Genomic DNA, 57,671 nt, shown 5'->3' with positions numbered 1-57,671 from the left:
ATCTGCCACGCTATTGGGCATGTAGTCTCGATTCATCTGTGTCACAGCCATCACATAGACACCTTGTAGTGAGAAGAACTCACAGGAGACTTGTGTATTGGTCTGCTCGTTTAGCATTTCAAAGCAACCAGCTTCATCCGTTCCTGTCTGCACGAAGCCTTTAGACTCCAGCATAGCTCGGATGGGGGATTTGTCTGCGGGGATAACTCTACTGAAGTTGATGAGGACTAGAGCTGAGGCATATAGTTCGTCATTGTCATTGTAGTAGTTTAAGACAAAAGGTGTCTCAAAAGAGCCATTGCTATAGACCTCTATAGGTTTCATAAACTCAGGAGTCAGTGAAGGTGTCATCTCCGTATAACGAGCAGTTATATTGGCGTAGTGAAGCTCATTCACCAACTTTTTGTCTACCTCCTGACGCTTGGTACCCCAAGTTGTGTACCACTCTGGTATTTGAAGCTCGACAGCCGATTTGTTGACCACATGAAAGGTCGCTTGGTCCAATAGGTTGTTGTAGTCTGGAGCCCCCAAAACTCCATCTTCCTCCCCATAGATCAAAAGGGTCACGTCTGTCTCTCCCTCCTTGATAGCTTTGAACCAGGTGCCACCGTTTTGGATTAGTGAGGGGGCGGCCGGCTTGTAGTCTACGACGATACGAGGATGATCCTTGAGGTATTCGTAGACCTTGTCTGAGTAGTTGGTCATAAGCATCTTGTATTGATGTCCTACGACGCACGCCACCCTGTCGGTGATGATGGTGAGCTGATTCTTCTCTTGTCCAGATAGAGTATAGCTAGACAAGAGTGCTACGATGAATGCATAAACGAGTAGTTTTTTCTTCATAAGCTTTGCTTTGTATGTGATGATGATTTAGTTCTGAGGCTTTAGCCTAGTCGTTCGAATGTTTTATCGAAGCAGGGTCTTGACACCATCAATGATATAGATGCCAGCTGGAAGGTCCTCTCTATTGACTAGTTGCTCGCCCTGGATGGTAAATATTGCAGGATCGTGATCATTCGAGAGATCTCTTGTTATATCGTCTAGGCCCGTGGTCTCTTCGATCTGTAGAAATTCTTGCCATTGAGATGCTTTAGCATAACGCTCCTTGCTCCCCTCGGGGACAATCAGCTTACACTGGTCAACCCAGACATTTGAAAAAACAGACTCTCCCATACCTTCGCCCTCTATCGGGTCGACCATCTGACACTTGATCATTTTGAGTGCCGTATCATCTCCAAAGGCGAAATTGCCAAGCCGTTTTAACCCTTGAGGAAGTTCTATTGTAGCAAGCTTCGAGCAATTGCTAAATGTGGCACCTTCAATAGCCTCTAGGGTACTCGGCAATTTAATCTGCTCTAGAGAGGTACAGTACCCAAAAGCCCAGTCTCCAAGGCTTTTCATACCCTCAGGGAGGGTGATGTCAGATAGTGCAGAGCAACTATCGAAGGTATACATCGGGAGCTTCTCCAGTGGTGCCTTAAAGTCCACTTTTTGTAGTGAAGCACACTTTGCAAAGGCATAAATTTGTAGATCCTTGAGTCCTTGGGGGATTGTCAACTCTCGGAGATTGAAACAAGAGGTGAAGGCGATGAATCCTATTGAGTCCAGAGACTCGGGCAGAGTGATAGACTCTAGCTCGAAGCAGTTAAAGAACGCTCCGGACAAGATGTTTTGAGTCCCCTCAGGCACACTAAAAGTCTTGCCATGAGCATTGGGATAGCACAGCAATGTCTTCTGATCCTTACTATAGAGTACACCATCCACTGAGCAATAAAGAGGATTTGCCTTATCTACGACAAAACTCTTGAGCCCCGATAGAGACAAAAAAGGCAACTCGCCCATCTCGCGGACAGACGCTGGTATCGAAAGCGACGTAATTTTATAGCAAGCTCCAAAAGCACTATCTCCAATACGTACGACGTGATAGGTCTCACCATCGGCAGTGATCTCTGCTGGAATATGGATATCCCCCTCAGGGATGTGCTCGTACAGAGGCCCATTTTCCGTCTTAGGCTCCTCAAGCTCACGACACACCTCTACTTCTCGCAAGTCTTCGTTGATTATCTTGTAAAAGAGACCGCTAGAGGCTATGTCATAAAATGTCTGAGCTGTACTAATAGCTCCTCCTCCTAAGAGGAGAAAAAGAGAGAGAAGCAGTCGTTTCATAATATCTATTGTCTGTTAACTTACAATCGCAAAGATAGCTAATCTAAAATAAAAAAACAAGAAGTGATTTCAGTTGCGTACATTGCATGGGCTGGAGAAATTCTACTTGGGTGGAGTGGGGAAGCAGGTTTGAGCATTACACCGTAATATGGAGTCATTGAATCTTCGTGGCATTGTTGCTTCAGAAAAGACTAATCTCCACGTGCCTATCGTTTTGTACCCTCGAGCGTAGATTGTCGTTAATTGTTGACCTGATGGCTTTTATTGATGTGCTCACACGAGTTGTGAATCTATAAAGTCACTAGATATCAGTGCTTAGAGCGAGCAAATAGCGATGTTTGTGGAGTCTAGAATTGTGTCGTCTAGCATTCTTAAGAGAGTTTCCTCAGATATTTGAAGCTCAAAGGAAGAGGGGTACCCCACAGCATCATGGCTCCAGAGTATCCCTCTTGAAGAGCCTCTCTAGTCAATGTCTGATTGATAAGGTTGTAGAAGCGTCGACTTTGAGAGGCTCTGCCGCTATCGTGCGACAGCGGATTATAGTTTAGTGACTGTGCAGCTGTTGTAGCTTAAGATGCTTAGTCTTAGTGTGGCTCTGCATCTCTTTGTACTGCTTCATGGCTAGACTGCGCATTTGAGCAGCTGACTGAGTTTGTGGCTTCTCAACAATTTGAAGCATAGCTATGGTTCCTTCGCTGTTCATGAAGAGCTGAGCTAGAATTTTACCAGTAGGATCGTAGCCCATGGCATAACCTCTAGAGCTATTGGTCTTGAACTCCTTGCCGTAGCCATTGGCTGTGAACCACTCCTTGAGCTTAGGATCATCGAAGTCGGTAGCATTCTTGATGAAGTTTACGACACTGTTGATGAACGGAGAGCCCTCAATAGGTGTGCAACCGTAGTATACAAGTGAGAAGTTGGTCTGAGCGATAGAAGACGCCTTGGACGTAAAGAATAGATTCTTTTTTGCCTCATTACTTCCTTTGGCATCGTACTCGCGGAGCCCAAGATTTGTCTCAAACTCTTTGATCTTAGCCATATCTTTCGACATAAGTGCTACATAGTTGGGGAAATCTCTAGCATCGGGTATGATAGCATGAGCTGTCTCAATATCTTTCTTGGGCATGGGCTTGGTGAATAGGAGCATCAGTGTAGAGCCAAGTGCCTCATCAGGATTGTCATAGATCTCTACTGAGACCGAGGGATCGTTGTCGTTTAGGCTCTTTTTGAAAGGTGTACTCTCATCGTATAAGTCATCCTTAAACGTTGTAAAACCATACTCAGCGAGCATAGAAAGTGTCTTAGGACAGTTTGCGAGCGTCTCCTTACTAAAAGCGGGAATTACGTACTCCTTGAAGTCTGTCAAGACGAGTCCGTACATCACACCTACGATCGTTAGATCTCTATTGACAAAGCCTCCTACGAACGGACCTTGCCCCCAAACTCTGAAAGGCTGTGCCTTACGACCGACCTGGGCTTCGTGATCTAGGACTTCTTGGTTTATGACTCCTTTATCGTCTGTTGTGGCCTCAAACATGAGGAGAGGAAGCTCGTTTTTGATAGTTGTACCACCGCTACCACTATTCTCTGTTACGGTGACAACACACTTAGCCATGAGCTTGCCTACATTGGCCGTGATGCTTGTTGTACCTGCTGTGACAGCTTTAACGAGACCCGTAGCATCAACCGTCGCAACCTCAGGCTTTTCACTGGTGAAGGTGATGATAAATGTCTTGTCAGTCGGCTCAACGGTTGCCGTGAGCTGCTGAGTATCACCTACCTTGAGTGAGACAGCTTTAGGAGCTAGTGTCAGATTGGTAGCCTTGGTGACTACATTGGGGTCTACCTTGGGAGTGTCTTTCTTACATGCTCCGAGTCCTACAAGTAGTAGGAGCGTGGATAGAATAACTGAAAGTTTTCTCATAGGATACTAGATTGATTTATGTAATATGACTCGTTGGTGTAAGGTCCCCTCCTCTTGACTTCAAAATGACTAAAGCGTGAGGATGAGAAGGATGCCTCTTATAGGTTACTTCTGATGTGATTGACTCCTAAGCTTTAAGTTGAGAACAAAGTAATGCCCTGAGTATATTTCGCAAGACAACTACCAGCCTGTGTTAGATACTTGACATCTTGAGCATCTATTGTTTAGTGTAGCAACCTTAATAGGGCGGTAGACGATTTGAGAGTCTCTACAAGTCACCACAAATCCTTAGATCAAGCTAAGAAAAATGCTTGTTGTGTCTAAGATCGTATTGCCTAGCACTCTTGAGAGATTAAGAGTATCTCGTCAGATATGTGGAGTTCAAAGGAAGAGGGGTACCCACACAGCATTATGGCTCCAGGATACCCCTCTGAAGAAGACTCTCTAGTCCGCGTCTAGCCAATGAAGGCGTAGGAGCATCAACCTTGAGAGGTACTATCGCTATCGTGCGACAGTCGATTATAGCTTAGCGACGGCGCATTTGCTGTAGCTTGCGATGCTTAGTCTTAGTGAGAGTCTTCATCTCCTTGTACTGCTTTATAGCTAGACTGCGTAACTGAGCAGCTGACTGAGTTTGCGGTTTTTCGATAATCTGAAGCATAGCCATAGTTTCTTCGCTGTTGGTAAAGATCTGAGCTAGAACCTTACCAGTGGCATCGTAGCCTAGCGCATAGCCTCTAGCACTATTAGCCTTGAAGTTATTTCCATAACCATTGGTTGTGAACCACTCTTTGAGCTTAGGATCATCAAAGTCATTAGAGTTTTTGATGCAGTTGACAGCACTATTGACGTATGGAGTTCCTTCATCAGGTGTGCAAATATAGCATACGAGTGAGAAGTTGGTCTGAGCGATAGAAGTTGCCTTGGATGTGAAAAACAAATTCTTTTTAGCTTCCTCACTTTCCTCGGAGTCGTACTCGCGAAGGCCGAGATTTGTTTCGAACTCTTTTATCTTAGCTGCGTCCTTTGTCGCAAGTAGTTTATAGTCGGGAAAGTCCTTTGCACCAGGTAAGATATCATGTGCTATCTCAATATCCTTCTTGGGCATAGGCTTGATGAATAGAATCATCAGTGTAGAGCCTAGCTCATTGTTCGGATCGTCATAAATCTCTACCGAGACCGAAGGTTCGTTGTCGTTCAGACTCTTTTTGAAAGGCGTATCCTTATCGTACATGCCATCGCTAAAGATTGTAAAGCCATAATCAGCGAGCATAGCGAGTGTCTTAGGACAATTTGCGAGACTCTCCTTGCTGAAAGCGGGGATCACATACTCCTTGGAGTCTGTAAAGACGAGTCCATAGACGGCACCCACGATTGTCAAATCCTTATTGACAAAAGCACCCGGGAACGGACCTTGTCCCCAGAAACTAAGAGATTGTGCTGTACGACCGATCTTGGCCTCATGATTTAGAACCTCTTGGTTTGTGATGCCATTTTCGTCCGCTGTTGCCTCAAACATGAGGAGAGGAAGCTCGTTTTGAGCAATTTTACTGCCACCCCCATTATCTTCCGTTACGGTGACTGCTACCTGAGCCTCCTGACCAGCAGCGACAACTGTGATTGTCGCACTACCAGCAGCAACGGCTGCGACGACTCCATGAGCATCGACGGTAGCGATGTCCGTCTTGTCACTTGTGAAGGTGATGGGCGTATCAGCAGGCGTGACGGTGTAGTCAATCTGAGCTGTCTTGCCCTTCTCAATCGTTAGTGTAGGTGTCTTGATTGTTAGCGTTACGCTGGGTGCTGAGTTAGATACCGTGACGACACACTTCGCCGTGAGGCCACCCACCTTGGCACTGATATTGGCAGTACCCTCGGCAATCGCCTTGACGAGTCCCTTAGCATCGACCGTGGCAACCTTCTCATTGTCGCTGGTGAAAGTGACAGTGTAGGCCTGATCCTTAGGCTCTACAGTAACTATGAGCTGTCGAGTATCGCCTACCTTGAGCGTGACTGCTGTGGAGTTCAGTGTCAGAGATGTAGCCTGAGGCTGAACATCATTAGGCTCTTTGTCGCAAGATCCTAGTCCTACGACTAGTAGAGTAGCAAATAGAATAGCTGAAAGTTTTTTCATAATCTATCGTTGATTAGTTCGTATGCGATTTACAAAAGGGCGGATATTAGACTCTATGAAATCATCTTCTGCTCTCTGCCGGCTAAGGTAGAAAAAAAACAATACAAATGCAATAGCTATTGAATTTAGAAGATTCGTATGGCTAATTTCTATTTTGAGGCGCATATTTTCCCAACCTCGGCATCTGCTCTCTCCTTAACTTTTTTCGTACCTTTGTGGGCAATATCCTTGAGTGGTGGTGCATCTGCTCGTGAGGCGAGCGATGCAAGAGGGAAGTCCAGTGAGAATCTGGTGCAGTGCCCGCTACTGTGATCCCCCTATTTCACAGAGCCTATCACAAGATGAATACAAGCCACTGTCTGCCTGAGGTCAGATGGGAAGGCGGTGATAGGCTGGGGTAAGTCAGGAGACCTGCCACTACTCGTAACTTAGTATATAATCGTGTACGCTCGGTGGCAAGCGTACCTTAATGCTATGTCAATCGATCAGATGCATATCTCTCAAGAGGCACTGCGCATGTGGCGTGGGGCTACGGCTGTGCTATGCCTCAAGTTATGCTACGCCAGCGGTCGATCGACTTGACCTAGCGAATAAATGCAACAACCGTATGACGCAACGCATCTATCGTATACTCCTATTATATATGACTGCACTACTCGGCGGACTGTCGCTACAGGCGGGCAATAAGGTCTTTGAGACTGACTCGCTCTTTGCAGGCATGGGCCCTAATGACAAAGGGGCTATTCTCGTAGTTCACTTTGGCACAACCCACGACGATACCCGTCGGGTGACCCTCGATGCTATCAATGAGCGCATAGCTGCAGCCTATCCCAATCTAGCGGTCCGTCAAGCCTATAGCTCTCGTATCGTGCGCAAGCGTCTAGCAGCGCGGGGTATAGAGATCCCCACGCCTGGCGAAGCACTTAAGGCACTAGCCAGTGAGGGCTTTACCCACCTGCTGGTGGTCTCGACGACGCTCGTCGATGGAGTAGAGATGGAGTCGCTCTCCTATGAGGTAGCTCACCTGCAGCAACTCTTTAAGAAGATTAGGCTGGTGACGCCGCTACTCTTCTACGAGAGCGACTACAAGGACTTGGCCACTATCATGACGGCTCACCTCGATCCAGAGGTGGCTTACATTTGGGTGGGGCATGGCACCTACGATAGTGCTACGGCTCAGTACGCTATGCTAGACCACTACCTGCAGCGTCACGGCTATGGTCAGGTGATTGTGGGCTGCGTGGAGGGTTACCCTTACTACGAGGAGGCTCTAGAGCGTCTGCGTGCTACGGGCCTCAAGCGAGTCTGTCTACAGCCGCTGATGATCGTGGCAGGCGAGCATGCTAAGGAGGATATGCTCCAAGAGTGGCAACCCCAGCTAGAGGCTCTCGGCTATCAGGTCGAGAGTGTGGTGCGTGGCTTGGGCGAACTGCCAGAGGTGCAGGAGATGATCCTGAGGAAGGTTGACTTCTTCATGACACATCGTCGTCTCTCCATTATGGACAAAAAAGCAATCTACGAGGAGACGGGCGAGAAGTTGCACAAGTCTGACTCCATAGCTCGGTAAGTCGATGAGACGTAGCTACTTTTACCTATTCCTGTTGCTGGCTAGCTGTGTGCTCCCGCTCACAGCGCAGCGGGATACGCTCAGTCATCATCGTGACTCGATAGACTACAAGAACCTCGGTGAGGTGATTGTCGTGGCGCCTACGCATAGACGTATCATGCAGCAGCAGGCACTCTCGGCGATCAGTCTAGATGTCAAGCCGCTCATCGCTTCGATGGGTAGTCTCAATGAGTTGGTCGCTCAGAGTTCGGGTGTGCGGCTCAGAGAGTCTGGTGGTGTGGGCTCTAGCAATGAGCTATCGATCAATGGTATGTCGGGGCATGCTGTCCGCTACTTTATCAATGGTGTGCCGCTCTCCTCGATGGGCGAGGGGGCTTCGCTCGCTACGCTACCAGTGAACCTCATCGATCGTGTCGAGATCTACAAAGGGGTCGTACCGCCTGAACTCGGTATGGATGCCCTCGGCGGAGCAGTCAATATCGTGACCAACAGCCGTGGGGAGAGCTATCTGGACTGTTCGCTGCGTGGTGGCTCTTTTCACACCTATGCCTTAGACCTGACGGGGCAGTATAGGGAGCAGCGGAGTGGCTTTACGGTGCGCCCCACACTACGCCATCAGTACTCCAAGAATGACTACATCATGCGCGGTGTGGAGGTGTGGAACGGCGAGACGCAAGAGTACGAGCGGCGAGACTTCAGACGCTTTCACGATGGTTACCAGTCGCTCTTAGGCCGTCTGCAACTAGGCGTGACTAAGAAGCCATGGGCAGACGCCGCTCTGCTCGGTGTAGGCTATACAAAGAGCGCGAGCGAGATACAAACCGGATTTCGCCAGACGCTAGTCATCGGCGAGGCGATGCGAGATCGTGAGGACTTAAGCTTCTCGGCGCACTATGCCAAGCGCAATCTCTTTACCCCTGGACTCTCTGCTACGATAGATGCCTCCTTTGCTCGCAACCATATTATGATTACGGATACCGCCTATCGTAAGTATAGCTGGGATGGTACCTTCATAGAGACTCACTATAGCGAGGTGATGCGTCGCACACGTATGATACGCCACACGGTGCGCCCGACCTGGACGACTCGTGCCAACTTCGCCTATACGCTCCCCAAGGGTGGACATCTCAACCTTAACTATCAGATGAGTTCCATAGCCAATGAGCGGTACGATACGTACGATCCCAACTTTGAGTCGTCACGTGACCGTATGGCGCAGCACATCTTCGGACTCTCGTATGGCACGACGCTCCTCAATGGCCGTCTGCGTGGGATGCTCTTTGTCAAGGACTACCTCTACCACGTAGCCATCGAGCAGGCTGATATGTACTGGTTGACGGGATCGGACAAGGTGCCTACGCAGCAGACGAAAAACCAAGTGGGCTACGGGCTTGGGCTACGCTATACGATCGCTGACGAGCTAGCTGTCAAAGCCTCTTTCGAGCGTGCCACGCGTCTGCCGACAGCTCGCGAGCTGATGGGTAATGGAGCTAACATCTACCCCAACTTCAAGCTTCATCCCGAGCAAGCTTACAACCTGAACTTAACGCTCTATGGTCAGGCGCAGTGGGGCGACCTGCACTTCCTCAACTACGAGGCGACCGCCTTCTATCGCAACGTGTCCAACTACATCCATCGTGTGGTGCTGGGAGATGTTGAGAGCCAGTACGAGAATGTCGGCTCTTCGCTCGTCCTCGGTGGCGAGATGGAGGTCAAGTACAACTACGCCAACCTCTTGGACCTCACGCTCAACGGCACTTACACCGACGAGCGTGACCGCACGCGCACGAACATTTACGGTAAGCCGAATCCAACCTATGGGTATCGGATCCCGAACGACCCTTTCCTCTATGGTAATCTGCTCCTAGGGGCTAACTGGCGCAAGCCGTTTGGTATCCAAGCGAGTGCCATACACTTCAACGCTGGACTGGGCTATATCCATTGGTTTTACCTCACGTGGGCAGCCTTCGGGCGCAAAAGCACCAAGGCGGTCATCCCGACCAGCTACGACCTCTCGGCTGGGGTCACCTGGAGCTTCGCTCACGACCGCTACTCCATATCACTGCAGAGCAGCAACCTGCTAGACCGTCCGCTCTACGACAACTATATGTTACAGAAGCCTGGACGAGCCTTCTACTGCAAGCTCCGCATATTCCTCAACTAGAAGACATACAAACACTTATATCAATCACCAAAACTTATATTACTATGACTAAAGCTTATCGCTTGCTGGCGGCTCTCGTAGTCGCCCTCGTCACACTCTCGTTCACGTCGTGTGAATCAGATACGCCCAATCCTGAGAAGGAGATAACCATGGGCTATGACCTATGGGTTCCTTTGGGAGGAGCCACTGGCCAGTCAACCGCCAACAAGGATGCACACATCATCGCACGTGTTGCTGACCTAACCAAGGGTGTTCTGAGTATCAAGGGCGAGGGAGTAGAGACTTCAGCATCTACCATAACGCCTAACGTATTATATCACCAGGGCTACTACTACAGTGTCTCTCGTGAGGGACGCTTCGGCAAGTTCCGCGTCTCCAACACTGGCATCGAGACGATTAAGGAGTTACCTATGCCACAGATCCTCGATCGTCGCTTTTCGCACGCTTGGCTAGACGACAACACGCTCGTCATGGTTAGCTCCGTAGGTGACAAGCAAGAGGTTTCTTGGGTCAAGGTCGATGTCAACAAGATGGTCATCACTGCTGAGGGCAAGCTCGATCTACCTAAGCCTGCTGAGGACGAACTCTTCAACTCCAGCGGTCTGCTAGGCTATCGCAAGGCTGACAATATGCTCATCTTCCCTCACGTTTATATGGAGAAGTCTAAGAAGACCTCTATGGCACTACCTCCCAAGCGTAATGAGATCTACATCGCTTTCATCGATGCAAGTACTATGGAGGTCAAGAAGATCGACAAGGACACACGCTGCGAGCACCTAAGCTCTACCTCTTTTGGAGAGACACGCAGTCAGAAGACTTTCTTCGACTCTAAGGGTAACTTCTACTTTGCGGCTGCTACTTGCAACATCCCCGAGAATGCTAAAAAGAAGAGCGGTACGAAGCAGCGCAGCTTCCTCTTCCGTGTCAACGCAGGCTCTATGGAGACGGACAAGAGTTTCGACGGTTATGCACAGCCTCGTGGCAAGATCATCACCGTCTTCCCGCTCAATGATGACGAGGTGCTCCTCTATATGCAGGACCCCGACTTCAAGGAGAAGGGCAATACCGACTGGAGTAGCAAGACCAATCGCTACATCTATTACTGGCTACGCTGCAACATGAAGACGCATCAGGTGGAGCATATCAAGGATATCCCCTTTAGCAATGGTAACTTCGGTCAGTTGGTCGTACGCAATGGTGACTTGGTCAGCATCGGTGCCAATGTAGAGGGCGCTCCTACGACTATCTACCAGTACAATATCAACACCCGCCAGGTGACCAAGGGCGCAACACTCGCTGATGGCTTCGAGATAGATCGCATCACGCCAATCGTCAAAGAGTAAACCTCTAGTACGGCTACACTAGTGGCTGAGCTACTAATACGGAGCTCTCTTTCGTGAGAGACTCACCACACGGTGCGGCTGCTGCGTTTGCTAGTGGTCGCACCGTTGCTTCTTATGGGAGACCTCACAGCTTAGGAGACCTCTCTTATAAACAATGACAACCCTATAATCCTATTACATACCAACTATGCGCTGGCTTCACAAAGTACTAGGCACCGTCTGTGCTCCGCTCTTCCTCTTATGGTTGATCTCTGGAGGGGTGATGATCTTCTGCTCCTTCCCCCGTCTCGGGGACAAGGACTTACCGCTACAGGATACCCTTGCGACCTCGGCGGCTCTACCGTCGGAGTCTACGCTACAGGCGAAGCTCCAGCCTGGCGAAGAGCTGACGGCACTCTCGCTCACCACGCATTGTGGCGAGCCGGTGTGGAGTGTGGAGACGAGCGAGGGAGGGTATCTGTGGCATGCGGACTCGCTCCTTACGACGGCTACGGATTCGGTGCCAGAGGCTTGGTATGAGCAGTATGCGTCGCGCTTTAGCTCTGCGCCTATCGTGGCGGTTGATACGATACGACACATAGACACCTGGACGCCTTACCCGAGGGTCAAGAAGGATCTGCCCCTCTACCGATACCGCTTTGACGATCCTGAGGGAACTTACCTTTATCTCTCTAGTCAAACGGGCGATGCGGTGCAGCTCTGCACTCGTTCGGAGCGTATTGGGGCATCGTGTGGTACGATTCCCCACATGTTTTATTACTGGTGGCTACGGCAAAACCGCACCGTCTGGCTTTGGGTCATCTCAATCTTCGCTTCGCTGGCTGTCATCGCTGCTTTTACGGGGCTATACCTTGGGATACGCCTTTACGTCCGTATGTGGAGACGAACGAAGCGATTGCGCAGTCCCTACAAGCGCAATAGAGTTTTGCACTGGCATCTCGTCGGGGGCGTGATCTTTGGTCTGTCGCTAACGCTTTTCGCCCTCAGCGGGGTGATGTCGCTCTACGACTTGCCGTCGTGGATCGTGCCTCAGCACGACACGAAGGCGAAGCGCAAGGAGGCGCAGGTCGCAGAGGCTCCACAGCTGGGTCGCTCGGACATGTATGACTACCGCTTGCTACTTGACCTAGGCGGTGTGCAGCAGATTACTTGGCGGAGCTATGGCGGGCACCCTTACTACGAGGTGCAGCGCCACGGACAACTAGAGAGCTGGGATGCGCTGGGCGAAGCTCCACAGCCGTTGCATCTGACCGAGGAGGATATCAAAGCTAAGCTCACGCCGGTGCTGGGAACTGCCGACATGCAGATCGAGCTAATGGATCACTACGACAACTACTATGCTAGCCTAAATGATAAGTATGAGTTGCCGATCTACCGCATATCGGCACAGGACAAGGAGTCGAGTCGTATCTACATCAGTCCGACGACTGGAGAGACACGTTACTACAGTCTCAACGGACGAGTCAAGAAGTGGCTCTACCCCTTCTGTCACAACCTCCGCATTGGCTTCTTTGCAGAGCATCCCACGCTGCGCATCATCTGCATGCTGGTGCTGGTGCTAGGTGGTTTGGTCGTCTCGGTGAGTGGTGTAATACTCGGTTTTCGTTATCTTCGCAGAGTAATTCATCGGGCTAAGTCTCGCCGTAACAAATAAGAGGTGTGTCAAGCCCGTCCAACAATAGCAAAGAGAGACTATGAAAAAGATCTATATCGCCGGCATCGGTCCCGGCAGTCCTGAAGATATAACGCCCGCTGTGCATCAAGCCCTCAGAGAGGCTGATGTGGTGGTGGGGTATGCTTACTACTTTCAGTTTATCCAAGAGTACCTACACGAGGGCGCCGAGTGCATCGACACAGGTATGCGCCAAGAGCGTGAGCGAGCCAAGCTAGCTATCGAGCGAGCCGAGGCTGGACAAACGGTTTGTGTCATTAGCTCTGGCGATGCGGGCATCTACGGGATGGCGCCGCTCCTCTATGAGATGTGCGATGAGCGGGGTAGTGATGTGGAACTAGAGGTGCTACCTGGGATCTCCGCTTTTCAGAAGGCGGCCGCCCTCCTCGGAGCACCCATTGGCCATGACCTTTGTATCATCTCGCTGAGTGATCTGATGACTCCGTGGGCAATCATCGAGCGACGCGCTATCGCAGCCGCAGAGGCGGACTTCGTCACAGCAATCTACAATCCCAAGAGCATCAAGCGGTACTGGCAGCTGGAGCGTGTGCGAGAGCTATTCCTCAAGCATCGCTCACCCGACACGCCCGTAGGACTGGTGCAACAAGCGGGGCGTCCCGACCAACGTGTCTGGACAACGACCCTACGAGAGCTGAATACGCAAGATGTTGATATGTTTACCGTCCTCATCATCGGCAATAGTCAGAGCTTCCTCTCAAAGGGCAAAATCGTCACGCCACGAGGTTACTATCGTGACAAAGGGAGTGACGAAGAGAAGGTCGGACAGCGCATCATGAGCGAAAGCTTTCGCACGATCCTCTCGCTACTCAAGCATCCCGAGAGCTATCCGCTCGACCATCTCTGGGCGATGCTACACGCGGTCCATACGACGGCCGACTTTGAGATGGAGGAGCTACTTTACAGCGACCCCAATGCGGTCTCTCGCATTTACCAAGGCTATGTAGATGGTAAGATACGCACCATCGTAACCGACGTGACGATGGTTGCTTCGGGCATCCGCAAAGGTGCCTTGGCACGCTACGGTATCGAGGTGCTCTGCTACCTGCACGACCCACGTGTGGCTGAGATGGCAGAGCGACTGGACATCACCCGTACACAGGCTGGCATAAGGCTCGCCGTCGAGGAGCATCCCGATGCGCTCTACGCTTTTGGCAACGCTCCGACGGCTCTCATGGAGCTGGCGCACCTCATTCGCCAGGGCAAGGCTCACCCCGCTGGAATTGTCGCAGCACCCGTCGGCTTCGTCCACGTGTGTGAGTCAAAGCACATGGTCAAGCCCTTTCACGACATCCCTAAGCTCATCATTGAGGGACGCAAAGGGGGCAGCAATCTAGCGGCAACGCTGGTCAACGCGACCCTCAGCTATGGCGATGCCGAGACGCTCAAGCCTGGTCGTGACTTATGAAAATCATCCTCATAGGACTTAGCGACGACCGAGAGCAGCGGTGGAGCCCAGAGCTGCTGGAGCGACTCGCTGGCGAGCGCGTCTTCTCAGGAGGGGCACGGCATCACGAGATCGTCCGAGAGATCTTGCCGACGGAGTATCACTGGATCGATATAACCCCACCGATAGACGATGTGATCGAGCAGTACAAGGCGTACGACACGGTCGTCGTCTTCGCTTCGTGCGACCCCATCTTCAACGGCATCGGGCAGCGCATCATGCAGCTTCTTCCCGAGGTTGAGATCGAGCTGCACCCTTACTTCCACTCCCTGCAGCTTCTCGCTCATGCAGCACTCCTGCCTTACCAGGACATGCACGTCGTGTCACTCACGGGGAGACCGTGGCAAGCCTTTGACGCAGCGCTGATCTCTGGCGAGCGCATGATCGGCATCCTAACCGACCGCAAGGAGCACACCCCTCAGCGCATCGCCCAGCGCATGCTCGACTACGGCTACGACAACTACCGAGCCATCGTCGGGGAGCATCTAGGCAATAAGGAGCGACAGCAGCTCTCCCGTCTCTCTATTGCGGAAATGTCTGAGCGCACTTTCGCCTATCCCAACAACTTAATCCTCATTCAGACGAAGCCCTTGCCTCGACCTTTTGGTATCCCCGATGCGGACTTTATTCCGCTCAATGGGCGTGAGCGGATGATCACCAAGCGGGCGATACGTCTCGAGACGCTCTCGCAGCTAGACCTGCACCAGGCGCACGTCCTGTGGGACATCGGCTCCTGCACCGGCTCCGTATCTATCGAAGCTCGCCTACAGCAGCCGAGCCTGCAGGTCGTTGCCTTCGAGATACGTCCCGAGGGTGCCGAGCTCCTCGACGCCAATGCGCGTCGTCATCACACCCCGGGCATCACCTTCTGCGGGGGCGACTTCCTTCGAGCCAACCTTGATTCACTTCCTCAGCCTGATGCCGTCTTCATCGGAGGGCATGGCGGGCACCTGCAGAAGATCGTTGAGGAGGCGTGGCGTCGTCTCGCCGTAGGCGGGCGGATCGTCTTTAACTCCGTCTCGAGCGAGAGCCAGGAGGCCTTCAGACGAGCCATTGCTGCTGTCGGTGGCTCCATAACCTCCACGACCCGTATGCAGATCGATGACTACAACCCGATAGCTGTCTTACAAGCGACCAAAAGCACACACTAATTCGTATGAACTCAAAACCACGCATAGCGATCCTCGCCATCTCTCCTGATGGTCAAAAGATCGCACTACAGATAGCGAGCGAACTGACAGACGTTAAGCTCTATACGACACACCAGGAGAAGGCAAGCGAAGCATTCACCCTGCTGCCCAGCCTTGCCGAGGGGGCTAAGTGCCTCTTTGCCGAGAGCGATGTCTTACTCTTTGTCTCCGCTATGGGAATCTGCGTTCGCACCATTGCCCCACTGCTCAGAGACAAGCATCACGACCCAGCGGTCCTCTGCGTAGACACCACGGGGCGGTACGTCATCTCCGTCGCTTCGGGACACATAGGCGGCGCCAACGAGTGGACCGAGCGCATCGCACACATACTAGGTGCCGAGCCGGTCATCACCACTCAGAGCGACCGGCAGGGGCTGTGGGCTCTAGACACCTTGGGTGCAGAGATCGGGTGGAGTCGCGAGACCGCAGGCTGTAGTATGAACGCCGCCATCACCACCTTTGTCAATAAGCGCCCTGTCGCTCTGCTACTTGAAATGCGCACCGAGGGTACCGCCTATCTAGAGCGCACACACCCAGAGCATGTAGATCTCTACTACCGCTACGAGGATGTCGACCAGAGCCGCTACGACCTCCTCATAGCGGTGAGTTATCGCCTGCTGGAGGGCTTGACCATCCCTTGTCTCTACTTCCGTCCGCCACTCCTGCACCTCGGTGTGGGGTGTCGCCATCAAGCAAATCCCGAGGGCGTCGTGGAGCACATTCTCTCCGACATTCGTGCCAAAGGGTACGCCCCTAGTGCCATCGCCACGATCAATAGCATCGAACTCAAGCGTGGCGAACCGATCCTCGACGAACTCTCTCAGCACTTAGGTAAGCCTTGCCACTTCTACAGTAGTGACGAGCTAGCCGCTATCGAGGTACCCAACCCCTCAGAGCGTGTCGCCACAGCAACGGGTTCGACGAGCGTCAGCGAAGCCTCCGCACTCGCAGCCAGTCAGGGCGGACTACTGATTATAGAAAAGCAAAAAGGCTGTCTCACGTCGCAGAGCGACTTTACCTATAGCCTTGCCGTAGCTCCCGAAGGGTTGCCCCACGGACATATAGAGATCGTTGGGGCGGGGCCTGGCGATCCTGAGTTAATCTCCGTGCGTGGTAAGCATTTCCTCGAGCGAGCCGACCTGATCCTCTATGCTGGTAGCTTGGTTCCCATTGAGTTAACCTACTATGCCAAGGTGGGTGCCACTGTGAAAAGCTCCGCCGATATGAATCTCGAGGAGCAGTTTGCCCTGATGAAGGAGTTTTACGACAAGCACGCGCTTATCGTGCGGTTACACACGGGAGACCCCGCCATCTTTGGTGCCATACAGGAGCAGATGGCACTCTTTGATGAGGCGGGTATGAGTTACCACATCACGCCTGGCATCTCCTCCTTCCTAGCAGCCGCTGCAGAGCTCAGGTCTCAGTTTACCATCCCCGAGCGTGTGCAGACCATCATCTTAACTCGCGGTGGCGGTCGCACGCCAATGCCCGAGCGAGAGCAACTGCACAAGCTAGCTGCCTCGCAGAGCACGATGTGCATCTACCTCAGTGCCACCCTTGCCGAGGAGGTGCAGCGGGAGCTACTCGTTCACTATCCGCCCACGACACCCGTGGCGGTCTGCTACAAGCTCACTTGGCCTGAGCAGCGCATCTACCGCGGTCAACTCTCCGAGCTGGCACAGATAGTTCGTGAGCATCACCTCACGCTTACCACGCTGATGGTCGTCGGGGATGCCATCGACAACCGTGCGGGACTCTCTAAGCTCTACAATGACAACTTCAAGCATCTCTTCCGCCGATGAAAGTGCTACACCCGATAGCGATTGTCTCTCTCGGTGCTGCTACGCCTGAGGATATCTCCATGCGGGCCTATGGCAAGCTCCAGACGGCAGATGAAATCTATTGCCTCGGTGAGGCTGCTCATCGAATAGTCGCTGCGCTACCCGAAGGCACCGCCCTCGCTCAGCGCTGCCAGATCCTCGAGATCCCGATGAGCAGTGACCGCACAGAGGCGATCCGCTACTACGAGCAGCTGGCCATCCGACTGCTAGATCAGCAGGGTAGGGGACTCGCCTGCAGCGTCGTCACCATCGGCGATGCCGGCACCTATGCCACGGTGCAGTATCTCGCAGACCTCTTACGTCAGGATGGTGCCGAGATGGAGGTTGTGCCAGGGATACCTTATTATATAGCCGCAGCGGCAACCTTTGGTCAGGGGTTGGTGCGCCAAGATGAGTCGCTCCTTGTGCTGAGCAAAGTCGACAGTGAGTCTCAGCTTCGCGAAGCGCTGGCGCAGGGACATACGGTGGTGGTGATGAAGCTCTCGCGCTGTGCCGACTTCGTTCGTAAGGTGATCGCCGAGGACCACAACGACTTCATCTACGCCGAGCATCTCGGCAATCCAGCTCTAGAGCTGCTCACCAGTGATCGAGAGACGCTCCTCGCTCGTCAGCCCATCCCTTACTTCTCGCTCATCATCATACGTCCTCGCCGAGGTAGCTCTCACTAAGTCACTACTTGCGGTACCGCAACTCTCACGAGTAACCCTTCTGCAGGCTCTAGAAGCACTAGGCCTACTAGGAGCATTAGTGCCACTAGCCCTCTAGTCTCTATTTACATATCTTTACGGGGAAATTCGTCCGATTCCCTCCTTTTTCGAATATCCACGTGGGAAATCTCAAATCTCCACGTGGATATTTTTTATTTTCCACGTGGGCGTCATTCATTTCCTCCGAAGTTTCATTTCATTCTTCCGAAGTTTCATTTGATTCCTCCGAAGAATTTTTTATTCTCCACCTGGATATTTCGAAATATCCACGTGGAAATCACTTTTCCCCGACACGGCGCCGTTTCGATATGTAGTCAGTTCTAAATTATTGTAGCGAGCTGGCGTCGAATTTCCCCAGCCAGGGATGACGCATCATAATCGAATTTTTCAAGAGCCACACACAACGATAGACGAGGAATAGATAGGTAAACGAGCTCATTGTACATAATGCGTCAGCCCCACGTGGGGACGCACGAACAGATGAGATGAGTAACGATTTTTGTAGTGGACTATGATCGTATCTAGCGGGAGGATGTTCGTACCCGTCAGATATTACAGGATCAAGACTCATGTTACCGCTCTACAACGGACGCCCTTTCGCTAGATACCAACTGTGTGTCCTTACACATCGTTACTCGTGAGATTTTTTCAAATCTAGCGAGTGCAATCCGTTGCTCGACAATGCTTTTTTTACTACCTTTGCGGTGTATAAAAGCTACTCTAACCGAATCTGTTGGGGTTGAGGTTAGGTTGCCTTCTTCTGTTAGTTTATCTTACAGTATTATGAATAGATATCTGGCAATCGTTGTACAGCTCTTAGCTCTGCTACTCCCAGCTACGCTGATGGCGCAGACCAGCGCATCAACGCCGACGGACTCGCTCGCATGGGCAGCGGTAGACTCGCTCTCAGTCCTTAATCTAGATGAGGTGGTCGTGACGGGTACCGGTACGAACTACCTCCTCAAGAATGCGCCCGTACAGACCGAGATCATCAATGCGAAGACGCTAGAGAGCTACGGATCAGCGACGCTCACGGAGATACTCTCGGGGCTGATCCCGTCGATAGACTTCAGCCACAGCGACATGGGTACCGCTATGCAGATAGGCGGGCTGGGAGATCGTTATATCCTCATCCTCGTCGATGGTAAGAGGTTGATGAGCGACCTCGGGGGGCAGACGAATCTAGATATGGTTGACCCGACACGCATCGAGCGTATTGAGGTGGTGAAAGGAGCCTCCTCCGCGCTCTACGGTAGCGACGCCATAGCGGGTGTCATCAACATCATCACCAAGAAGAGCCGTGACAATCTATCCATAGACAATAGCACGCGTGTCGCCTCCTATGGAGTGATCAATCAGTCCAACGCTTTTCAGTATAGGGTGGGCGACTGGACGACGCTGACAGACTTTAATCTAAAGCACTCAGACGGTTGGCAAAACACAACCTACGAAAACCCCAACCGATACGAAAAGCCTGTAACCAACTCGGTCAACAACACCTCCAATCCCTACCTAGACTGGCAGATAGGACAGCATCTCTACTGGCGACAGGGCAAGCCGCTCTCGGCCTATGTCGAGGGTAACTACTATCGCAAGGATATCCACCGCCCGACGGGTGTGCCCGACTACAAGACCTACGACTTCCGCTATCACAATACTTCCGCAGGTGCAGGTATGCGTTGGCAGACTCCACGGGGAGCTGTCCTGACGGCTCAGATGCAGTACTACAGGCACGCCTATTACTACGTCTACACAGGTGAGACCTGGGCTAAGGAGTACCTGCCAGATGGCAAGGAGCTGAACTTCCCCTACTTCCCTGGAGATGTAGGTCTGCAGAGCAATCAGCAACGCATCACGACAGAGCTCAAGGGGGTCTTCGCACTGCCCTTCGATCAGCGACTTAGCGCTGGCTTAGACCTACACCACAACTGGCTCATAGCACCACACCGTCTGGACGAGGATCGGGTCAATGACTTTCAGGCGGGACTCTACCTACAGGACGAGTGGACACCTACGAACAACTTTAACTTAACTGCGGGAGCGAGGCTAACCTATCACCCAGCTTTTGGCGCAAAGTTTACTCCCAAGGTGTCCCTCCTCTACAAGCTAGGCCCCGTCAACCTGCGTGCTACCTACTCCGAAGGCTTTAAGACTCCTACGATCAAGGAGCTCCACTATCGATACGTTCGTCAGATGGCGATGGTCATACTCCATCTAGGCAATCCAAACCTCAAGGCGCAGACTAGTCGCTATGTCTCAGGTAGCGTCGAGTATCACAGTCCAATGGTCAACGTAAGCGTCACGGGCTATGGCAACTTCCTCAACCATATGATCACCCTTGTGACGATCCCAAGTCGAGAGGCTCCAGGTGATCTCATAGCCACCTACAGGCCAGCTCGCGTGCGTCAGTACAAGAACATGGACAGCGCCAAGACTTATGGTGCTGATGTCACAGCCAAGTGGCGCATCTACAAGCAGTGGACGCTGACCACCAGCTACAGTTACCTCGACACAGAGGCACTCCTCTACGATGACGAGAAGCAAGAGATGCGCCAAGTCACGATCGATGGTATGGCACACCACCGTGCCACCGTGGGGCTGTCGTGGAGCGAAGCCTTCCTCCACCAGCGCTACAAGCTAGCAGTAGGACTATACGGACGTATGCAGAGCACCCGTTACTATCAGGATGACGGCAACGGCAAGCCCTATCACCTATGGCGTCTCAACACGCAGCAGACGATCATACCCAATGAGAACTGGTCTATCGACCTGAATGTCGGTGTCGATAACCTGCTCAACTACTACGAGACCACACCACACGGTCTGCACTACGGCACATCAACACCGGGACGTACGCTCTACATGACGCTGAGCGTACACTTCGGGCGAGCCAAGCAGATCACGCCGACTAAGCGCTCCTCCCGTCGCTCGCGCTCTCAAGAGGATGAGGAGGATTAGACAACCCCTAACTCACTACACTTTATCAAGCCAACACACACAAACAAATATAAAATAACTTATAACCCCTATCAACAATGAAGAAGCTATTAACAATCTTATCACTCTGCGCTCTAGGACTAACACTCCTGACTTGCGTAGGTTGCCAGGAGGACAACAACCTAGCTCTCTCAAATCACGACAAGAAGCTACAAGCTGTTACCAAGGAGGTGCAGGCAAAGAAGACCACAGACAAGGCTCTACTCCTCGTCTCTTTCGGTAGTACCTGGGATAAGCCTCAGGAGACCTTTAAGAAGGTACAGGAGGCCTTCAAGAAGAAGTTCCCCGACAGAGACCTCTACTTCGCCTTTACCTCTGAGATCTGCATGACACGTTGCGCTCAGAAGGGGTGGAACTACTACGCACCCAAATTCTATCTAGAGGCTCTTGGCGTTGCTGGATACAAGGACATAGCAGTTCAGTCTCTACACATCGTACCTGGTGAGGAGTTCCTACGTATCCAGAACTGCATCAAGGACTTCCGCAACGATGGTGATCACCCCGAGTTCGCTAAGACAACCGTCTACCTTGCTGGTCCACTACTAGAGAGCGATGATGACTGCAAGGCTGTTGCTGCTGAGCTTCACAAGATCTATGGCAAGGCTGTTGCTGAAAACAAGCTCGTCAGCTTCATGGGACACGGTAATCCTGAGAACATGAACTACGGACGCGGTAATGCTCGCTACCTCAAGATTGAGGAGGAGCTCCAGAAGCTCAGCCCCAACTACTTCGTTGCTACTGTCGATATGGAGGGCAACCTTGTAGATGACCTGATCGCTCGCGCTAAGAAGGCTGGCAAGACCTCTGGCACGATGCTCCTACACCCGCTCATGTCTATCGCTGGTGATCACGCCAACAACGACCTCAAGGGTGGTGTCGATCCGCAGAATCCTGAGGAGGGAAGCTGGCGCTATGAGATGAACAAGGCTGGCTATAAGTGCACCCTTGATGGCTGCACGATGAACGGACTCGCTGACTATCCCGCTATTGTCAACGTCTGGGTAAGCCACATGACGAAGGCTCTGGCTAGCGAGCCTCTCTACACTCCAGAAGAGGGCGAGAAGTAGTCTCAAGCACATCACTAAGTGACTGTGGAGGCTCTCCACACGCTCACGGTGGCATCATGTAATCAGTCCCCCATATACACGTTGTATGTGGGGGACTGCGCTATTTATAGATACTTGCTATACACCCACCTTATGACATCTACACCTCTAGAAGAAGCCACGGCACTGCTCACAGAGCTGGAGCGGCGTCGTGAGCCAGACTATGCCGCCTTTATGGCACTACGCACCAAAGTCTCCTCACGACCCGAGAGCGTCCTCGGCATTCGTATGAAGTGGCTACGACATGCCGTAAAGCAGCTCACTGCTCTGCTCACGCTCGACGAAGCTATCGACTTACTCCACGAGAGAGCCCTCGCATGGTACGAGTACAAGATCCTCTTCGGAGGTGTCATCGCTCGTCTAGCCTCCGCTAGTGAAGGGCTGCCCCTCCTCTATCCACTTTGTGACGGCTGGGCGGCGCCTGACTACTACAAAGAACTTCTTGCAAGCTGGGCCAATAGGGGAGAGGCGGAGCGACAGATAGTTCTCCGCTCGATGGCTGAGTATGCTCACGATGCCAATCCCTACGCACGGCGTCTCACCATCGTTGCGTGGCTCGACCTCATACGTCACGGCTTAGCCACGCCTCGGGCAGCACTAGACCACGTCGCTTCGCTGCAGCACGATGAGGCGTACTACGTCCAGATGGCGATAGCGTGGCTTCTTGCCGAGATAACGCTCACAGGCGACGCCTCCCTCGTCGACGCCATCCGCACAGAGATCACGGACGACACGGTGCTACGTATGTACCAGCAGAAGCTCCGCGACGCCCGCCGTAACGCGCGCTAGTCTCTATGCAGCTCATTTGACTGCGAAGAGCTGGACTCAAAAAGAAGAGGACTCAACCGCTTTTGCTCAGCGATTGAGTCCTCTTGTTATGGACAGCGGTCTGTTAGCCGTTTGGGGCTACTCCCTTTTTATGTAGAAGCTTAGAGGGTGGCACCGAGCTGCTTGAGCTGCTGCTGTACCTCGTCGATGCGTAGCAGGGCATCGCTCTCTTTCTTGCGCTCGAGGGCGACAACTTCGGGCTTGGCATTGGCGACAAACTTCTCGTTGGAGAGCTTCTTGCGAACTCCTGCGAGGAACTTCTCCTGATGCTCTAGCTCGCCACGCAGACGCTCTACGGTCTTCTCCACATCGATGGCACCCGCCAGCTCGACGGAGTAGGGGACTGTGCCGATGATGAAGTGCTCGGCCGTATGCTCTTCCGACTGATGCGCCTCCGCCTTCGTGAGGGCTGAGAGATTGGCTAACTTGATGACTAGCTCGCTCATACGCTCAGGGTGCTCGCCACTGGTGGTGAGCGCGAGCGACTGCTTGGTCGCTATCTGATGCGCACTGCGTATACTACGTATCTTGGTGATCAGATCCACGGCGTGCTCCATATCGGCGAGTAGTTGCTTGTCAGCCTGTAGCGTGTCGTCTAGATGAGCGTACATAATGGAGTCTCCCTCCTGACGAGGTGCTACATCCTGCCAGAGCTCCTCCGTGATGAACGGCATGAAGGGGTGCAGCAAGATGAAGATCTGCTCGAAGTAGTGGATCGTTCGCTCGTAAACCTTACGGCTCATGCTGGTGCCGTAGGCGGGCTTGATAGCCTCTAGATAAAGGCCGGAGAAGTCGTCTCGGACGAGCTTGTAGAGGAGCGTGACGGCATCGCTGATGCGGTACTTGTCGAAGAGGTCGTCCAGCTCGCTCATCGTCGAGGCGAGTAGTGACTCAAACCACTCCATAGCGATTAGGCTAGCTGCGTCTGGCTCGACCTCGTCGGAGACACTCTGCGTCTTGAGGAAGCGGTAGCTATTCCAGATCTTATTGCAGAAGTTGCGTCCCTGCTCCACAAGGCTCTCGTCGTAGAGGAGGTCATTGCCGGCAGAAGTGGCCATCATAAGTCCTAGGCGCACGCCATCGGCTCCGTACTTGTCCATCAGGTCGATGGGGTCGGGCGAGTTGCCGAGTGACTTAGACATCTTGCGCCCCTTGTCGTCACGAACGATACCTGTTAGGTAGACCTTGTCAAAGGGTCGATCCCCCATAAAGTGGTACCCCGCCATGATCATACGGGCTACCCAGAAGAAGAGAATGTCAGGTCCCGTGACTAGGACGGAGGTGGGGTAGAAGTATTTGAGGTCTTCTGTAGGCTCTGAGCCGTCGATCTTGCCAAAGAGGCTGATAGGCCATAGCCATGAGGAGAACCATGTGTCGAGACAGTCTGACTCTTGGTTGAGCTCTTCGAGGGTTAGGCTGTTGTCGCCTGTCTCTTGCTTTGCTTTTGCCAAAGCCTCCTCAGCGGTAGCCGCTACAACAAACTGCCCGTTGGGTAGGTAGTAGGCTGGTATGCGATGTCCCCACCAGAGCTGACGGCTGATGCACCAATCTTTGATGTTTTCTAGCCAGTAGCGGTAGGTGTTGACAAACTTCTTCGGCACAAGCTGTACGGTATCCTTGAGAACAGCCTGTAGAGCGGGCTTGGCCAGTTCGGACATCTTGAGGAACCACTGCATAGACAGCTTTGGCTCGATAGCTACATCGGTGCGCTCGCTGTAACCGACACGGTTGGTGTAGTCCTCCTCGTGATCAAGCAAACCAGCCTCCTTGAGGTCTGCGACGATCTCCTTGCGGACTACGAAGCGATCTTTGCCCGCATACTTGCCGCCGTGCTCATTGAGCGTGCCGTCGTTGTTGAATATGTCGATCGTCTCCAGCTGATGCGTGATGCCGAGCTGGTAGTCGTTGATGTCGTGGGCGGGAGTGACCTTCAGGCAGCCCGTACCGAACTCTAGATCTACGTACTCATCCTCGATGATCGGGACGGAGCGACCTACGAGCGGTACGATGACCCGCTTGCCACGCAGATGATGGTAGCGCGGATCTGTCGGGTTGATACAGACGGCCGTGTCGCCCATAATCGTCTCGGGGCGCGTCGTCGCTACGATGATGTAATCCTCAGTACCCTCGATGAAGTAGCGGAGGTAGTAGAGCTTGCCCTGATGCTCCTTGAAGATAACCTCTTCGTCCGAGAGTGCCGTCTGTGCCTTGGGGTCCCAGTTGACCACGCGTACCCCACGGTAGATGAGTCCCTCTTCGTAGAGCTTGCAGAAGACATTGATGACCGACTCTGAGCGCTCCTCATCTAGGGTAAAAGCTGTACGACTCCAGTCGCACGATACCCCTAGTCTGCGTAGCTGGCTGAGGATGATGCCGCCATACTTGTCGGTCCACTCCCAGGCATGCTTGAGAAAGTCCTCTCGTGTGAGCTGATTCTTCTGAATGCCTTGCTTAGCAAGCTGCTCTACCACCTTAGCTTCCGTAGCAATCGAGGCATGATCAGTGCCAGGCACCCAGCAAGCGTTGTAACCCGATATGCGAGCACGACGGATGAGGATGTCCTGGATCGTGTTATTGAGCATATGCCCCATATGCAGTACGCCCGTCACGTTGGGCGGGGGCATAATGATCGTGTAGGGCTTCTTGCTGTGATCCACATGTGCCTCAAAGAGCTTGTGGTCCAGCCAATACTGATACCACTTAGTCTCGACACCTGCGGGATCGTAGACACTAGTTATCTGAGAAGTGATAGAATCGTCTTGCATTGCTTATAGTCTGTCGTGATATTTGGTACAAAGGTACTGAAATCTCAGGCTAATTTCTATTTTTGAGGTGCTGGAGAAATTTGCAGAGGACACATTATAAAATAGGATCTCTGGGGATCGCTACGCTTTTGCTGAAAAACCTGATCTCCACGTGGGTGTGGAAAAATTCTTCGGAGGAATGAAATGAAACTTCGGAGGAAATGTTTCTCGCCTACGTGGGGAATAAAAAATAGCCACGTGGGAATTCGAAAATCTCCACGTGGCTATTGAGTTTTATCTCGTTTGACTAAGACATTCTATCCCTAGAGTGCTCTGCTCCCAGCACCTCGAAGTAGAATTTAGCCAAACGATCACTCCTTGATGCCCAAACGCTCTAGAAATCGTTGACGCGATACGATGAAACGCTCATGCGTAGCCTGAGCCACGACGCCAGTTTGGTCAGTGGCCTCAATGGTAAAGGTGAGCTTGCGCCCCTCTATCGAGGAGAGTTGTGCTGTGACCGTGATCGTCTCTCCGATGGGTGTCGCATGCTGGTGGTCGGTGGTGATCATCGTGCCGACGGTCGTCGAGCCCTCCTCGGTATAGTTGCGGGCGAGGAGCATAGCTGCGTTTTCCATAAAGGCGATCAGCGCAGGGGTGGCGAGGACAGGCATGTCGCCTGAGCCCATCTCTGCGGCACTGTGCTTAGGCTCGATGAGGTATTGCTTGGTTAGAGTGGTTGCTTTGCTTTCCATATTCATATATCGATTACTGGTTGTCACAAGTTATAGTGTTGCCGTCGGGGCTTAGGTGGTAGGTGCGTTGCTCTTCCGCGACATAGCAGGAGGGCCCCTCAGAGAAGTCTAGCTTGTGTCCCTCTTGACTCACCCAGCCGATCTGGCGAGCTGGGTTGCCCACGACCAAAGCGTAGGGAGCCACATCGCGGATCACGACCGCACCGGCACCAATCATGGCGTAAGCACCAATCTTGACTCCGCAGAGGATCGTCGCATTGGCTCCGATAGAGACCCCTCGGCCTATATGTGTGGAACGAAACTCGTCCTTCCGTGAGATCGCTGCACGCGGGTTGATCACATTGGTAAAGACGCAAGAAGGTCCTAGGAAAACCTCATCTTCGCAATGAACTCCTGTGAAGAGCGTGACATTGTTCAGGACACGGCAGCGGTCGCCTAGACGGACACGTGGCTGGACGACTACGTTTTGTCCTAGATGACACTGCTCCCCGATGACGGCATCGTGCATGATGTGGCAGAAGTGCCAGATAGTCGTGCCAGCACCAATGAGCGCTCCTTCGTCAATGATCGTCGTAGGGTCTATGTAGCCTGTCTCGGCAGCTCGGGAGGGGTAGGGCATAGGGGTGGGGCGTTGGGCGACTACTTAATCAGCGACTCGATAGCGTTGAGATCAGAACGGTAAGCTGCGGAGACCTCCGCCTGATCCTCTACCACCTTGCAGCTGTGTAGGACAGTGGCGTGCGAGCGACCGCCGAGCAGTTCGCCGATAGCGCTGAGCGACTGATCTGTGTAGCGCTTCGCAAAGTACATAATGAGTTGTCTCGCCTGAGCCACGTCAGCCTTTCTCGAGCGACTGCGCACCAGCTCTATCGGTACGTGAAAGTATTCGCACACCGTCTTTTCAATCATAGAGACGGTGATCTCTTTCTTCTCCTGCTTGACCGTCTGGCTGACGATCTTCTTGACAAAAGAGGAGGTGATGTCGCAGCCCTCGACAGCTGCACGAGTGATGAGCGAAAAGAAGACTCCCTGCAAGCCACGGATGCTGCTGGTGACTGTGCGGGCGATGTAGTCGATCATCTCTTGGGGTAGTATGCTCCCGCTCTCCTCGCTCTTGTGGCGGAGGTACTCCCTGCGGAGGTCGTAGTCGGGACGCTCTACCTCTATCGTCAGGCTACCTGCGATGCGCGAGATGAGGCGCTCCTCAAGCCCTGCGAGGTTGACCGGTGCTGTATCACTCGTCAGGACGATCTGCTTGCCTAGCATGTAGAGGTGGTTGAAGACTTGGAAGAAGGTGAGCTGCGTCTTCTTTTTGGCGATTAGCCCCTGTATGTCATCGATGAGGAGGACGTCTATCTGCTGGTAGAAGTTGATAAAGTCGTTGGTTGTATTGGCTCTTGTGGCGGCGACGTACTGCATCTCAAACATGTGAGAGGAGACGTAGAGCACCTTGAGCTCAGGGTAAAGCTCTCTGATCCGTAGTCCGATGGCATGGCACAGGTGCGTCTTACCGACGCCCGAAGGACCATAGATAAAGCAAGGGTTGAGGGCTCCTTGTCCAGGCTTCTCAGCAATAGAGCGTGCGATGGAGCTGGCTGTACGATTGGACTCTCCCTGGTAGTAGGTGTCAAAGCTCAGCTGAGGCTTGAGCTGCGAGTCAAAGTCTGGTAGCTGACGAGGCTCCGTCTTAAGTGCGGTGGCCGCTCCGTTGGTATTGATTGTATAGGCACTGGCAGCACCGTAAGCATTGCTCGCATAGCTCTGTGTGGGCAGCGTCACGGACGAGTTCTTGCGGTGAGAGGCTGCGCTGTCTACAAGAGCTTTGTACTTGAGGACTACGTTGGGACCGACGACACGCTGGAGTACCTGCTTGAGCTCATTGATGAAGTGTGTCTCGATGTACTCACAGAAGAACTGACTAGGCACACCGAGCGTCATCTCCACTCCGATGAGTGAGACTGGCTTGATGTGTGGGAACCAAGCTTTGTAGACCTCTGGTTGGATCATCGCTTGGAGGAGGACTGTACACTCAGACCACGCCCGCAGGGCAGCTTCTCTGTCAGTCATATTAAGTAGTCAAGTATATGATAGTAGTCGATGTAAAATGAGACTGTTATCTTTGCAACAGTGGATAGTCAAGTGACCCATGAGGAAGCTCCTCTGTGAGGGGTTACTTTTCATTTGCAAAGATCCTAACTTTGGCGATGCCGTGCAACAGGACAAAACGACAAAAGCACCTCTCCTCCCGCCTATCTCTATTGTTGTCAAAGAGTTATGATATAGAGTTGTTGACAGCTAAGGCGATTGAGCTAATTGTCTATTGATTAGTCTATTACGATGGTATATGCGTGGAGTGATCAGAGTAATAGACAATCAAGAATAAGGGCTATCTAGGGGATTACGAATAAGTTACGAAAGGGATCACTAGATAGCTTCTCTATATAGTTGAAAAGTTATATCGGCTTCAGACTTTGAGCTGATTGGAAGTGCTAAATAGATTGTATATAAACGGAGTGATCCGAGTCTTTTGTCACTCCGATCACTCCGATATTTTTGTTCATCTCAGCAGTCTGCGTCTTCGTGGTCTGAGCCACTGTGAGAGCAGACAGATCTCAGCATCGTGTGAGGCTAGCCACGAGGGCAACCGGCACACTGTCTGATCTGCTGGAAGAAGTCGTTGCCCTTGTCATCGACTAAGATGAAAGCGGGGAAGTCCTCCACCTCTATGCGCCAGATAGCCTCCATACCCAGCTCGGGGTACTCCAGGCACTCGACATGCTTGATGCTCTCCTTCGCTAGGATTGCTGCGGGGCCACCGATGCTGCCGAGGTAAAAGCCTCCATGTGCCTTGCAAGCGTCTGTAACCTGCTGACTGCGGTTGCCCTTGGCAATCATGATAAGGCTACCGCCATGGCTCTGGAAGAGATCTACGTAAGGATCCATACGTCCTGCCGTGGTGGGGCCAAAGGAGCCACTAGGCATCCCCTCAGGCGTCTTGGCGGGACCAGCGTAGTAGATCGGGTGATCCTTGATGTACTGAGGTAGCTCCTCGCCACGATCGAGACGCTCCTTGAGCTTGGCGTGGGCTATGTCACGACCTACGACGATGGTGCCTGAGAGTGAGAGACGCGTAGAGACAGGGTATTGACTCAGCTGCTTGCGTATCTCGTCCATCGGGCGATTGAGGTCTACTTTGACGACCTCGCCCTCGGTGCCGTGGCGCATAGCCTCGGGGATGAGTCGTGCGGGGTGCTTCTCCAGTCGCTCTATCCATAGTCCCTCCTTATTGATTTTAGCTCGTACGTTGCGGTCTGCTGAGCAGCTCACGCCTAGCCCCACGGGACAGGAAGCTCCGTGACGTGGCATGCGGATCACTCGTATATCATGAGCGAAGTACTTACCGCCAAACTGCGCTCCCAGACCAATCTCGTGGGTCGCCTCAAGGAGTCGTTGCTCCATCTCTAGATCTCGGAAGGCGTGTCCCAGCTCATTGCCCTCGGTGGGTAGCTCGTCGTAGTACTTGGCACTGGCGAGTTTGACCGTCTTGAGGTTTGCCTCTGCCGAGGTGCCGCCGATGACGAAGGCTATATGATAAGGAGGACAAGCAGCAGTACCTAGCGAACGCATCTTATCAACTAAGAAGGGGAAGAGCCGCTCCTCCGTGAGTAGTGCTTTGGTCTCCTGATAGAGGTAAGTCTTATTGGCAGAGCCACCGCCCTTAGCGATAAAGAGGAACTTGTACTCATCGCCTTCGGTCGCCATCAGGTCTATCTGCGCGGGGAGGTTGCACCCCGTATTGACCTCGCGATACATATCGAGAGGCGCATTTTGCGAATAGCGGAGGTTGTAGCGTGTGTAGGTGTCGTAGACGCCGTGCGAGAGGTACTCCTCGTCGCAAGCACCAGTCCAGACGTTTTGCCCTTTCTTACCTAGGATGATGGCGGTACCCGTGTCTTGGCAGAAGGGGAGCTGCCCCAAAGCACTCACCTCGGCATTGCGGAGGAAGGTCAGAGCAACAAACTTATCATTGTCCGAAGCCTCAGGGTCGGACAGTATCGATGCGACCTGCTCCTGATGGGCAGGGCGTAGGTAGAAGGCTACATCGTGCATAGCTCGCTCGGCAAGTATGCGTAGTGCCTCTGGCTCGACTTGTAGCATCTGGTGACCATTGCAGTCGACCGTGTGCACGTAGTCAGAGGTGATTAACTCGTACTCAGTCCGATCGGCTCCTACGGGGTACATCGGCTGGTACTGAAACGGTGGTGTGGGCATCTCTCTTGTGTCAGTTAAGTGTGTGTATAGAGAGCCTTGTGACATAGTTCGTCATAGGCTCGAGTGGGGTAGGGGAAATAGTAAGAGACTGAGTGCTAGGGTTTGCTCCTTAGAAGTCTAAGCGTGCGTCCCCCTGCATTCAGTCTCTATCAGGTTAAGAGGCTAGGCCTCTGAGTTTATCTTACCAAGCGAAGATAGGTAGTGGAGACATCATCTCGTTGACCTCCTTACGTACCTTAGCTATCTCATCCTCGTTTTCAGGATCACGCAGTACGCGGTCTATGAGCTCGACGATGTATGGCATCTTGTCCTCCTTGACACCACGCGTCGTGATAGCGGGCGTACCCACACGGATACCAGAGGTCTGGAATGCAGAGCGTGAGTCAAACGGCACCATATTCTTATTGACCGTGATGTCAGCACGTACGAGCGCGTTCTCAGCCACCTTACCCGTTAGGTCTGGGTACTTAGAGCGTAGGTCGATGAGGAGGCAGTGATTGTCCGTACCGCCAGAGATACAGTTGTAGCCCATCTTGACAAAAGCCTCGCCAAGTGCCTTAGCATTCTTCATCACCTGCTTTTGATACTCCTTAAATGAAGGATCGAGAGCCTCACCAAAGGCGACAGCCTTAGCAGCGATGACATGCTCTAGCGGACCGCCCTGGATGCCTGGGAAGACAGCCGAGTTGAGCAGCTGAGACATCATCTTGACAACCCCCTTAGGCGTCTTGAGACCCCAAGGATTCTCAAAGTCCTTACCCATGAGGATGATACCACCACGAGGACCACGTAGGGTCTTGTGTGTCGTAGAGGTGACGATGTGGGCATACTTGACAGGGTTGTCGAGCAGACCAGCAGCGATCAGTCCGGCGGGGTGCGCCATATCGACCATAAAGATAGCACCGATCTCGTCAGCTACCTTGCGGAAGCGTGCGTAGTCCCACTCGCGGCAGTAAGCCGAGCCACCAGCGATGATGAGCTTGGGCTTGTGCTGACGAGCTAGCTGCTCCATCTCGTCGTAGTCTACCGTACCTGTCTCCTTGCTCAGATTGTAGCCTATAGGATTGTAGAGCGTACCAGAGCTATTGACAGGCGAACCGTGTGAGAGGTGACCACCATGGTCTAGGTTTAGACCCATGAAGGTGTCACCAGGCTTGAGGCAGGTGAAGAGGACAGCCATATTAGCTTGAGCACCTGAGTGTGGCTGCACGTTGGCATACTCCGCGCCAAAGAGCTTCTTGATACGCTCTATGGCTAGGTTCTCAGACTTGTCCACTACCTCGCAACCGCCGTAGTAACGCTTGCCAGGGTATCCCTCAGCGTACTTATTAGTCATACAGCTACCCATAGCTTGCATGACCTGGTCGCTGACAAAGTTCTCAGAGGCGATCAGCTCGATGCCCTTTTGCTGGCGCTGATGCTCCTGTTCGATCAGATCAAAGATCTCTTGGTCTCTTTTCATTCTATGTGAAATTAAATAAGTTAGTCGTCGTACATAGGTGTGCGAAGCCCCTAGCCCCTCAAGCGCGAGCAGAGGCTCACACGAATCTCTCGCAAAGATAACAATAATATCTGAGCTGGGACAATCTTCACGCAAGGAATTTGGTAAGCTCGATGAGTGAGCGATAGTTTGTGTCTTTTGTATTACATTTGTATGCGACACACACGATAGTGTTGACTGCACGCTTATATAAACCAATAACCCAAACAACAGTATGAAAAGAACAATCTTCTATCTACTACTCCTGCTCCCGCTCCTGACACTCGTCAGTTGTGATGATGATGCGCCCGTAGAGCGAAAGTTCGAGACCTTGACCATTACTCCAGATCAGGCTACTATGACCATCGGCCAGAGCCTACAGCTACAGGTTACGCAGCAACCGAACCTCAACAAGCCAGTCACCTTCCGTAGTCTCAATGCTGAGCTGGCGACGGTCTCTGACAAGGGCCTGGTCACAGCCGTTGCCAAGGGCGAGACGACTATCCTAGCTGAGGTGGATGGTGTCTCTGCCGCGTGCAAGATCACGATCCAGGAGCCAGCTCCCAAAGAGGACTTTGCCATAGAGATCCTTAGGGTGACGGCAACTAACGTCTACATTAAGGTGACGCCTAAAGACCCTGAGATGCTCTACTCTGTCAATGCTGGTACGAGAGAGAGCTACGATCGCATCCTCAATAACCTACAGAATCAGCCTAATGCCAATCGTGAGTGGTGGAAGGCTGTCTCAGGCGACGAAATAGGAAGTGCGGGATACAGAGAGGCTATGGCTCGTGAGACCTTCAAGGGGACGAGAGAGTTTGACCTAGGAGAGATCTCTGGCTCAGACTATCCTTATCCAGCTGATCATACCATCGTCGCAAGGATCTATGGTATGGATCAGGACGGCTACGAGCTAACTAAGGTCATAGAGCTCGAGCAGAAGACGAAACCCCGGACGATGCTAAACTTCACCTTTAATGTTGAGAACCTCACCCCTAGCGACTCATGGGTCTCAGCTTTGGTGCGTCCGTCAGATATGACGAAGTCTTACTTCTACGCTATACAGAGCAAGCGCTATGTAGACTTTTACCGCAATCCGAAGCCTGGTAACGAAGTCCTAGACGGTGTACCCGCTAAGGAGATGATGTGCTACAAGCTAGTGCAGAGCGTACACCAGATGGATCCTATGCCAGATGCTTTCAAGACGGGTGAGTTACAGATCAATGAAGAGACTAATACTGGTCTGACGCCAAATACAGACTACGTCTTAGTGCTATTCGGGTGGGATAAGGATCTAGGACTGACGACTGATCCTGCTTACTTCGACTTTAAGACCAAGCCTTCAGAGGGCTAGTAGTGCTGGCTACGCTAGCTACATAAGGACTGAGACACGAGTCGACGGTCTTCACAAGGACGACGGACGCACGAGATCGGGCGTCCGTTGTCGTATTAGATTAGATACGTTCTGTAGTGACTCTGGCTGTCCAAATCCTTGTCGTGGCTCGGCCTGCAGAATTAAAGAGTGATCTCTGTACACACCATACGATACTATTTTGGTATCTTTGCAGGTGATATCACGAGAGCCTCGAGGGCTTTCGCCACATAATATAGTTTATGCTCAAAGAAATCTTATCCATCTCAGGCAAGCCAGGACTCTTTAAGCTCCTGACACACACCAAGAATAGTATCATCGTCGAGGATCTAGAGACGAAGCGTCGTATCCCCGCTTACGCCTCGGATCGTGTCGTATCTCTAGGCGATATATCGATCTACACGACTACCGAAGAGGCACCTCTGCGAGAGATCTTGCAGACGCTGCTCGACAAGTATGAGGGCAAGCCAGTCGACCTTAAGGGTCTCAGTGGCAAGGATGCTTACTTTGACCTCTTTGCAGAGGTACTCCCCGAGTACGACCGTCAGCGCGTCCACGACAACGATATCAAGAAGATCTTTCGCTGGTACAACATCCTCGTAGAGACGGGGTACACCGACTTCTCCGAGCCTGCACCTGAGGAGGCTAGCGAGGCTACCGAGGAGGCTCCAGCAGAGGAGTAAAAAGCATCTCGCGAGCCACACTTGGCTCATCGATTCTGTCTATAACTTTACCACATAATATCATGTACAAAGAACTGAAGAACTTCCTAACTAAGGAGATCCAAGACACTAAGGATGCTGGTCTCTACAAGGAGGAGCGCATTATCATCACCCCTCAGACAGCCGCTATCAAGGTAGAGGGGGGCAAGGATGTCTTGAACTTCTGCGCTAACAACTATCTAGGTCTCTCCGACAATCCTCGCCTCATCAAGGCTGCCAAGGCCATGATGGATTCGCACGGATATGGTATGAGTAGCGTACGCTTCATCTGCGGTACGCAAGATATCCACAAGCAGCTCGAGAAGGCTATCGCACACTACTTCCACACGGAGGACGCTATCCTCTACGCTGCTTGCTTTGATGCCAACGGCGGTGTCTTCGAGCCTCTCTTTGGCCCAGAGGACGCTATCATCAGCGACTCGCTGAACCACGCCTCGATCATCGACGGTGTACGTCTCTGCAAGGCTAAGCGCTATCGCTACGCCAATGCCAATATGGAGGAGCTAGAGAAATGCCTTCAGGAGGCTCAGGAGCAGCGCTTCCGCATCATCGTCACGGACGGTGTCTTCAGTATGGACGGCAACGTAGCTCCTATGGACAAGATCTGCGACCTCGCTGACAAGTATGACGCTCTCGTGATGGTCGATGAGTGCCACTCAGCTGGTGTAGTCGGCAAGACGGGCCGTGGTGTCGCTGAGGCTTTCGACTGCTTCGACCGTATCGATATCCACACGGGTACGCTTGGCAAGGCATTCGGTGGGGCTGTCGGTGGCTTTACGGCTGGTCCTAAGGAGATCGTCGAGATACTACGTCAGCGCTCTAGACCTTACCTCTTCTCTAACTCACTGCCCCCCGCAGTGGTCGGTGCTGGTATCGAGGTATTTAAGATGCTGGAGGAGGATGACTCACTACACACGAAGTTGATGGATAATGTCAACTACTTCCGCGACAAGATGCTAGCAGCTGGCTTTGATATCAAGCCTACACAGAGTGCTATCTGCGCTGTGATGCTCTACGATGCTCCTCTATCTCAGCGCTACGCTGCTCGTCTGCTCGAGGAGGGTATCTATGTAACTGGCTTCTACTATCCAGTCGTACCCAAGGGCGAGGCGCGTATCCGCGTACAGCTCTCAGCAGCTCACGAGCGTGAGCACCTCGACAAGGCGATCGCAGCCTTTATCAAGATTGGCAAGGAGCTGGGCGTGATCAAGTAATCGCACCTCTCAGCAAAGCATAACTAACAACGAAGGTGACTAGACGCTATCCCATCACATCGGGAGTGCAGATCTAGTCACCTTCCTCTTTATATTAAGTAGCTATACTATTATATATATGTCCCTGCGAATAGTCGTAGATAGTTCTATCCCCTACATGGCCGACGGCATGCCCCTCGGGGTCGAGGCGCGCTACCTGCCGAGTGGCGAGATCACGGCCGAAGCGGTTGCCGATGCCGATGCTCTAATGATCCGTAGCGTGACGCGTTGTGACCGCACGCTGCTGGAGGGGAGTGCTGTACGTCTGATCACCTCAGCGACGGCGGGCTTTGACCATATAGATACCGAGTACTGCCGTGAGGCGGGCATTCGCTGGTTCAACGCCCCTGGGTGCAACGCTGCATCTGTGGCGCAGTATGTTCTGACGGCTATCTCTCGTATCGCACTAGAGCTGGGATTGGCTCCTGAGGATATAACTCTCGGGATTATTGGCACGGGACATACCGGCGGACGGGTCTATCAGCGTGCCAAAGCACTCGGCATACGGACGCTCCTCTACGATCCGCCTCTCGTCGCGGCTTATGATGAGCACCCTGACTGGCAGAGCTGTCTGGAGGAGCTGGATCGCCATGGGCTACCACGCCCTTACCTTGCGGACGATATGCCAGCTCTACGGGATAGCTACGTAGATCTAGAGACGCTCCTCGCCTCGGCTACGATGATTACCTGCCATGTGCCTCTGACGAAGGGGGGCGCACACCCTACTTATCACTTAGTTGATGACACTTTCTTGCGAAATGCTCAGCAACGACCTTGGCTCATCAACGCTTGTCGTGGAGCCGTCGTCGACACCTCCGCACTGGTCCAAGCCCTTGACGACAAAGCGGTCGCAGGAGCTGTGATCGACTGCTGGGAGGGTGAGCCACACATAGCACAGCCACTACTGGATCGAGTCTTCATCGGTACGCCCCACATTGCGGGCTTCTCTGTGCATGGCAAGGCGCAGGGCGCTGTGCAGAGCCTGCGTCACCTGTGCGACTTCTTCGATCTTAGTGATACCCGCATAGCACTGGCACACCCTCGTCCCTTGGCGGAGCCATACCTAGACCTTTCGGGGTGCGAACCATGGCAGATACCTTGGCGAGGAATGATCCACACGCTAGATCTGCCCGCTATTATGAAGCGACTGGTGGCTAGTCCCGACACCTTCGAGCAGCAACGTGTCCACTACCAGCACCCCTACGAGCCACGCGACTACACCATACGAGGTGTCCCCGCCTCCGTTCGTCCCGCACTCACTGCGCTTGGCTTCGCAGTAGAGAGCGAGTAGGGCTATCTTTTCTTATTGAGACTGTTGCATAAAGGCGAATCGCTGTGTTGCTTTCGGGATTCGGCTTCGGTCACATACGGAGGTATGCTCCCTTCAGACCTCACCCTCAGCGCCTTGCGCTTCATCCTTTCTGCAAAGTCAGGACAATCTTGCAAGATTGTGAGACTGTTGACTTTTGCAACAGTCTCTTATTGGGAGCTTAGAAGAAGCGGCCGAGCGAGTTCTGGTTGATCTTCTCAGGCTCAAAGAGTGCTGTCATAGCTTGCGAGATAGCATCTCGGATCTTATCAGACTCGCTCTCTCCATACCCTTCGGCCGTAGCTACTGCCACGAGCTTATTCATATCGGCCGTAGTTAGCTGAATGGTAACTTCCAAAGCATAGCCGACCAATATATTTCTCTTGTCGCCCTCACCATAGCTTACGACCAGCGTCTTCTGCGCCTGTGCGGGGTTGATCTCAGGAACGACTATGATACCTCTCTTAAAGAGCTGCCCAGCGATAAAGTCTCTAGGATTGACAGAGTTAATCTTAGCTTGAGAGTAGCCACCAAATGCGCCTAAAACGCTACCCGTCGGAGCAATGTAGGCATACTGAAATTGAGATAGCGGGAGGTAGGTCTTCACCTGAGGAGCATTCAGTGCACAGCCCGACAAGGTGAGCATAAAGAGTATGGCTGCAACAACGCCCCATAACTTGGATAAGTGAGTTTGTTTCATATCGACGAGTCCTTTCTGCAAATATAGACAAAAAGAGAGAGCGTGCAAGGCCGAGGCATGTCTGTGAGCGTGCCGCCAGCAGGTTAGGGCTGTGCGAAGCCGTGGGGAAGTGTCTCCTGGAGGGCGATCTCCTCTGCGGAGAAGTAGCCTTTGTGGTACTTCATTTCAAAAACATCGCTCGCTGGGCAGTAGAGTGCCTCGACGACATCGTAGCGTATCGGCAAGTCGATGCGCATCCGCTGTGCGTAGCGCATGCCGCCGAGCATCATCTGATGCGCTTTTGCTGTATTGACAGCCTCTAGTGGACTCGTGGCGGTGTACTCCATACGGCTCTTTACCTCAACGATCAGTAGGTGCCGTCCGTCAGACGCTATGATGTCTATCTCGCAGAGCGGATCACGCCAGTTGACCTCGAGGATGCGTATCCGTCGAGAGAGTAGGTAGCGCTGAGCCGCCTTTTCGCCAGCAGCCCCAAGCTCATTAGCGAGAGCCATAAGCCTGATCCTTTACGACTTATGGGCGTTCTGGTAAGTGTCTATGTGCCGCTCTTTCTTCTCGGGGATAATGTCTGCAATGGGCGTCAGCAAGCCCGTCTCCTCGACATCGCCAAACTCATCGTTGATCGCTGTGCCAAAGATGCGAATCTTCGGGGTGAGCGACATGTAAGCATTAAAGAGCGGGGGGATGTTGATATTGTGCTTGCGCACCTCCGCCTTGAGCGTGCGGTAGTCGCTCTTGAGGTCGTTCTTGACGAAAAGGCGATCTATCTCTGCTGGGTCAATGTCCACCTCGACCGGGGTCATCGGGAAGACCAAGTGATCTTTGTCGCCGAAGTAGATCTCCATAAACTTGAGGATCAGGTTGCGGCAGTACTTATTGTAAGTCTTGTACATGGTCACCTTGCCAAAGAAGTACTTGATCTCAGGATAGATAACGGTCAAGGCTCCCAGCCCGTCCCAGAGGTTGTCGAGCGTATAGATCGAAGACATCAGCCCCGCCCGTGTCGTCTGAAACTCGTGGCTCACGAATGAGCGTCCCAGCTCGATCGTGTAGGGGAGGTAGTCGCGAACGAACTCCTCGCTAAAGCTGAACATATGCGATGTGGCCAGCGCGTCCGTCTGCTCCTGATGGCGTAGCACCGCCTCACCGAGTATGTATCGGTAGCCACCCATGATCTTCTCGAGCTCAGGACTCCAGACGATGAGCTGTACGTAGCCATCGTCCATCAGGTCATACTTATCCACATCGCAATCAAGCCCCGTGCCACCACCGCCGGCACGAAAGCTCTCCTCGCGCAGACGGCCCACCTCACGCATCGTGTGTGGTGCTTGCGCAGCTCGAAAGGCGTAGATCTCGTTATTACTCTTATTGGTCTTACGGACGAAGAGCTCTGGTGTCAGCTCCTGTCGGATCAATTGCCGATCTATCGGCGCTATGATGGGTTGCTCTGTAGCACTCATTTGGATAGTTGGTCTTTCAGTTGGTATACTTGCTGCCTGATGCGCTCTACCTGCTGAGGTAAGTCGCTAGGCTTCACCCCCTCGAGCGTCTCGTAGGGGATCGGCTCCCCGACCACTACGGTAAAGGAGCTACCCTGTGCAGCAAACATTTCATGTGGTAGCAATGCGGTGCCGATGTTAAAGCGTATGCCGAGTGCTTTCCTCAGTTGCTCTATACGATAAAACTTCATCGAGTTACGCCCGTGGAAGAAGAGCGGCACGATGGGACGCTCGAACTGTCTTGCCTGCTTGATAAAGCTGGGTCGCCAGAGGGGATCTTGTATCTTCCCCTTGATAAGGCGTGAGCAAAGTCCTGCGGGAAATGTGATCACCGGCAGGTCGCTCTCAAGCGCCTCGTGCATCCTCTGAATAGAGGTGCGCGCCTGTGCTCCGTACTTATTGACCGGAACGAAGATATTGGCAAGTGGCTTGAGGTTGAGTAGGAGATCGTTGACGATGTAGCGGATATCAGTCTGATAGTGACTAGCTATGAGGTGAGTCAGACAGATCCCGTCTAGCCCTCCCAGCGGGTGGTTGCTGATAAAGAGTGCGCGAGGATCTGCGGGCAGATGCTCGGCACCGACAAGCGTCAGGTCAATGCGAAACTCCTGGATCAGGGCATCCATAAAATCTACCCCCTCCAGGTGCCCGTAGCGACGTAGCACATCGTTGATCTCACGCTGGTGTATCAAGCGCGCCACGCCATTGGTCACGAAAGCGGGCAACGGCTTCTTGCGTCGTCGATTGAGGATAGCGGCTATGTCGACCTGCTGTGGATGAAAGCTCTCTTCAGGCATAGATTGCATAAGATTTACTGCAAATGTACGACTAATGGCGCACATAGCGATTACAAAGTCGTTACTATGCGGACTAAGTCCTAGTTTTGAGGTGCGGAGGATATGGCACAGACCTATCACGATTTGGAAATCTTCACAGTTTGATGCGGTTTTGCTTCAGGGAAAACCGATCCCCACGTGGAAAATCTCAAATCTCCACGTGGATATTTTTCCTTTTCCACGTGGGCGTGATTCATTTCCTCCGAAGTTTCATTTCATTCCTCCGAAGTTTCATTTGATTCCTCCGAGGAATTTTTTCTTTTCCACGTGGGCATTTCAAAATATCCACGTGGATATCCAGATGAGTGTCGTTTTTGACTACAAAGTATCGCCTGAATTTTGCAAATCGTGACACTTATCGTCTATGCCTCCTCACGAAGGGATGTTCGTAAGAATTGTGCGGTTGAGGTCGAGGCTTGTTTTTGCCGTGAGGCATTAGGAGACTGTTGCAACAGTCTCGTTAGGGGAGGCGAGGGTGGGGCGTGGGGATAGGGATAAAAAGAGAGAGACCCGTCTGCTCCCACGAGGGGTGTCAGAGAGGTCTCTCTACCATTGTACGGTCGGTGGGACTCGAACCCACACACCTTGCGGCATTAGATCCTAAGTCTAACGCGTCTACCAATTCCGCCACGACCGCAGCGAGGTTTGCGTCTGCAAAGGTAAGAATAATCTTTGAATTAGCAAGCGATCAGACGACCTAGACTTCGCAAACCTTACGGTAAGGCGACACAAGGTGCTGATGTATAGCAACCTAGCTAGTCTGCCTGTCAGCTATCTCGTGAGAGACTATCGCAGCGCGACTAGGAGCGTGTCGTCTTCGTAGACGAAGGTGAGCTTCTCCTCCTTGGCGAGCCAGCCGAGCGCAGCGTAGAGATCTTTTTCGGTACGGATCTTGGTCGCCTTCTTGAGTTGCTTGATGTCCATCTTGCCTAGTTTGTCTAGTGCGTTCCAGACGAGACCAGCATTGGTGCCGATGTATGCGATCATGTTTTCTTCCATAGTGTTGTCGTGTTGAGTTTTCTATATGGCAAAGCTACATAAAAAGATTGAAACGGCCTTTGCGGCTAGGTTAAGCTATGATGTATCTCCAGATAAGGGGTGCAGAGGTCGTAGATGGCGATGCCAGTGGCGACGCTCACATTGAGCGAGTGCTTGGTGCCGTACTGCGGGATCTCTAGACAATAGTCGGCATACTGAATGACCTCGTCAGAGATGCCATGCACTTCGTTGCCCACGATCAGGACGGCTCCACGATCGTCTAGCGGTGGCTGGCTGCCGAGCGTGATGCTCTGATGTGTCTGCTCGAGGGCGAAGATGGTGCGTCCCGCTGCTCGGCACGCCTCAAGGAACTCGATGGCAGAGTCTAGGTGTCGCCACGGCACTGCCTCCTCGGCACCGATGGCGGTCTTGTGAATGAGCGGGTGGGGCGGACAGCCTGTGATGCCGACGAGGAGCAGCTCCTCAAGGCGAAAGGCGTCTGCCGTGCGAAAGATCGAGCCGACGTTGTGCATGCTACGCACATTGTCTAGGAGTATGGTGAGCGGCACCTTGGGAGCTGAGTGGTACTCCTCGGAGGTGAGACGCTGCATCTCTAGGATGGAGGTTTTCTCTATGGGCATAGCGGAAGGCGTTACTTGGTGTCTTTGTACCCTTTAGACTGAAGGAGCTTGATGAGCTTCTCTTTATCGTTTTGCTGGAGCAGTATCTCGCCATCACGTGTAGAGCCTCCACAGCCGAGCGACTGCTTGAGCTGACGGGCGAGATCTGCCAGATCGCTGTCAGACCCGACGAAGCCCATGATGATGAGTGCCTCCTTCCCTCCTCTGCCAGCGCGGGAGTACTGTATGCGTAGTCGTTGCTGAGCGGGAGGGAGAGTCTCAGCCTCGCTACTCGCCTGCTGTGGCGACCAGTCGGGGTCGGTACTATATACGATGCCTCCCGTGGAGGGGGCTTTGTTTTTCTTCTTGGACATAGCTGTGGGGTCAATAGTGAAATGAGCTGCCCCCGACAAACTCGCGCAGGAGCGAGGTGGAGGGGATCTCGTCGATGGGTGCTGGCCTGACGTGCTCTAGGAAGCGTAGCAGGCGGCGCGCCTCGCTGTACTCCTGGACGCAGGCGGGTACCTGGTAGAGGATCTGCTCGGCAAGGGTCTTGAGGACGGCAACTTCGTATAGGAGCGCACTGTTGAAGAGGACGTTGGCTCTCTGCTGGTAGGGGAAGATCCATCGCTCCTCGCCAGCTCGCACACTACGCCACCGGCTGATGGTGTCGATGGCTGAGTAGCCTCTGTACTTGTGGTCACGCACCATACGCCTGAGGAGACGTATGTCGGTACTGGGGATGCGGTTGTGTGCATCTAGTCCGAGGGCTGTCAGGGCACTGATATATATATTATAGGTGAGGTGCTGTAGATCATCGGGGATGAGTCGTGGATTGAGCGCATGGATGCCCTCGATGAGAAGCAGGTCTCCCTCCCCAAGCTGTAGGAGCTCCTTTTGGTACACTCTAGCACCTTGAGTAAAGTCAAAGAGAGGCATATCGACTAGCTCACCCGCTAGGAGCCGACGCAGATCACTGGCAAAGAGCTCTAGGTCTAGTGCCTCGATATGCTCATAGTCGTACTCCCCATTGTCATCTAGGGGAGTCAACTCACGGGCTACGAAGTAGTTGTCGAGCGATATCTGGTGAGGACGTAGGTAGTTCGCCATAAGCTGCAGGCGTAGTCGCTTGGTAAAGGTGGTCTTGCCCGAAGATGAGGGTCCTGCCACGAGTATGATGCGCACACCTTTCTTGTTGTATGCTTCGGCGATCTCAGTAGCCATGGCGGCTATCTCCTTTTCCTGTGCAGCCTCGGCGACCTGTATGATCTCGGAGAAGTGTCCCGTGCTGATTGCTTTGTTGAGACTTCCCACATAGCTTACGTCGAGGAGGTTGAGTAGACGAGACTGCTTGTTAAAGACCTCACGCATCGGCTGCTGTGGCTCAAAGGGTGTCAGCTCTGTAGGCTTGACTATCGAGGGTACACGTATCAGTACGCCACCCAGGTAGGGGTCGAGATCGTAGAGCTGAACTTGTCCTGTGGAGAGAAGCAGCGAGCCGTAGTAGTTGTCGGGATACCCATCGAGATAGTGATAGGTGACGTAGGGCTGACCGCTGGAGGTGATGAGGTCCACCTTGTCCATCTCACCCATGGCGGTAAAGATCTGCACCGCCTCTTCGGCTGGTACGGTGCGACGCTCGAAGGGTAGATCCTCAGCAATGAGGTGGTCTATGCGTCGCTTGACGATGGCTAGTTGCTCCTCTGTAATACCCTTGTCGCCACACCTGACAACACTAAAGTAGCCCCCCGAGAGGGAGTGCCGTACGCTCAGATGGTAGTGCGGCAGCTCATCGTGGAGTGCCTTAGCAAAGAGGAGGCAGAGGGAGCGCAGATAGGTGTGCCGACCGCTCTCCTCGGTGAGCCCGACGAACTCGACCTGACAGGACTCGCGGAGCCTCCAGTCGAGGGCGACAGTGAGGTTATTGACACGCGCGTTGACAGGCTCGAAGCCTAGAGCGTTGCGATAGCTCTGTGCTACTTGATAGAGTGTGGCTCCAGGTGGCACGCTGAGATGCTCGTCCAGATTGGGGCAGTATATTGATAGATTATCCATAGAGGCTGGTACTTAGATATCTTTTGTCAAATTGTATAGCCGGTTAGGTAGTCTAACCAGTCTAAAATCGTTACCTTTGCATGCGAAGTTACGAAATAGCTGTCACCAAAGGACCATAATCAGTCAGATCAGGTGACTCAGTCGCATGACAACCATTGTGAATATGCGGCTTTGAGCCTCATGTAGCTGGTAGGTCTTAGGGGACTTTTGCATGGTAATGACATACAAACAACGACATACTCATGGCATTTACTCTGTTTGACTTTATCTATCTGCTGGGATCGCTAGGACTCTTTCTCTTTGGTATGAAGATCATGAGCGAGGGCATCCAAAAGGCAGCAGGCGATAGGATGCGTCAGATCCTCGCAGCGATGACCTCCTGGCGAGTCTTAGGGCTACTCACTGGTGTCTTGGTGACCGCCTTGGTGCAGTCCTCTAGTGCTACGACACTGATGGTCGTCAGCTTCGTCAATGCGGGACTCCTCCAGCTAGGACAGGCCATATCGGTCATTATGGGCGCTAACATTGGTACGACCGTCACCGCTTGGGTCATCACCCTCTTCGGCTTTAAGATAGATATATCGACCTTTGCCATACCGCTCTTCGCCATTTCCATACCGCTCATCTATATGAAGCGGGAGCAGCTCAACTCGCTGGGCGAGTTCCTCGTAGGCTTCTCGCTCCTCTTCCTCGGATTGCAGTTTCTCAAGGACTCGATGCCAGACCTCCAGAGTCATCCTGAGGCACTCGAATTCCTCCGTGGGTACACCGACATGGGCTTTGGGTCTATCCTGATCTTCCTCCTGATCGGTACCATTATGACGCTGGTGGTGCAGTCCTCCAGTGCGACGGTAGCGATCACACTCATCATGTGTTCGAAAGGGTGGATACCCTTCGAGATCGCTACGGCCATGATCCTAGGCGAAAACATCGGAACGACCATCACCGCTAATCTGGCGGCTCTCGGAGCTAATGTCAATGCGAAGCGAGCTGCACTCTCTCACCTGCTATTCAACGTCTTCGGTGTGCTACTCGTCTTGATCTTCTTCTACCCCTTTACCAATATGATCGCCAACTGGCTGATGAATATGGGCGTAGGTGATCCACGAGAGCTATATGAGTACACCTCTCGCCTCAGTCAGGTCTACGATCCCGCTAGTATGAGTGCTATCTCATCAGTAGAGCCACTGGCCGACCCCTCGCTAGCTGCTATACAAGCTCAGATCGTCAGTCTAGCCACGACGGTCTCTATCGGACTGTCACTCTTCCACACCACCTTCAACCTGCTGAACGCCTTTGTGATGATCTGGTTCGTACCGGTCTATGTCAAGATCTGCCAGCGAGCCATCCCAATGAAGAAGTCTAAGAAGGGTGACACAGAGCAAACTCACCTACGCTACATACGTGCTGGTATCCTACCAACGGGTGAGATCGGTCTGCTACAAGTGCAGCAAGAGCTGGCCGAGTACGCCAGCAGGGTTACGCAGATGATGTCTTACTGTGAGGGGATGCTCAAGACAGACAATCCTGTCGAGCTCAAGAGGCTCTACAACAAGTGCGAGCAAGAGGAGGACATATCCGATGCCGTAGAGGTCGAGATAGCCGACTACCTCAACAAGATCTCCCACACGGAGCTAGGTAAGGAGTCACAGAGCGATATACTCGTCTACTACCGTGTAGCAACCGAGATAGAGAGTGTCGCCGATGCTGCGGTGGGCATAGCGCGTGAGATCAATCGTTACCACCAGCTCGGTAAGAGCTACACCGATATGGTGCGCAACAACCTCCTGCAGATCCACACGATCGCCACAGAGACGGCTCTCAAGATGGCCGAGCTCTTGAGGCGCAACAAGCTCTCGGAGTCTGACGCTCGTGAGAGCTACACGTTAGAGAAGCAACTCAACGACCTGCGCACCTTGCTGAAAGCTCAGAACATGGAAAACGTCCGTACGCAGAAGTACGACTACCCCGAGTCCGTAAGCTATATGGATCTCGTAGGCTACTACGAGCAGCTGGGCGACTACGTGCTCAACGTCGTACAGGCAGCTACCAAAGGGTAGGGCGCACCATTTGCCTCGCTAGTAAAACTCCCTCCGAGTAATCTTTCTACTCAAATACGAAGCCATAGAAAAAGGCGGATCGCTGACTTAGCGACCCGCCTTTTTTTGTGTCCTATACTTTCTAAACTACTTCATTTGGTAGAAGGAGACGGGATTGCCCTCTACCTCAAAGGCGGGTCCGTCAGATACGGCACCTGTCTTAGGGTCGTAGGAGTAAAATCCGCTACGCTCCTTGCCTGCCGAGCCGATCATGATCCGATCGTTGTACCACCCGAGGGCGCATGCGTGAGGATTAGATGCTGGGATCCCCTCAATCTGCTGGATGGTACGCTGCTCTAGGTCGATGACTGCAGGAATACAGTAGAGAGCCGTGTAGGGGTTCGTGCTCGTGGGGTCGAGCGCATAGATGCCCATGATGGCGACCGCCTTAGAGCCAGAGACGTAGTGCATCGATGCGATGTAGTTGGCGGGTAGCTTGGTCGTCTTGGGTAGGATGCCCTTGACCTCTATGTTGATCTCCGAGAGATTCATAGACCATGAGGGGTCGATCTCGGTCTCACCCTTTTTGATGCGAACGATACCTCCGGGGAACTCAGGGTTGAAGCCAAAGCTTCCCATGCAGAGTATGTACAGATCGCCCTTGTCATCGAGGAAGATCGAGTTAGCCACGATCGGACGGGTAGCGACACAGAGCCCCGAGGTGGTAGAGGAAATCTTCTTCTCCACCTTGTCCGTTGCGATGTCTATGAGTGCCAGCTCGACCTCCTTGTGTAGTGGCATCCACTTGGAGTCCAACTGGCAGAGCCCTACGTAGAGCTTGCCGTCGCGTACTGCCATAGCACCAGGCATCACATTGGTATCAGCGTGCTTGTACTGGTTGAGGTCTATCACGGCCGTCTTGGTCATCGTCTTGGGGTTAAACGCCCAGACCTGTCCGATGTTTTGGAAGCTGATGTAAGCCTTCTCAGGCGAGACCTCGACCACATTGCAGGCACCAGCTCCTCCTGGGAGCTCCATAGCGCCACGCTTGGTGAACTGCAACTCCTTGCTTACGGTGTAGTAGACGAGCTCAGTCTTGCCCATACCCATATAGTCGGGTAGGACGTAGAGATGATCTCCGCAGTAGATAGGTTCCGTGCCGAAGCCTACCGGCACGCCACGGCTGTTGTCGTACTTCTTCGCCTCGATAGCACCGATAGCCTGCAGGTAACCATTGCCTGAGGCACCGTCCGCATTCATTATTGAGGTAGAGAAGAGAATCCGCTCACTACCCGTCTGGGGTGTCGGCTTAGGCTCCTTGTCACAGCTGGTGAGCGCTAGCCCTAGTAGGAGGACAGCGATAAGGGTGAGCCTGTTGGTTAGTTTGTTGAATCTGTTCATAGTGAAATCTGTTATTTGAATTGGTGAATATATAGTTGTCATCTGAAGAGGTATCGCAGCTTTACCGAGAAGTTAATACCTGGTAACGGACGGTTTAGCTCCGACATCTGACGCTGGTTGGTCAGGTTCTTGACCTTGAAGGTAATCGTCCACTGATTATTGCGCAGGCTCTGCTCTAGTCCTAAGTCTAGGCGCAGTGCAGTCGGTATCTTGCGCTCTTGGTACTGGCTCACCTCGAAGTCGTAGTAGTACTGATGCACATAGGAGGCGTCGAGCATCAGACGGCTGTTGTAGCCCTCCCCGCCGAAGAGGTTCTCCTTGTGTAGCTCCAAGCCCGCATTGGCTAGGAAGTAGGGGATGTTGGGCATGCGCTTGAGGTAAGTCGGGTTAGCGACATTCGTCGAGGGGATCAGTCGGCGTGTGTCTCTGAGGTCTTGGTAGGTTGCATTGCCATAGAGGTAGAGCCAGGGGAGGGCATCCCACTTCACCTCGCCCTCTACGCCCCACGTGCGGATGCTCCCGAAGTTCTGATAGCAGCTCATCGAGGGGATAATCCCTGGCATGAAGCGGATCATATCGGTGATGTAAGAGCCGAAAGCATTGACCTCAGCCTCGATCAACCGTCTTGATGAGGGCGAGAGGTTGCGATAGACTAAGCCAATGTTACCCCCACGGCTATGCTCGGGACGAAGGTCCGTCGAGGCACTGATCGAGTAGCCATTGCCTAGTAGCTCCTCACTCGTAGGTATGCGCACCTCGTCCGCATAGGAAGCCTTGATCAGGAAGTCTGGTGTGAAGCGGTAGCGGATAGCTTCGCTCCAGCCGAAGAAGTGCCGATTGGTCATCACATCCTTGAGGTCGCCCATACTGATCGTCCCGATCACCTTAGAGCGAGAGCGGTAGTTGTAGTACTTTGCGGTGACCGCATTTTGGAGCCGATCCTCAAAGAGCGTGAGATCGTAGGAAGCACCCGCCGTGAGGCTGTTCATACGGCTCTTGAAGTTCGCCTTATAGCCCAAAGCACGATCCATAAGCGTGTCCGTAGGATTGCGATAAGCGTAGGTGTGGCACAGGTTGAGATTGAAAGCTTGATGGCGGTCTAGCGTATAGTTCAGGTTGAGCTTGTCCACCAGGTTGATCGTCCGATTGATCCCATCGGTAGGTATGCTCGATAGCTCGCCCCCATAGGAGGAGCCAGCGGGGTACTCCTTGCCATCCCAGTCGTAGCGATGCGCAGCCTTGTCGGTCAGTCCATTTTGCCCGAAGACTAGCCCGACCGATGCGTCTAGATCTAGCCCTGGGAGGAAGAAGTCTGCACGCTTGAAGGTACTCTCCAGAGCCAATCCCTTGGAGAGGGTAAAAGCTTCTCGTACGTCCCACTCGAAGCCCTGTATCTCTCTGCGAATGTAGGTCCCAGCGCACTCTAGCTTGATCTCGTCAAACCACCACTTCGTCGCCTTGAGGCTACCGCCTAGGATCGCTTTCTTAAACTGGTCGTGGTCTCGCCTCACGATCCGATCCTTGTAGTGTGGCAGCTCCATCTTGTAGTTGTTGTCCGAGTAGGCGAGCGTACCGCCAAGTCCTAGCTGCACGCCCGCATCCTCCAGTGTGCGCTTGAAGACTGTCGAGAGCATGTGCGAATTGTACGATCCCACCTCATACGAAGCGTCAAAGTACTTCGGCGGGTACTCCTTGAGCACTACATTCACCGCTCCGCCCATAGCTGAGCCACCAAACTTGTAGGGCACGATCCCCTTGTAGACCTCTACCCGCTCGATCATATCGGTCGGGATGTCACTGATCGAGATGAAGTCGCTCATCTCGCCAAAGGGTGTCTCGTCAATGTAGATACCCATCCGCTTGCCCTCTAGTCCACGTAGCGAGATGCGCGAGGCACTCCCTAGTCCGCCCGTATTGCGTAGCGTCACGCCTGTAGTGCGAGACAGCACCTCGTCTATCGAGGAGGCGGTGCCTTGTAGCTGTCGCATCGAGATGACCGAGATAGGCATAGCGGACTCACGCAGAGCGCGCTCCTGACGCTTGGCAACGACGACGACACTGCCCAGCGTTGTCTCGTCGACCTCTAGTCTCACGCTGATCGGCTTGCCATCTTGCCGTGGAGATGTGATGCGCTTGCTCTTGTAGCCCACGTAGCTCACGACGAGCGTCTTGACACGCTGCTTGGAGGTGAGCTCCCAGCGACCCTCGGCATCGGTGACGGCTCCCGCACCTTTTGGCTCGGCATAGACATTGGCTCCGATGAGGGGTTCGCCCGTAGCGTCATCTAGTACGCTGCCACGGTAGTGGTACTCCTGAGCTACTGCTGCGCTGAGGGAGAGTAGCGTGATGAGTAATAGTAGTCTGTATCGTCTCATTGATTAGTTGGTTGATTTGCTTATTGGGAAGATGGGGAAACTGAACGTCTTTCGCTAAGTGTTCAAAAAAAGGGTCTGGTGAACTGTTTCACCAGACCCCTAAGAGCTCTCGCCAACCGCCTAAGCTAAACTTCTCGTGGCACTGACAGAACCGTACCAGCTCTTCTGGACTGGTGTCGGACCGTTGCAGTATAGCTTTGATGGTTGCCGTGATAAAGGCTGAGTAAATATCGACGAAGGCGGGATCGACCTCGGCTTTCCAGTCGGGATGGAGCTCCCGATACCGCTCGAAGTAGCGGATGGTCGCCTCGTTGCTCAGCTGATTGAGCCGAGTCTCGTAGTGATCCAGATAGGAACCCGCACTGGCGAAGAAGACCAGTCGCAGAGCCTCCGCATGGTCGATGATGTACTGGTAGAAAGGTGACTTCGAGTAGCCCCTCCGCTTACGCTCCACAGGGTCCAGCATATCCATCTCCATATCTTGATCCTTAGGCGGTAAAGCGTAAAGTGCCTCTAGCCCCTTGATCGCAGGCTCTACGAGCGAGCGAAAGAGCGCCTCCTTGTCCTCATAATAGTAGTATATACTGCCCAGCGAGGCGTAAGCCTCCTTGGCTACCATACGCATCGAGGTGCCTATGTAGCCATGCCGAGAGAAGAGCCGCATGGCACCCTCCTCGATACGCTGCTGTATATCTGGTGTCGGACTATTCATAGTTCGTTTGTTTACCTATCTTTGATTACTGAGCAGATGAGCATAGCGTGGTACTGATGTACGGAGATACGCTCCCCAAAGAGGTCTCGAAGAACTGCCACCGCCTCCGGGGCTGTGTAGTGTGGCGGGCAGTAGTACCCCTTGCGCTCCAATATATGGCGAGCTATCCAGTCGCCCACGCGGTGCTCCCCACGTACGTAAAAGCATCCACACAGTCGCCCTCCCAGCTTCAGCACACGGTGCATCTCACGGAGGGCTCGCTCCTTGTCGGGGAAAGCTTGTAAGCCACTCATCGTGAGCAGATAGTCAAACTCCCCATCGGCAAAGGGCATCGCCCCCACATCGCCCTGCACGAGCGATACATTGGTCACCCCCTCCACCTCAAAGCGGTGAGCAGCCATCTCGAGCATCTTCTCGGAGTAGTCCAGTGCAGTGATCTGAGCCTTGGCAAGCTGCTTGTACTTGTCGCAGGTGAAGACCGCAGTCCCCACCGGCACATCTAGTAGCCGCCCCGCAAAGTCATCGGGGATCATAGCCAAGACCTCTGCCGCCATCTGTAGCTGATCCACCTGCCAGAGCCCATTCATAAAGAGATGCCCCCACCAGGAGCGTCCCGTCATGAGTGCATCGTAGCGGTGCATCTGCTTGATATATGCGTTATGCTGAGCCTTAGCCATCAGTTGTTGCGGGGGTGTACAGCTTGTATGAATCTATTGCACCGCAAAGTTATACCTCTTTGTCAAGGGGCCACCTTCGCAAACCTACCCAGTAATAGGTATTACTCGCTAAAACACGTCTCAAACAACGTCCCATCCTCATGGGACGAATCGCTCCCACCCCCGCTGGAACGAAACATTTCCTCCGTTGGAAAAGAAACTTTCCAGCGTTGGAAATGAAGCTTTCCAGCGTTGGAAAAGAAACTTTCCTTCCTTGGGAATTGTTTTTTCCAAGAGAGGAAAGCTTTTGGAAATCCTACAGAAGCGTTCAAACGCCTTGCAGGCAACTTTAAAAAGGTGGTAAAGGAGCGGGTGGCTCTAGAGCTCGCGGAGGAGGTGCTTGACAGCGGCGAGGGGGTGGTGGAAGAGCATACGGGGACCAGCCCAGCGCATCACCGTCTGAATGCGGGCTTTCATGTCGGGTCGGTAGCAGTGTATGGGGCATTTGCGGCAGGTGGGCTTTGCTGCGCCGTAGTGGCAGCGGTCTAGTCGCCGTGTGGCGTACTCGAGTAGTTCGCGACAGCTGTCGCAGAGCGTTTCATTTCCCTCTTTCTTCCTGCAGTAGAGCTGGATCATCTGCCTAATGACCTGCTGCTCCTCTGCGATGCGTCCCTGTCCCATACTATTTGCCGATGCAGAAGTGAGAGAAGATGAAGCCGAGCACCTCGTCGGAGGTGATGGAGTCGCCTGTGACGAGGCCGATCTCTTCGATCGCCTCACGGAGATAGGGGGTGATGAGGTCACTGGTCAAGCTGTTGTGGAGTCCCTCGGAGACTAACTCTAAGGCGTGACTTGCCTTGGTGAGCGCCTCGTAGTGGCGCAGGTTGTAGAGCATCACGGTCTCCTCCTCCTCTCCGTGAAGGGTGTGGGTGTTGGTGACCATAAGCTCTTCGAGAGCTTCGATGCCCTCAGCGGCTCGTGCTGAGATGGCTAGCGGAGGGGTGGTGTGTCGCTTGCCGTTCATGCGTTGTAGCTGTTCGGAGCAGTGGCTGAGCCAGTCCGTGACCTCGCTCTCGGTGAGTAGATCCCGCTTGTTGAGCAGGAGCATGAGGGTACTATCGGGGGCGGTGAGTGGCAGGAGTTCACCGAGCTGTGTCTCTAGCTCGTCCCACGTGGGTAGGGGCGGGGCGATGACCCAGAGGATGAGCCGTGCGGAGGAGATCTGCTGGTAGCTGCGCTCGATGCCTAGTTGCTCCACGAGGTCGGTCGTCTGGCGCAGCCCGGCGGTGTCGATGAGCCGGAAGAGTGTGCCTCGGATGGTTAGTCGCCCCTCGACGGTGTCACGGGTGGTGCCAGGGATGTCGCTGACGATAGCTCGTTCGTGCTGGAGAAGGGCGTTGAGGAGACTGCTCTTGCCCACGTTGGGAGCGCCAATGATAGCGGTCGGGATGCCTTGCTGGAGTTCTTGCCCGGTGCTGAAGCTTTGCGTGAGCAGGCGAAGCTGGTGCTGTATGGTGGCTAACGTTTCAACTAGTGTGGAGCGATCGGCAAAGGCTACATCCTCTTCGCTAAAGTCTAGCTCTAGCTCGAGAAGACCGGCGAAGCGTAGGAGCGTTGCCCGCAGTTCGTTGAGCAGATGACTGAGCCTGCCGGTATGCTGCTCCATAGCCATCTTGTGCTGTGTGGCAGTGGTCGCAGCGATGAGGTCGGCGACCGCCTCCGCCTCGGCTAGGTCTAGCTTGCCATGCGCCAAGGCACGACGGGTAAATTCGCCTGGATCGGCCATGCGGCACCCTTTCTGCTGAGCGATCCACTCCAGTATGGAACGTACGATGTAGGGGGAGGCGTGGCAAGAAAGCTCGACGACCTCTTCGCCAGTGTAGGAGTGTGGGGCGGCGAAGTAGGTGGCTACGACGAGGTCTATGAGTTGTCCGTCAATGCGTAGTCCAGCGGTCGTGGCTTCACGAGGCGCGAGCCTTTTGCCAAGAAGCGTCTCAGCGATCTGCGGGGCTAGGCTTCCCGAGATACGTATGACGGCTAGTCCTCCGCCTAGTGCGGTGGCCGGCGCGCAGATCGTTTCGCTCAGATCATGTATCATGCGGGCAGGGCGGCTAGTAGCTGAGCCACGGTGGCCCCCGTCGTGGGGATGGTGAGCTCAGGTGCTATGTAGCTGAGTGGCTGCAGGACGAAGGCGCGCTCACACATACGAGGATGCGGGATGGTGAGCTCAGGCGTGGTCACGACACACTGGTCGTAGAGCAGGATGTCTAGGTCTATGACTCGGTCGGAGTAGATGCCGTCGTGCGACTTGTGCAGTCGCCCCATCTCACGCTCGATAGCCTGAAGCTGTGCCAAAAGCTCTGCTGGTGTCGCTGTCGTGTGAACGGACACGACGCTATTGAGGAAGAGATGCTCCGAAGCGAAGCCCACGGGGCGCGTCTCCACAAAGGGAGCAACGCTGCAGATTCGGAGCCCACGAAGGCGCATTCGTCTGATCGCCTCTAGTAGCTGGTGACGAGGCTCGTCGAGGTTGCTACCGAGGGCTATGTAAGCAGTAGGCATAGGAGCGACAGTGAGAGAGTCTTAGCGGGATCCTTTAGTCCATAATGAGGAGCGCATCCCCGTAGCAACCGAAGCGGTACTTCTCCTTGACCGCTACATTCATTGCATTCATCACATTCTTCTCACCACCCATGGTGGCAGCGCACATGAGGTTGATGCTCTTTGGCGCATTGAAGTTGGTCAGCATAGCGGTCGGCAGGTGAATGTGGTAAGGCGGATAGATAAACTCGTTGGTCCAGCCACTGAACTCCTTGAGGTAGCCGTCTGTGCTGACGCCCGTCTCGAGAGCTCGCATGACGGTCGCTCCGACAGCCACTATCTGCGCATTGTCGTCGCGTGCTTGGTTGACGATGTCGCAGCACTCGATGGGGATGTACATCTCTTCGTTTTCCACCTTATACTTGCTGATCGCCTCTACCTCAATCTCCTGATAGCTAGAGAGGTTGTGGTGCAGTGTGAGGAAAGCAAGGTTGCACCCCTGCAGGCGTAGCTTGTGCAGGATAATGTCGCTAAAGTGCAGGCTCGCAGCGGGGGCGCAGACGGCACCGATATGTTTCGCAAAAACACTCTGATAACGCTCTAGGTCGCTAGGCTCAGCGGGTCGCTTGATCTCTGCGGGGAGTGGAGCCTCGCCTAGACTGTACAGATCCTTGAGGAAGTCATCGTGAGAGCCATCGTAGAGGAAGCGCAAGATACGACCGCGCGAGATGGTGTTGTCTATAACCTCAGCGACCAGCACGGGGGCACCGCCCTCCTCGCCAAACTCGAGCTTGTTGCCGATGCGGATCTTGCGAGCCGGATCTACGAGTACATCCCATAGGCGCAGGGAGTCGTTGAGCTCACGCAGGAGGAAGACCTCGATCTTCGCCTGGTTCTTCTCCTTCAGACCATAGAGTCTGGCGGGGAAAACCTTCGTATCGTTGAAGACAAAAGTGTCTTTCTCGCCAAAGTAGTCGAGGATGTCCACAAAGTTCTTATGCTCGATAGAGCCGTCTGTGCGGTGCAGTACCATCATACGAGACTGATCTCTGAAAGTGGTCGGGTACTGAGCAATGAGCTCCTCGGGGAGCTTGTAATCAAAGTGTGATAGCTTCGCTTTATGTCGCATATTGGATTCTGTTTCTAATGGGATAGAGTGAGTATAGTAAGGGTGTTTGGTCAGGAGAGTTTCTCCTCGTCGGGCGTTAGGGCGAGCAGTTCGTCTAGCTGGTCGAGGCTAAAGCAGTCTGCCTGTGACACTTCGCCAGAGCGTGTCCGCACCAGCTGGGTGAGATAAGCTCCCGAGTCGAGAGCTGTGCCGAGATCACGTGCCAGCGAACGAATGTAGGTGCCTCTGCTACAGACGATGCGTAGCTGTAGGGTGGGGGACGTGAAGCTGAGTAGCTCCAGCTCGTGAATGGTGATGTGCTTGTGTGCCAGCTCTACCTCCTGTCCCTGACGGGCTAGGTCGTAGGCGCGTATGCCCCCTACCTTGACGGCTGAGAAGGTGGGAGGTCGCTGGTCAATCTCTCCCGTGAACTGGCGCAAGGCACTCCGCACCATCTCCTCCGTGATATGTTCATAGGGATAGGTCGCGTCGATCTCGTGCTCGCTGTCGAAGGAGGGTGTGGTGGCTCCGAGCTGTAGCGTGGCGCGGTACTCCTTGTCATGGTCCATCAGCTGCTCGATGAGCTTCGTAGCACGCCCTGTGCAGAGCACCAGCACGCCCGTCGCCTGCGGGTCGAGCGTCCCAGCGTGTCCCACCTTGATGCGCTTGACACCAGTCACCTGGCGCACCATGATGCGCACCTTATTGACCACGTCAAAGGAGGTCCACCCCAACGGCTTGTCCAAGGGTATGATCGCTCCCGTACGTAGCGTGAGGGGGCGATGAACCTGCAGGTCGGCAGGTGTGTAGAGCTTGGAGGAGACTTCCTGATTCATCTTAGTGCATCGCTAGAGGCACTCCGCAGAGTAGTAGGATGAGTACCAGTAGACCGACCACAATACGGTAGTAGCCAAAGAGCTTGAAGCCGTAGCGGGTCACATAGTTGATAAAGAACCTGATCGCCAGCAGTGCTACCACGAAGGCAACCACATTGCCCACGAGTAGTGCCACCCAGTTTTCCTGAAGCATCTGACTAGAGACAGGATCGGAGAGGAGCTTGTACCCCTTGAGTAGGGTAGCGCCGAGCATCGTCGGCACCGCTAGGAAGAAGGAGAACTCGGTCGCTGCGCGTCTCGTGAGTCGCTGCTGTAGTCCACCTACGATCGTCGCCATAGAGCGTGACACGCCTGGGATCATAGCGATGGTCTGAAAGCAGCCGATGACGAAAGCGTTGAGGTACGACGGACGCTCCACCGTCTGTTTTGTGGCAGGCCAAATGCGATCGATGAAGAGCATAAAGATGCCACCCAAGAAGAGCATCGTGGCGACTACGTAGACATTGTCCAGGAGCTTATCTATCTGCTCCTCCAGTAGTAGCCCGATGACTGCTGCAGGGATCAGACCGACGAGGAGCTTGATATAAAAGGAGAAGCGTCCGACCCACTGCCACCGCTGAGGAAGCTGTCGTGCGCCTTCCTCCACTCGAAAGGTGAAGAATCGCTTGTAGTACAGCACCACGACCGAGAGGATCGCGCCAAACTGGATCATCACCGTAAAGGCCCGTAGGAAAGGGGTACTCTCCATGCCGAGTGCGCCCTGCGTGAGGATCATGTGCCCCGTAGAGCTGACTGGGAGAAACTCCGTCAGCCCCTCTACGATGGCTAGAATAATGGATTCGAGTAGCGTCATCTTAAGCGTTTCGGCACAAGAGGTTTACTTGTTCTGTGGCGTAGTATTGCTACCCTTGTCTTTGCTTTTGTTGGAGCTTTTGGGCTTAGCCATGATAGCGTAGATGATTAGGAGGAAGCCGACCAGCGTGACGATAGGCGCCACGACGATACGACGTGTGCTAAAGATCTCTGCCGTAAACTCTGGATTGTCTGCACTACCTCCCCCCGACATCAAGAGGAGACCCAAGATAATGATCCCCACGGAGATCGCTAGGAGGATATAGTTCTTCTTGCCAAATACCATAATTGATAAGTTGTGATGTATGAGATAATGACTAAGCCATGACGATACGTCCGCCATCCATACGAATGTACTTGCTCGTCGATATCGAGGCGGTGATCCACGAGAGCAAGATGCCGAGGCAAATGATCCCTCCGAGGATGATCGCCACCTCGCTGTAGCTGAGATAGCTCTCGATGAGCTGCGGATTGCGCTGCGTCATATAGCCGAGCGTGCCTAGAATCATACAGACCGCCAGCAAGCCACCCCACAGACCATTGAAAATGCTGTAAGTGGTAAAAGGCTTACGGATCAAGCTCGGCTTAGCACCCAGCAGGGTCATGGAGCGGATCAGGAAGCGCCGGCTGTAGATCATAATGTGGGTCATACTATTGACCTGTATGATAGCGATGACCAGCAGGATCAGCGAGACGATCAGTAGGATTGTCGAGAGATGCTGCATATTCTCATCGATCATCTGGAGCATATCTCCACGATAGCTCATCGTCTGCACGTTGCCCCACGAGGCGAAGTCACTCTCTATCTGCGCCATGCTATCGGCTACGGCGTACTGTGACTTGAGATGCACCTCTAGCGAGGGCTGTAGGGGGTTAAAGCCGAGTACCGCCACGGGATCTTCGCCTATCTCCTCTTCGAGCTGTCGTGCAGCCTCGGTGGGCGTTATGTAGGTCACATCCTTGACGTACGGAGCCTGGCTCACCTGCTGCATCAGTTGTATGCTATCCTGCTCAGTGGTCTCAGGGTCTAGTAAGACGGTGAAGGTCATCTCCTCGCGTACCGACTGCTCTAGGTGGCACTTGCCCACCTCAAGGAGAGCGATAGATCCCAGCAGGAAGAGTGGTAGGGCGATACAGACGATCGCAATAATCCTAGAGGAGGGGAGTAGCGATCGGCGCCGTGGACGAGGTGTGTGATGCGACATAGGCGAGCGTGAGTCTTAGCGGTGAAACGTGCGGAATGTGCTATGGGTACAACAGATAAAAGAAGTCAAGCAACAATATGCGCCCCCCACCTAGTCCGTATCAAAGACTATACAAAGGGCATCATACAGTATTTATGCAAAGGTACTCAAATATCTGAAGCGAAGCCAAGGTTGGCCGTTAGCTGTTAGCTGTCGTACATTCCACCCGCTAATGCAATTTCTCAAGAATGATGTTTTTGATAACTTC

At 53.4% G+C, this 57,671-nt stretch carries 46 protein-coding genes, 1 tRNA gene and 1 riboswitch (1 of these 48 running past the window's edge); of the genes, 16 read left to right on the top strand and 31 right to left on the bottom strand.

The annotated features are described in order from the left end of the window. The 4 genes from RDM37_RS01585 to RDM37_RS01570 form a co-directional block, all read right to left on the bottom strand. Window positions 1-843, bottom strand: partial view of a hypothetical protein gene (locus RDM37_RS01585; RefSeq protein WP_308554548.1) — the 5' portion only. The gene continues 222 nt to the left of window position 1, outside the view; 843 of the gene's 1,065 nt are visible here — the first part of the coding sequence; it begins with the start codon at window positions 841-843; its stop codon lies beyond the left edge, outside the window. Window positions 844-906: 63 nt separating this feature from the next. After that, entirely contained in the window at window positions 907-2,166 is a 1,260-nt protein-coding gene (locus RDM37_RS01580) for a leucine-rich repeat domain-containing protein (protein WP_308554547.1), read from the bottom strand. Window positions 2,167-2,710: 544 nt separating this feature from the next. Then, the gene (locus RDM37_RS01575) at window positions 2,711-4,090 is read right to left on the bottom strand and encodes an Ig-like domain-containing protein (protein ID WP_308554546.1); all 1,380 of its coding nucleotides are present in this window, start codon (window positions 4,088-4,090) and stop codon (window positions 2,711-2,713) included. A gap of 526 nt (window positions 4,091-4,616) precedes the next feature. Next, a complete protein-coding gene (locus tag RDM37_RS01570) occupies window positions 4,617-6,224 on the bottom strand; it encodes an Ig-like domain-containing protein (RefSeq protein ID WP_308554545.1) in 1,608 nt (535 codons plus the stop codon). 219 nt (window positions 6,225-6,443) lie between these two features. Next, a riboswitch (cobalamin riboswitch) is annotated at window positions 6,444-6,658 on the top strand. 173 nt (window positions 6,659-6,831) lie between these two features. On the opposite strand from RDM37_RS01570, the gene RDM37_RS01565 reads away from it, so the two are divergent. The 11 genes from RDM37_RS01565 (at window position 6,832) to RDM37_RS01515 (ending at window position 23,065) form a co-directional block, all read left to right on the top strand. After that, on the top strand, window positions 6,832-7,791 hold the full coding sequence (locus RDM37_RS01565) for a sirohydrochlorin cobaltochelatase (RefSeq protein ID WP_308554544.1): 960 nt from the start codon (window positions 6,832-6,834) through the stop codon (window positions 7,789-7,791). Window positions 7,792-7,795: 4 nt separating this feature from the next. Beyond that, on the top strand, window positions 7,796-9,955 hold the full coding sequence (locus tag RDM37_RS01560) for a TonB-dependent receptor domain-containing protein (protein ID WP_308554543.1): 2,160 nt from the start codon (window positions 7,796-7,798) through the stop codon (window positions 9,953-9,955). Between the two features lie 44 nt (window positions 9,956-9,999). Then, the gene (locus tag RDM37_RS01555) at window positions 10,000-11,298 is read left to right on the top strand and encodes a hypothetical protein (RefSeq protein ID WP_308554542.1); all 1,299 of its coding nucleotides are present in this window, start codon (window positions 10,000-10,002) and stop codon (window positions 11,296-11,298) included. Window positions 11,299-11,485: 187 nt separating this feature from the next. After that, a complete protein-coding gene (locus RDM37_RS01550; RefSeq protein WP_308554541.1) occupies window positions 11,486-12,952 on the top strand; it encodes a PepSY domain-containing protein in 1,467 nt (488 codons plus the stop codon). A gap of 40 nt (window positions 12,953-12,992) precedes the next feature. Beyond that, window positions 12,993-14,396, top strand: coding sequence for a precorrin-3B C(17)-methyltransferase (cobJ, locus tag RDM37_RS01545; RefSeq protein WP_308554540.1), 1,404 nt, complete (start codon window positions 12,993-12,995; stop codon window positions 14,394-14,396). Then, on the top strand, window positions 14,393-15,586 hold the full coding sequence (gene cbiE, locus RDM37_RS01540; RefSeq protein ID WP_308554539.1) for a precorrin-6y C5,15-methyltransferase (decarboxylating) subunit CbiE: 1,194 nt from the start codon (window positions 14,393-14,395) through the stop codon (window positions 15,584-15,586). Before cobJ ends, cbiE begins: the two co-directional genes overlap by 4 nt. Before the next feature lie 5 nt (window positions 15,587-15,591). Continuing rightward, the gene (cobM, locus tag RDM37_RS01535; protein ID WP_308554538.1) at window positions 15,592-17,427 is read left to right on the top strand and encodes a precorrin-4 C(11)-methyltransferase; all 1,836 of its coding nucleotides are present in this window, start codon (window positions 15,592-15,594) and stop codon (window positions 17,425-17,427) included. Continuing rightward, window positions 17,424-18,134 carry a precorrin-2 C(20)-methyltransferase gene (locus tag RDM37_RS01530; protein ID WP_308554537.1) on the top strand — a complete coding sequence of 237 codons (711 nt, stop codon included), beginning with the start codon at window positions 17,424-17,426 and terminating at the stop codon, window positions 18,132-18,134. Before cobM ends, RDM37_RS01530 begins: the two co-directional genes overlap by 4 nt. Before the next feature lie 822 nt (window positions 18,135-18,956). Continuing rightward, window positions 18,957-21,131, top strand: coding sequence for a TonB-dependent receptor (locus RDM37_RS01525; RefSeq protein ID WP_308554536.1), 2,175 nt, complete (start codon window positions 18,957-18,959; stop codon window positions 21,129-21,131). A 77-nt stretch (window positions 21,132-21,208) separates the two neighbouring features. Further along, window positions 21,209-22,237, top strand: a complete 1,029-nt coding sequence (locus RDM37_RS01520; protein ID WP_308554535.1) for a sirohydrochlorin cobaltochelatase — start codon at window positions 21,209-21,211, stop codon at window positions 22,235-22,237. 132 nt (window positions 22,238-22,369) lie between these two features. After that, entirely contained in the window at window positions 22,370-23,065 is a 696-nt protein-coding gene (locus tag RDM37_RS01515; RefSeq protein WP_308554534.1) for a DNA alkylation repair protein, read from the top strand. 140 nt (window positions 23,066-23,205) lie between these two features. Here RDM37_RS01515 and RDM37_RS01510 read toward each other — a convergent pair whose 3' ends face one another. From RDM37_RS01510 to glyA, 6 genes are all read right to left on the bottom strand, one after another. Beyond that, window positions 23,206-25,869: a valine--tRNA ligase gene (locus tag RDM37_RS01510; RefSeq protein WP_308554533.1), complete on the bottom strand. Its 2,664-nt coding sequence runs from the start codon at window positions 25,867-25,869 to the stop codon at window positions 23,206-23,208. 350 nt (window positions 25,870-26,219) lie between these two features. After that, window positions 26,220-26,603, bottom strand: a complete 384-nt coding sequence (locus RDM37_RS01505; protein WP_308554532.1) for a thioesterase family protein — start codon at window positions 26,601-26,603, stop codon at window positions 26,220-26,222. Window positions 26,604-26,616: 13 nt separating this feature from the next. Then, window positions 26,617-27,222, bottom strand: a complete 606-nt coding sequence (locus RDM37_RS01500) for an acyltransferase (RefSeq protein WP_308554531.1) — start codon at window positions 27,220-27,222, stop codon at window positions 26,617-26,619. Between the two features lie 20 nt (window positions 27,223-27,242). Then, window positions 27,243-28,670 carry a chromosomal replication initiator protein DnaA gene (dnaA, locus tag RDM37_RS01495; RefSeq protein WP_308554530.1) on the bottom strand — a complete coding sequence of 476 codons (1,428 nt, stop codon included), beginning with the start codon at window positions 28,668-28,670 and terminating at the stop codon, window positions 27,243-27,245. 561 nt (window positions 28,671-29,231) lie between these two features. Then, the gene (locus tag RDM37_RS01490) at window positions 29,232-30,875 is read right to left on the bottom strand and encodes a fumarate hydratase (protein ID WP_308554571.1); all 1,644 of its coding nucleotides are present in this window, start codon (window positions 30,873-30,875) and stop codon (window positions 29,232-29,234) included. A 181-nt stretch (window positions 30,876-31,056) separates the two neighbouring features. Then, entirely contained in the window at window positions 31,057-32,337 is a 1,281-nt protein-coding gene (gene glyA / locus RDM37_RS01485) for a serine hydroxymethyltransferase (RefSeq protein ID WP_308554529.1), read from the bottom strand. 253 nt (window positions 32,338-32,590) lie between these two features. On the opposite strand from glyA, the gene RDM37_RS01480 reads away from it, so the two are divergent. From RDM37_RS01480 to RDM37_RS01465, 4 genes are all read left to right on the top strand, one after another. Next, a complete protein-coding gene (locus RDM37_RS01480) occupies window positions 32,591-33,709 on the top strand; it encodes an Ig-like domain-containing protein (RefSeq protein ID WP_308554528.1) in 1,119 nt (372 codons plus the stop codon). A 260-nt stretch (window positions 33,710-33,969) separates the two neighbouring features. Then, window positions 33,970-34,410, top strand: coding sequence for a DUF5606 domain-containing protein (locus tag RDM37_RS01475; RefSeq protein ID WP_308554527.1), 441 nt, complete (start codon window positions 33,970-33,972; stop codon window positions 34,408-34,410). Window positions 34,411-34,472: 62 nt separating this feature from the next. Beyond that, window positions 34,473-35,663: a glycine C-acetyltransferase gene (gene kbl, locus RDM37_RS01470; protein WP_004331072.1), complete on the top strand. Its 1,191-nt coding sequence runs from the start codon at window positions 34,473-34,475 to the stop codon at window positions 35,661-35,663. A gap of 118 nt (window positions 35,664-35,781) precedes the next feature. Then, the gene (locus tag RDM37_RS01465) at window positions 35,782-36,993 is read left to right on the top strand and encodes a 4-phosphoerythronate dehydrogenase (protein ID WP_308554526.1); all 1,212 of its coding nucleotides are present in this window, start codon (window positions 35,782-35,784) and stop codon (window positions 36,991-36,993) included. A 199-nt stretch (window positions 36,994-37,192) separates the two neighbouring features. On the opposite strand, the gene RDM37_RS01460 is transcribed toward RDM37_RS01465, so the two are convergent. The 9 genes from RDM37_RS01460 to RDM37_RS01420 form a co-directional block, all read right to left on the bottom strand. Further along, window positions 37,193-37,711 carry a hypothetical protein gene (locus RDM37_RS01460; protein ID WP_308554525.1) on the bottom strand — a complete coding sequence of 173 codons (519 nt, stop codon included), beginning with the start codon at window positions 37,709-37,711 and terminating at the stop codon, window positions 37,193-37,195. A gap of 83 nt (window positions 37,712-37,794) precedes the next feature. Continuing rightward, a complete protein-coding gene (locus RDM37_RS01455) occupies window positions 37,795-38,205 on the bottom strand; it encodes a YraN family protein (protein WP_308554524.1) in 411 nt (136 codons plus the stop codon). A gap of 12 nt (window positions 38,206-38,217) precedes the next feature. Then, entirely contained in the window at window positions 38,218-39,171 is a 954-nt protein-coding gene (locus tag RDM37_RS01450; RefSeq protein WP_308554523.1) for a GNAT family N-acyltransferase, read from the bottom strand. Next, entirely contained in the window at window positions 39,168-40,007 is an 840-nt protein-coding gene (locus RDM37_RS01445; protein ID WP_308554522.1) for a 1-acyl-sn-glycerol-3-phosphate acyltransferase, read from the bottom strand. Before RDM37_RS01445 ends, RDM37_RS01450 begins: the two co-directional genes overlap by 4 nt. 594 nt (window positions 40,008-40,601) lie before the next feature. Continuing rightward, window positions 40,602-40,683, bottom strand: a tRNA-Leu gene (locus RDM37_RS01440). Between the two features lie 149 nt (window positions 40,684-40,832). Continuing rightward, entirely contained in the window at window positions 40,833-41,033 is a 201-nt protein-coding gene (locus tag RDM37_RS01435) for a winged helix-turn-helix domain-containing protein (protein ID WP_308554570.1), read from the bottom strand. A gap of 77 nt (window positions 41,034-41,110) precedes the next feature. After that, a complete protein-coding gene (locus RDM37_RS01430) occupies window positions 41,111-41,665 on the bottom strand; it encodes an RNA methyltransferase (protein ID WP_308554521.1) in 555 nt (184 codons plus the stop codon). 11 nt (window positions 41,666-41,676) lie between these two features. Further along, a complete protein-coding gene (locus RDM37_RS01425) occupies window positions 41,677-42,018 on the bottom strand; it encodes a translation initiation factor (RefSeq protein ID WP_297113677.1) in 342 nt (113 codons plus the stop codon). Between the two features lie 10 nt (window positions 42,019-42,028). After that, window positions 42,029-43,699 (bottom strand): nucleoside kinase, encoded by a 1,671-nt coding sequence (locus tag RDM37_RS01420; protein WP_308554520.1) that lies wholly within the window; start codon window positions 43,697-43,699, stop codon window positions 42,029-42,031. 242 nt (window positions 43,700-43,941) lie between these two features. Here RDM37_RS01420 and RDM37_RS01415 point away from each other — a divergent pair, with 242 nt between their 5' ends. Then, window positions 43,942-45,759, top strand: a complete 1,818-nt coding sequence (locus RDM37_RS01415) for a Na/Pi cotransporter family protein (RefSeq protein WP_308554519.1) — start codon at window positions 43,942-43,944, stop codon at window positions 45,757-45,759. Between the two features lie 126 nt (window positions 45,760-45,885). Here RDM37_RS01415 and RDM37_RS01410 read toward each other — a convergent pair whose 3' ends face one another. The 12 genes from RDM37_RS01410 to RDM37_RS01355 form a co-directional block, all read right to left on the bottom strand. Further along, window positions 45,886-47,139, bottom strand: a complete 1,254-nt coding sequence (locus RDM37_RS01410; protein ID WP_308554518.1) for a hypothetical protein — start codon at window positions 47,137-47,139, stop codon at window positions 45,886-45,888. Between the two features lie 38 nt (window positions 47,140-47,177). Further along, window positions 47,178-49,514, bottom strand: coding sequence for a TonB-dependent receptor domain-containing protein (locus RDM37_RS01405; protein WP_308554517.1), 2,337 nt, complete (start codon window positions 49,512-49,514; stop codon window positions 47,178-47,180). Window positions 49,515-49,602: 88 nt separating this feature from the next. Next, complete coding sequence (locus tag RDM37_RS01400) at window positions 49,603-50,226, bottom strand: TetR/AcrR family transcriptional regulator (RefSeq protein ID WP_308554516.1); 624 nt, start codon at window positions 50,224-50,226, stop codon at window positions 49,603-49,605. Window positions 50,227-50,237: 11 nt separating this feature from the next. Further along, window positions 50,238-50,903: a class I SAM-dependent methyltransferase gene (locus tag RDM37_RS01395; RefSeq protein ID WP_308554515.1), complete on the bottom strand. Its 666-nt coding sequence runs from the start codon at window positions 50,901-50,903 to the stop codon at window positions 50,238-50,240. Between the two features lie 357 nt (window positions 50,904-51,260). Continuing rightward, window positions 51,261-51,563 carry a nitrous oxide-stimulated promoter family protein gene (locus RDM37_RS01390; protein WP_025884178.1) on the bottom strand — a complete coding sequence of 101 codons (303 nt, stop codon included), beginning with the start codon at window positions 51,561-51,563 and terminating at the stop codon, window positions 51,261-51,263. Window position 51,564: 1 nt separating this feature from the next. Further along, a complete protein-coding gene (mnmE, locus tag RDM37_RS01385; protein WP_308554514.1) occupies window positions 51,565-52,980 on the bottom strand; it encodes a tRNA uridine-5-carboxymethylaminomethyl(34) synthesis GTPase MnmE in 1,416 nt (471 codons plus the stop codon). Beyond that, window positions 52,977-53,444 carry a 2-amino-4-hydroxy-6-hydroxymethyldihydropteridine diphosphokinase gene (folK, locus tag RDM37_RS01380; protein ID WP_308554513.1) on the bottom strand — a complete coding sequence of 156 codons (468 nt, stop codon included), beginning with the start codon at window positions 53,442-53,444 and terminating at the stop codon, window positions 52,977-52,979. The genes mnmE and folK overlap by 4 nt, the downstream gene beginning before the upstream one ends. 34 nt (window positions 53,445-53,478) lie before the next feature. Beyond that, complete coding sequence (queA, locus tag RDM37_RS01375; protein WP_308554512.1) at window positions 53,479-54,552, bottom strand: tRNA preQ1(34) S-adenosylmethionine ribosyltransferase-isomerase QueA; 1,074 nt, start codon at window positions 54,550-54,552, stop codon at window positions 53,479-53,481. Window positions 54,553-54,602: 50 nt separating this feature from the next. Next, window positions 54,603-55,367 (bottom strand): tRNA pseudouridine(55) synthase TruB, encoded by a 765-nt coding sequence (gene truB / locus RDM37_RS01370; RefSeq protein WP_308554511.1) that lies wholly within the window; start codon window positions 55,365-55,367, stop codon window positions 54,603-54,605. Between the two features lies 1 nt (window position 55,368). Next, on the bottom strand, window positions 55,369-56,220 hold the full coding sequence (locus tag RDM37_RS01365) for an undecaprenyl-diphosphate phosphatase (protein WP_308554510.1): 852 nt from the start codon (window positions 56,218-56,220) through the stop codon (window positions 55,369-55,371). A 24-nt stretch (window positions 56,221-56,244) separates the two neighbouring features. Continuing rightward, window positions 56,245-56,505, bottom strand: a complete 261-nt coding sequence (locus RDM37_RS01360) for a DUF3098 domain-containing protein (RefSeq protein ID WP_308554509.1) — start codon at window positions 56,503-56,505, stop codon at window positions 56,245-56,247. A gap of 31 nt (window positions 56,506-56,536) precedes the next feature. Then, window positions 56,537-57,424, bottom strand: a complete 888-nt coding sequence (locus RDM37_RS01355) for a permease-like cell division protein FtsX (protein WP_308554508.1) — start codon at window positions 57,422-57,424, stop codon at window positions 56,537-56,539. Window positions 57,425-57,671 lie beyond the last annotated feature (247 nt).

The organism is uncultured Porphyromonas sp., from assembly GCF_902489635.1.
Taxonomy (GTDB): domain Bacteria; phylum Bacteroidota; class Bacteroidia; order Bacteroidales; family Porphyromonadaceae; genus Porphyromonas.
The sequence above is the reverse complement of the archived record's forward strand: the minus strand, read 5'-3'. Positions and strand labels throughout refer to the sequence as shown.

Coding starts and splice junctions, on each gene's coding strand:
- folK (WP_308554513.1), bottom strand. CDS start 53,444: ATGCCTACTGCTTACATAGCCCTCGGTAGCAACCTCGACGAGCCTCGT.
- dnaA (WP_308554530.1), bottom strand. CDS start 28,670: ATGACTGACAGAGAAGCTGCCCTGCGGGCGTGGTCTGAGTGTACAGTC.
- RDM37_RS01530 (WP_308554537.1), top strand. CDS start 17,424: ATGAAAGTGCTACACCCGATAGCGATTGTCTCTCTCGGTGCTGCTACG.
- cobM (WP_308554538.1), top strand. CDS start 15,592: ATGAACTCAAAACCACGCATAGCGATCCTCGCCATCTCTCCTGATGGT.
- RDM37_RS01365 (WP_308554510.1), bottom strand. CDS start 56,220: ATGACGCTACTCGAATCCATTATTCTAGCCATCGTAGAGGGGCTGACG.
- kbl (WP_004331072.1), top strand. CDS start 34,473: ATGTACAAAGAACTGAAGAACTTCCTAACTAAGGAGATCCAAGACACT.
- RDM37_RS01355 (WP_308554508.1), bottom strand. CDS start 57,424: ATGTCGCATCACACACCTCGTCCACGGCGCCGATCGCTACTCCCCTCC.
- mnmE (WP_308554514.1), bottom strand. CDS start 52,980: ATGATACATGATCTGAGCGAAACGATCTGCGCGCCGGCCACCGCACTA.
- RDM37_RS01400 (WP_308554516.1), bottom strand. CDS start 50,226: ATGAATAGTCCGACACCAGATATACAGCAGCGTATCGAGGAGGGTGCC.
- RDM37_RS01430 (WP_308554521.1), bottom strand. CDS start 41,665: ATGCCCATAGAGAAAACCTCCATCCTAGAGATGCAGCGTCTCACCTCC.
- RDM37_RS01555 (WP_308554542.1), top strand. CDS start 10,000: ATGACTAAAGCTTATCGCTTGCTGGCGGCTCTCGTAGTCGCCCTCGTC.
- queA (WP_308554512.1), bottom strand. CDS start 54,552: ATGCGACATAAAGCGAAGCTATCACACTTTGATTACAAGCTCCCCGAG.
- glyA (WP_308554529.1), bottom strand. CDS start 32,337: ATGAAAAGAGACCAAGAGATCTTTGATCTGATCGAACAGGAGCATCAG.
- RDM37_RS01575 (WP_308554546.1), bottom strand. CDS start 4,090: ATGAGAAAACTTTCAGTTATTCTATCCACGCTCCTACTACTTGTAGGA.
- RDM37_RS01490 (WP_308554571.1), bottom strand. CDS start 30,875: ATGCCCACACCACCGTTTCAGTACCAGCCGATGTACCCCGTAGGAGCC.
- RDM37_RS01445 (WP_308554522.1), bottom strand. CDS start 40,007: ATGCCTGAAGAGAGCTTTCATCCACAGCAGGTCGACATAGCCGCTATC.
- RDM37_RS01505 (WP_308554532.1), bottom strand. CDS start 26,603: ATGGAAAGCAAAGCAACCACTCTAACCAAGCAATACCTCATCGAGCCT.
- cobJ (WP_308554540.1), top strand. CDS start 12,993: ATGAAAAAGATCTATATCGCCGGCATCGGTCCCGGCAGTCCTGAAGAT.
- RDM37_RS01475 (WP_308554527.1), top strand. CDS start 33,970: ATGCTCAAAGAAATCTTATCCATCTCAGGCAAGCCAGGACTCTTTAAG.
- RDM37_RS01565 (WP_308554544.1), top strand. CDS start 6,832: ATGACGCAACGCATCTATCGTATACTCCTATTATATATGACTGCACTA.
- RDM37_RS01480 (WP_308554528.1), top strand. CDS start 32,591: ATGAAAAGAACAATCTTCTATCTACTACTCCTGCTCCCGCTCCTGACA.
- RDM37_RS01435 (WP_308554570.1), bottom strand. CDS start 41,033: ATGATCGCATACATCGGCACCAATGCTGGTCTCGTCTGGAACGCACTA.
- RDM37_RS01390 (WP_025884178.1), bottom strand. CDS start 51,563: ATGGGACAGGGACGCATCGCAGAGGAGCAGCAGGTCATTAGGCAGATG.
- RDM37_RS01410 (WP_308554518.1), bottom strand. CDS start 47,139: ATGAACAGATTCAACAAACTAACCAACAGGCTCACCCTTATCGCTGTC.
- RDM37_RS01450 (WP_308554523.1), bottom strand. CDS start 39,171: ATGAGTGCTACAGAGCAACCCATCATAGCGCCGATAGATCGGCAATTG.
- RDM37_RS01580 (WP_308554547.1), bottom strand. CDS start 2,166: ATGAAACGACTGCTTCTCTCTCTTTTTCTCCTCTTAGGAGGAGGAGCT.
- RDM37_RS01405 (WP_308554517.1), bottom strand. CDS start 49,514: ATGAGACGATACAGACTACTATTACTCATCACGCTACTCTCCCTCAGC.
- RDM37_RS01465 (WP_308554526.1), top strand. CDS start 35,782: ATGTCCCTGCGAATAGTCGTAGATAGTTCTATCCCCTACATGGCCGAC.
- RDM37_RS01525 (WP_308554536.1), top strand. CDS start 18,957: ATGAATAGATATCTGGCAATCGTTGTACAGCTCTTAGCTCTGCTACTC.
- truB (WP_308554511.1), bottom strand. CDS start 55,367: ATGAATCAGGAAGTCTCCTCCAAGCTCTACACACCTGCCGACCTGCAG.
- RDM37_RS01460 (WP_308554525.1), bottom strand. CDS start 37,711: ATGAAACAAACTCACTTATCCAAGTTATGGGGCGTTGTTGCAGCCATA.
- RDM37_RS01420 (WP_308554520.1), bottom strand. CDS start 43,699: ATGGATAATCTATCAATATACTGCCCCAATCTGGACGAGCATCTCAGC.
- RDM37_RS01560 (WP_308554543.1), top strand. CDS start 7,796: ATGAGACGTAGCTACTTTTACCTATTCCTGTTGCTGGCTAGCTGTGTG.
- RDM37_RS01455 (WP_308554524.1), bottom strand. CDS start 38,205: ATGGCTCTCGCTAATGAGCTTGGGGCTGCTGGCGAAAAGGCGGCTCAG.
- RDM37_RS01520 (WP_308554535.1), top strand. CDS start 21,209: ATGAAGAAGCTATTAACAATCTTATCACTCTGCGCTCTAGGACTAACA.
- RDM37_RS01550 (WP_308554541.1), top strand. CDS start 11,486: ATGCGCTGGCTTCACAAAGTACTAGGCACCGTCTGTGCTCCGCTCTTC.
- cbiE (WP_308554539.1), top strand. CDS start 14,393: ATGAAAATCATCCTCATAGGACTTAGCGACGACCGAGAGCAGCGGTGG.
- RDM37_RS01500 (WP_308554531.1), bottom strand. CDS start 27,222: ATGCCCTACCCCTCCCGAGCTGCCGAGACAGGCTACATAGACCCTACG.
- RDM37_RS01570 (WP_308554545.1), bottom strand. CDS start 6,224: ATGAAAAAACTTTCAGCTATTCTATTTGCTACTCTACTAGTCGTAGGA.
- RDM37_RS01510 (WP_308554533.1), bottom strand. CDS start 25,869: ATGCAAGACGATTCTATCACTTCTCAGATAACTAGTGTCTACGATCCC.
- RDM37_RS01425 (WP_297113677.1), bottom strand. CDS start 42,018: ATGTCCAAGAAGAAAAACAAAGCCCCCTCCACGGGAGGCATCGTATAT.
- RDM37_RS01360 (WP_308554509.1), bottom strand. CDS start 56,505: ATGGTATTTGGCAAGAAGAACTATATCCTCCTAGCGATCTCCGTGGGG.
- RDM37_RS01415 (WP_308554519.1), top strand. CDS start 43,942: ATGGCATTTACTCTGTTTGACTTTATCTATCTGCTGGGATCGCTAGGA.
- RDM37_RS01515 (WP_308554534.1), top strand. CDS start 22,370: ATGACATCTACACCTCTAGAAGAAGCCACGGCACTGCTCACAGAGCTG.
- RDM37_RS01395 (WP_308554515.1), bottom strand. CDS start 50,903: ATGGCTAAGGCTCAGCATAACGCATATATCAAGCAGATGCACCGCTAC.